This is a genomic window from Pradoshia sp. Z6_59 (assembly GCF_058267515.1).
Window position 1 is genome coordinate 1 of the sequence record NZ_JBZCPP010000008.1, and the last position, 57671, is coordinate 57671.

Annotated in this window: 63 protein-coding genes; all 63 read right to left on the minus strand. The window is 38.4% G+C overall.

Annotation, left to right across the window (positions count from 1 at the left end; all coding sequences use genetic code 11):
• Positions 1–1449, minus strand: a 1449-nt coding sequence (locus AC4D4B_RS09905; protein WP_490999848.1) for a proline--tRNA ligase, incomplete at its 3' end; no start/stop codon positions are given.
• An 89-nt stretch (positions 1450–1538) separates the two neighbouring features.
• Complete coding sequence (rseP, locus tag AC4D4B_RS09910; RefSeq protein ID WP_490999849.1) at positions 1539–2798, minus strand: RIP metalloprotease RseP; 1260 nt, start codon at positions 2796–2798, stop codon at positions 1539–1541.
• 17 nt (positions 2799–2815) lie between these two features.
• Positions 2816–3958, minus strand: a complete 1143-nt coding sequence (gene dxr, locus AC4D4B_RS09915; RefSeq protein WP_490999850.1) for a 1-deoxy-D-xylulose-5-phosphate reductoisomerase — start codon at positions 3956–3958, stop codon at positions 2816–2818.
• 36 nt (positions 3959–3994) lie between these two features.
• A complete protein-coding gene (locus AC4D4B_RS09920) occupies positions 3995–4786 on the minus strand; it encodes a phosphatidate cytidylyltransferase (RefSeq protein WP_490999893.1) in 792 nt (263 codons plus the stop codon).
• 22 nt (positions 4787–4808) lie between these two features.
• The gene (uppS, locus tag AC4D4B_RS09925; RefSeq protein WP_490995858.1) at positions 4809–5582 is read right to left on the minus strand and encodes an undecaprenyl pyrophosphate synthase; all 774 of its coding nucleotides are present in this window, start codon (positions 5580–5582) and stop codon (positions 4809–4811) included.
• 272 nt (positions 5583–5854) lie between these two features.
• On the minus strand, positions 5855–6412 hold the full coding sequence (frr, locus tag AC4D4B_RS09930) for a ribosome recycling factor (protein ID WP_490995859.1): 558 nt from the start codon (positions 6410–6412) through the stop codon (positions 5855–5857).
• The gene (gene pyrH, locus AC4D4B_RS09935) at positions 6412–7137 is read right to left on the minus strand and encodes a UMP kinase (protein WP_490995860.1); all 726 of its coding nucleotides are present in this window, start codon (positions 7135–7137) and stop codon (positions 6412–6414) included. Before pyrH ends, frr begins: the two co-directional genes overlap by 1 nt.
• Before the next feature lie 152 nt (positions 7138–7289).
• A complete protein-coding gene (gene tsf, locus AC4D4B_RS09940; protein WP_490995861.1) occupies positions 7290–8174 on the minus strand; it encodes a translation elongation factor Ts in 885 nt (294 codons plus the stop codon).
• A 131-nt stretch (positions 8175–8305) separates the two neighbouring features.
• Complete coding sequence (rpsB, locus tag AC4D4B_RS09945; protein ID WP_066100370.1) at positions 8306–9070, minus strand: 30S ribosomal protein S2; 765 nt, start codon at positions 9068–9070, stop codon at positions 8306–8308.
• Positions 9071–9225: 155 nt separating this feature from the next.
• Positions 9226–9765, minus strand: coding sequence for a hypothetical protein (locus AC4D4B_RS09950; protein ID WP_490999851.1), 540 nt, complete (start codon positions 9763–9765; stop codon positions 9226–9228).
• Positions 9766–9776: 11 nt separating this feature from the next.
• Positions 9777–10091 (minus strand): hypothetical protein, encoded by a 315-nt coding sequence (locus AC4D4B_RS09955; protein WP_490995863.1) that lies wholly within the window; start codon positions 10089–10091, stop codon positions 9777–9779.
• A 16-nt stretch (positions 10092–10107) separates the two neighbouring features.
• Complete coding sequence (locus AC4D4B_RS09960; RefSeq protein WP_490999852.1) at positions 10108–11442, minus strand: flagellar assembly protein A; 1335 nt, start codon at positions 11440–11442, stop codon at positions 10108–10110.
• Between the two features lie 24 nt (positions 11443–11466).
• Positions 11467–12240 carry a FliA/WhiG family RNA polymerase sigma factor gene (locus AC4D4B_RS09965; protein WP_490999853.1) on the minus strand — a complete coding sequence of 258 codons (774 nt, stop codon included), beginning with the start codon at positions 12238–12240 and terminating at the stop codon, positions 11467–11469.
• Between the two features lie 108 nt (positions 12241–12348).
• Complete coding sequence (locus tag AC4D4B_RS09970) at positions 12349–12852, minus strand: chemotaxis protein CheD (RefSeq protein ID WP_490995866.1); 504 nt, start codon at positions 12850–12852, stop codon at positions 12349–12351.
• Complete coding sequence (locus AC4D4B_RS09975) at positions 12849–13487, minus strand: chemotaxis protein CheC (RefSeq protein ID WP_490995867.1); 639 nt, start codon at positions 13485–13487, stop codon at positions 12849–12851. Before AC4D4B_RS09975 ends, AC4D4B_RS09970 begins: the two co-directional genes overlap by 4 nt.
• Positions 13488–13504: 17 nt before the next feature.
• A complete protein-coding gene (locus AC4D4B_RS09980; protein ID WP_490995868.1) occupies positions 13505–13966 on the minus strand; it encodes a chemotaxis protein CheW in 462 nt (153 codons plus the stop codon).
• Positions 13967–13995: 29 nt separating this feature from the next.
• Positions 13996–16038 carry a chemotaxis protein CheW gene (locus AC4D4B_RS09985; RefSeq protein ID WP_490999854.1) on the minus strand — a complete coding sequence of 681 codons (2043 nt, stop codon included), beginning with the start codon at positions 16036–16038 and terminating at the stop codon, positions 13996–13998.
• Between the two features lie 12 nt (positions 16039–16050).
• Entirely contained in the window at positions 16051–17148 is a 1098-nt protein-coding gene (locus tag AC4D4B_RS09990) for a protein-glutamate methylesterase/protein-glutamine glutaminase (protein ID WP_490995870.1), read from the minus strand.
• Positions 17149–17151: 3 nt separating this feature from the next.
• Entirely contained in the window at positions 17152–18015 is an 864-nt protein-coding gene (locus AC4D4B_RS09995) for a MinD/ParA family protein (protein WP_490995871.1), read from the minus strand.
• Positions 18008–19180: a flagellar biosynthesis GTPase FlhF gene (gene flhF, locus AC4D4B_RS10000; RefSeq protein WP_490995872.1), complete on the minus strand. Its 1173-nt coding sequence runs from the start codon at positions 19178–19180 to the stop codon at positions 18008–18010. The genes AC4D4B_RS09995 and flhF overlap by 8 nt, the downstream gene beginning before the upstream one ends.
• Positions 19177–21213, minus strand: a complete 2037-nt coding sequence (gene flhA, locus AC4D4B_RS10005) for a flagellar biosynthesis protein FlhA (RefSeq protein ID WP_490995873.1) — start codon at positions 21211–21213, stop codon at positions 19177–19179. Before flhA ends, flhF begins: the two co-directional genes overlap by 4 nt.
• A 106-nt stretch (positions 21214–21319) precedes the next feature.
• Positions 21320–22402 (minus strand): flagellar biosynthesis protein FlhB, encoded by a 1083-nt coding sequence (flhB, locus tag AC4D4B_RS10010; protein ID WP_490995874.1) that lies wholly within the window; start codon positions 22400–22402, stop codon positions 21320–21322.
• Position 22403: 1 nt separating this feature from the next.
• Positions 22404–23180, minus strand: a complete 777-nt coding sequence (gene fliR / locus AC4D4B_RS10015) for a flagellar biosynthetic protein FliR (protein ID WP_490995875.1) — start codon at positions 23178–23180, stop codon at positions 22404–22406.
• A 3-nt stretch (positions 23181–23183) separates the two neighbouring features.
• Complete coding sequence (gene fliQ, locus AC4D4B_RS10020) at positions 23184–23453, minus strand: flagellar biosynthesis protein FliQ (RefSeq protein WP_490995876.1); 270 nt, start codon at positions 23451–23453, stop codon at positions 23184–23186.
• A 15-nt stretch (positions 23454–23468) separates the two neighbouring features.
• The gene (gene fliP, locus AC4D4B_RS10025; protein ID WP_490999855.1) at positions 23469–24134 is read right to left on the minus strand and encodes a flagellar type III secretion system pore protein FliP; all 666 of its coding nucleotides are present in this window, start codon (positions 24132–24134) and stop codon (positions 23469–23471) included.
• Entirely contained in the window at positions 24127–24813 is a 687-nt protein-coding gene (locus AC4D4B_RS10030) for a flagellar biosynthetic protein FliO (RefSeq protein WP_490999894.1), read from the minus strand. The genes fliP and AC4D4B_RS10030 overlap by 8 nt, the downstream gene beginning before the upstream one ends.
• A 24-nt stretch (positions 24814–24837) precedes the next feature.
• A complete protein-coding gene (locus AC4D4B_RS10035; RefSeq protein ID WP_490995878.1) occupies positions 24838–25200 on the minus strand; it encodes a response regulator in 363 nt (120 codons plus the stop codon).
• 15 nt (positions 25201–25215) lie between these two features.
• Positions 25216–26445, minus strand: a complete 1230-nt coding sequence (gene fliY / locus AC4D4B_RS10040; RefSeq protein WP_490999856.1) for a flagellar motor switch phosphatase FliY — start codon at positions 26443–26445, stop codon at positions 25216–25218.
• Complete coding sequence (fliM, locus tag AC4D4B_RS10045) at positions 26442–27434, minus strand: flagellar motor switch protein FliM (RefSeq protein WP_490995880.1); 993 nt, start codon at positions 27432–27434, stop codon at positions 26442–26444. The genes fliY and fliM overlap by 4 nt, the downstream gene beginning before the upstream one ends.
• 45 nt (positions 27435–27479) lie before the next feature.
• The gene (gene fliL, locus AC4D4B_RS10050) at positions 27480–27905 is read right to left on the minus strand and encodes a flagellar basal body-associated protein FliL (protein ID WP_490995881.1); all 426 of its coding nucleotides are present in this window, start codon (positions 27903–27905) and stop codon (positions 27480–27482) included.
• Positions 27895–28116: a flagellar FlbD family protein gene (locus AC4D4B_RS10055; protein WP_490999857.1), complete on the minus strand. Its 222-nt coding sequence runs from the start codon at positions 28114–28116 to the stop codon at positions 27895–27897. The genes fliL and AC4D4B_RS10055 overlap by 11 nt, the downstream gene beginning before the upstream one ends.
• A 46-nt stretch (positions 28117–28162) precedes the next feature.
• Entirely contained in the window at positions 28163–28960 is a 798-nt protein-coding gene (gene flgG / locus AC4D4B_RS10060; protein ID WP_490995883.1) for a flagellar basal body rod protein FlgG, read from the minus strand.
• Between the two features lie 84 nt (positions 28961–29044).
• On the minus strand, positions 29045–29434 hold the full coding sequence (locus AC4D4B_RS10065; RefSeq protein WP_490995884.1) for a TIGR02530 family flagellar biosynthesis protein: 390 nt from the start codon (positions 29432–29434) through the stop codon (positions 29045–29047).
• Positions 29435–29452: 18 nt separating this feature from the next.
• The gene (gene flgD, locus AC4D4B_RS10070; protein ID WP_490995885.1) at positions 29453–30088 is read right to left on the minus strand and encodes a flagellar hook assembly protein FlgD; all 636 of its coding nucleotides are present in this window, start codon (positions 30086–30088) and stop codon (positions 29453–29455) included.
• An 11-nt stretch (positions 30089–30099) separates the two neighbouring features.
• Positions 30100–31425 carry a flagellar hook-length control protein FliK gene (locus AC4D4B_RS10075; RefSeq protein WP_490999858.1) on the minus strand — a complete coding sequence of 442 codons (1326 nt, stop codon included), beginning with the start codon at positions 31423–31425 and terminating at the stop codon, positions 30100–30102.
• Between the two features lie 33 nt (positions 31426–31458).
• Positions 31459–32067, minus strand: coding sequence for a MotE family protein (locus AC4D4B_RS10080; RefSeq protein ID WP_490999859.1), 609 nt, complete (start codon positions 32065–32067; stop codon positions 31459–31461).
• Positions 32068–32090: 23 nt separating this feature from the next.
• The gene (fliJ, locus tag AC4D4B_RS10085; protein ID WP_490995888.1) at positions 32091–32531 is read right to left on the minus strand and encodes a flagellar export protein FliJ; all 441 of its coding nucleotides are present in this window, start codon (positions 32529–32531) and stop codon (positions 32091–32093) included.
• A 4-nt stretch (positions 32532–32535) separates the two neighbouring features.
• Entirely contained in the window at positions 32536–33846 is a 1311-nt protein-coding gene (fliI, locus tag AC4D4B_RS10090) for a flagellar protein export ATPase FliI (protein ID WP_490999860.1), read from the minus strand.
• Entirely contained in the window at positions 33843–34607 is a 765-nt protein-coding gene (gene fliH / locus AC4D4B_RS10095; protein WP_490995890.1) for a flagellar assembly protein FliH, read from the minus strand. The genes fliI and fliH overlap by 4 nt, the downstream gene beginning before the upstream one ends.
• Positions 34600–35619 carry a flagellar motor switch protein FliG gene (fliG, locus tag AC4D4B_RS10100; protein ID WP_490995891.1) on the minus strand — a complete coding sequence of 340 codons (1020 nt, stop codon included), beginning with the start codon at positions 35617–35619 and terminating at the stop codon, positions 34600–34602. The genes fliH and fliG overlap by 8 nt, the downstream gene beginning before the upstream one ends.
• Positions 35620–35632: 13 nt before the next feature.
• Positions 35633–37225 carry a flagellar basal-body MS-ring/collar protein FliF gene (fliF, locus tag AC4D4B_RS10105; protein WP_490999861.1) on the minus strand — a complete coding sequence of 531 codons (1593 nt, stop codon included), beginning with the start codon at positions 37223–37225 and terminating at the stop codon, positions 35633–35635.
• 108 nt (positions 37226–37333) lie between these two features.
• Complete coding sequence (gene fliE, locus AC4D4B_RS10110; protein WP_490995893.1) at positions 37334–37642, minus strand: flagellar hook-basal body complex protein FliE; 309 nt, start codon at positions 37640–37642, stop codon at positions 37334–37336.
• An 18-nt stretch (positions 37643–37660) separates the two neighbouring features.
• Entirely contained in the window at positions 37661–38179 is a 519-nt protein-coding gene (locus tag AC4D4B_RS10115) for a flagellar basal body rod protein FlgC (RefSeq protein ID WP_490999862.1), read from the minus strand.
• A gap of 2 nt (positions 38180–38181) precedes the next feature.
• Positions 38182–38574: a flagellar basal body rod protein FlgB gene (gene flgB / locus AC4D4B_RS10120; protein WP_490999863.1), complete on the minus strand. Its 393-nt coding sequence runs from the start codon at positions 38572–38574 to the stop codon at positions 38182–38184.
• Positions 38575–39368: 794 nt separating this feature from the next.
• Positions 39369–40145 carry a GTP-sensing pleiotropic transcriptional regulator CodY gene (codY, locus tag AC4D4B_RS10125; RefSeq protein WP_490995896.1) on the minus strand — a complete coding sequence of 259 codons (777 nt, stop codon included), beginning with the start codon at positions 40143–40145 and terminating at the stop codon, positions 39369–39371.
• Between the two features lie 132 nt (positions 40146–40277).
• Complete coding sequence (gene hslU / locus AC4D4B_RS10130; protein WP_490995897.1) at positions 40278–41693, minus strand: ATP-dependent protease ATPase subunit HslU; 1416 nt, start codon at positions 41691–41693, stop codon at positions 40278–40280.
• Between the two features lie 16 nt (positions 41694–41709).
• Entirely contained in the window at positions 41710–42252 is a 543-nt protein-coding gene (gene hslV, locus AC4D4B_RS10135; protein ID WP_490995898.1) for an ATP-dependent protease subunit HslV, read from the minus strand.
• Positions 42253–42293: 41 nt separating this feature from the next.
• Positions 42294–43193 (minus strand): tyrosine recombinase XerC, encoded by a 900-nt coding sequence (xerC, locus tag AC4D4B_RS10140; RefSeq protein ID WP_490995899.1) that lies wholly within the window; start codon positions 43191–43193, stop codon positions 42294–42296.
• A 66-nt stretch (positions 43194–43259) separates the two neighbouring features.
• Positions 43260–44561: an FADH(2)-oxidizing methylenetetrahydrofolate--tRNA-(uracil(54)-C(5))-methyltransferase TrmFO gene (gene trmFO, locus AC4D4B_RS10145; protein ID WP_490999864.1), complete on the minus strand. Its 1302-nt coding sequence runs from the start codon at positions 44559–44561 to the stop codon at positions 43260–43262.
• Between the two features lie 165 nt (positions 44562–44726).
• The gene (topA, locus tag AC4D4B_RS10150; RefSeq protein WP_490999865.1) at positions 44727–46802 is read right to left on the minus strand and encodes a type I DNA topoisomerase; all 2076 of its coding nucleotides are present in this window, start codon (positions 46800–46802) and stop codon (positions 44727–44729) included.
• A gap of 269 nt (positions 46803–47071) precedes the next feature.
• Positions 47072–47893 carry a DNA-processing protein DprA gene (dprA, locus tag AC4D4B_RS10155; RefSeq protein WP_490999866.1) on the minus strand — a complete coding sequence of 274 codons (822 nt, stop codon included), beginning with the start codon at positions 47891–47893 and terminating at the stop codon, positions 47072–47074.
• A gap of 125 nt (positions 47894–48018) precedes the next feature.
• Entirely contained in the window at positions 48019–48921 is a 903-nt protein-coding gene (gene sucD / locus AC4D4B_RS10160; protein WP_490995903.1) for a succinate--CoA ligase subunit alpha, read from the minus strand.
• An 18-nt stretch (positions 48922–48939) separates the two neighbouring features.
• Positions 48940–50100 (minus strand): ADP-forming succinate--CoA ligase subunit beta, encoded by a 1161-nt coding sequence (gene sucC / locus AC4D4B_RS10165; RefSeq protein WP_148629561.1) that lies wholly within the window; start codon positions 50098–50100, stop codon positions 48940–48942.
• Positions 50101–50483: 383 nt separating this feature from the next.
• Positions 50484–50774, minus strand: a complete 291-nt coding sequence (locus AC4D4B_RS10170) for a 3-isopropylmalate dehydrogenase (protein ID WP_490995904.1) — start codon at positions 50772–50774, stop codon at positions 50484–50486.
• Positions 50775–50881: 107 nt separating this feature from the next.
• Positions 50882–51151 (minus strand): EscU/YscU/HrcU family type III secretion system export apparatus switch protein, encoded by a 270-nt coding sequence (locus tag AC4D4B_RS10175; RefSeq protein ID WP_490995905.1) that lies wholly within the window; start codon positions 51149–51151, stop codon positions 50882–50884.
• Positions 51148–52623 carry a hypothetical protein gene (locus AC4D4B_RS10180; protein ID WP_490999867.1) on the minus strand — a complete coding sequence of 492 codons (1476 nt, stop codon included), beginning with the start codon at positions 52621–52623 and terminating at the stop codon, positions 51148–51150. Before AC4D4B_RS10180 ends, AC4D4B_RS10175 begins: the two co-directional genes overlap by 4 nt.
• Before the next feature lie 18 nt (positions 52624–52641).
• Positions 52642–53412 carry a ribonuclease HII gene (rnhB, locus tag AC4D4B_RS10185; RefSeq protein ID WP_490995907.1) on the minus strand — a complete coding sequence of 257 codons (771 nt, stop codon included), beginning with the start codon at positions 53410–53412 and terminating at the stop codon, positions 52642–52644.
• A gap of 83 nt (positions 53413–53495) precedes the next feature.
• The gene (ylqF, locus tag AC4D4B_RS10190) at positions 53496–54359 is read right to left on the minus strand and encodes a ribosome biogenesis GTPase YlqF (protein ID WP_490995908.1); all 864 of its coding nucleotides are present in this window, start codon (positions 54357–54359) and stop codon (positions 53496–53498) included.
• A 19-nt stretch (positions 54360–54378) separates the two neighbouring features.
• Positions 54379–54936: a signal peptidase I gene (gene lepB / locus AC4D4B_RS10195; protein ID WP_490999868.1), complete on the minus strand. Its 558-nt coding sequence runs from the start codon at positions 54934–54936 to the stop codon at positions 54379–54381.
• A gap of 140 nt (positions 54937–55076) precedes the next feature.
• Entirely contained in the window at positions 55077–55421 is a 345-nt protein-coding gene (rplS, locus tag AC4D4B_RS10200) for a 50S ribosomal protein L19 (protein ID WP_490995910.1), read from the minus strand.
• 135 nt (positions 55422–55556) lie between these two features.
• Positions 55557–56297, minus strand: coding sequence for a tRNA (guanosine(37)-N1)-methyltransferase TrmD (gene trmD, locus AC4D4B_RS10205; protein WP_490995911.1), 741 nt, complete (start codon positions 56295–56297; stop codon positions 55557–55559).
• Positions 56297–56815: a ribosome maturation factor RimM gene (rimM, locus tag AC4D4B_RS10210; RefSeq protein WP_490996025.1), complete on the minus strand. Its 519-nt coding sequence runs from the start codon at positions 56813–56815 to the stop codon at positions 56297–56299. Before rimM ends, trmD begins: the two co-directional genes overlap by 1 nt.
• Before the next feature lie 16 nt (positions 56816–56831).
• Positions 56832–57218: a YlqD family protein gene (locus AC4D4B_RS10215; RefSeq protein ID WP_066102285.1), complete on the minus strand. Its 387-nt coding sequence runs from the start codon at positions 57216–57218 to the stop codon at positions 56832–56834.
• Positions 57219–57671: the final 453 nt, after the last annotated feature.

A 57671-nucleotide genomic window follows, 5' to 3' on the forward strand; every position in this document is an offset into this window, starting at 1 on the left:
GTCCTTCATATTAACCGGGATAAGATGCACTTGATATGGAGCTATATTAACAGGCCACATCAAGCCTTTTTCATCATTAAATTGCTCAGCAATCGCCGCGACTGTTCTGGATACCCCTATTCCATAGCAACCCATAATCATCGGCTGACTGCGACCATTTTCATCCAAGTACGTACCGTTCATTGCTTCACTGTAACGTGTCCCCAATTTAAATACATGGCCCACTTCTATACCTTTAGCAAATTGAATGGTCCCTTCACCGTCTGGAGAAGCGTCGCCTTCCTGTATAAAACGAAGATCCTCATATTTCACATTCTTGAAATCGCGCTCAGGATTTACATGAATATAATGTACCCCTTCTTCGTTAGCTCCACAAACTGCATTTTCCAAGACCTCAACCGCGGAATCAGCAATAATCGTTACACGGTCTCCATCCACTCCAATTGGTCCAATTGAACCAACGGCACAATTCAATACATCTTTAGTCTCTTCCGGACTAGCAGGTTCAACGATTGTGGCATTAAAGATATTTTTCAGTTTAATATCATTTAATTCATGGTCCCCTCTAACCATTACAAGCACGAACTGACCATCCACTTTCCATAGCAGCGATTTAATACACTTATCCGCAGATGTATTTAAATAGCTTGAAACTTCTTCGATTGTTTTTTGATCTGGTGTTGATACTTTAGTCAATTCTTTAAGCTCTTCGCCTGTTTTTACAGCCTTGTTAATAACTGGTGCCATTTCAATATTAGCTGCAAAGTCAGATGAGTCCGAATAAGCGATTGTGTCCTCACCTATATCAGAAAGCACCATAAATTCATGTGTATCTTTCCCACCCATGGCTCCTGAATCTGCAATGACCGCTCTAAAATCAAGGCCACAGCGTGAAAAAATATTAGAGTATGCAGTGAAGATACGATCATACACTTCATCCAGGCTTTCCTGGCTGGAATGGAATGAATACGCATCCTTCATAATAAATTCACGTCCGCGGAGCAAGCCAAAACGAGGACGCTTTTCATCGCGGAATTTTGTTTGAATCTGATAAAGAGTTAATGGCAAACGTTTATATGATTTAACCTCATCACGAAGTAAGCTTGTAATTACTTCTTCATGAGTTGGTCCCATTGCAAACTCACGATTATGGCGGTCTTTCATTCTCATCATTTCAGGACCATAGGAATACCATCTGCCGGATTCCTGCCAAAGCTCAGCCTGTTGTAGTGCTGGCATTAATAATTCTACCGCTCCAGCGCGTTCCATTTCTTCTCGAATGATTTTTTCAACGTTTTGGATTACTTTTAAACCAAGTGGAAGATAACTATATATTCCACTCGCGTTTTGGCGCATAAATCCGGCACGAAGCAATAATTGATGACTTTTTACTTCAGCGTCTGACGGCACCTCTCTTAATGTTGGAATCATCGTCATACTTTGTCTCATATCTATTCACCTTTCTATCCTTATCACTTTACTATATGTATAGCAGGAGCTTATTACCTTTTTAGCCCCTGCTATGGTTGAATCCTATTTTAAAAGAAAAATCGCTGTATATCATTCCAGGTGACGACGATCATTAATAGCATCAATAAGGCGAATCCAATAAAATGGAACATACCTTCCTTCTGCTTATCAACCGGTTTACCTCTAATTGCTTCAATTGCAAAGAATAACAGCCTTCCTCCATCCAATGCGGGCAGCGGCAATAAGTTCATGATCCCAAGGTTAATACTTAAGACCCCAGCCCATTTTATCAAGTAAAAAATACCCGATTTTGCCACTTCTTCCGTGGAAACATATATACCCACAGGACCTGATAGCGCATCAATGGAGAATCCTCCTGTGATTAAATCACCGAGTACAATGAAAATTTGTTTAGTCCATAAATACGTTTCCGTAAATCCATATCCGATCGCTTTGATAAAGGATTTTTCCGTCGGAGCATAGACCCCTATGATTCCCCGTTTGCCGACTGAATCATCCACCAATTTAGGTGTGACACTTATCTCCTTTTTCTGGCCATCACGTTCAACCTCAAAAGTCAGTTCATTATTGGCATTCTTTTGAATGGTTGATTGAATATCACTCCATGAATCAACTTTTTCACCATTAATGGAGTGTACGACATCTCCCGCCTTAAGTCCAGAGCTAATAGCAGGTCCATCTTCTGTCAGTTTGCCAAGCTTCGGCTCATCGACCACAACACCTTGGGCAATTCCAATAATCATGAATAACACAGCTGCTAAAACAAAATTCATCATCGGTCCGGCAAAGATGGCCATCGCTCTTTGCGGTAATGTTTTTGAATTAAACTGGCGGTCATATGGTGCAATTTGAAGTTCAAGGCCATCCTCTACCATTACCGCTTTTGGATGAACCTTAAAGGTTTGGATTGTTTCATCATTTCCATCTTCATATCCACGAATGATTAACTGATGATCCAGATCTGCTTGTTCCACCTCAATAATTCTTGCTTCAGGATATTTATCCTTGTTCGTGACAATGATTTTGTTAATTTCCTGATTTTCATTAAACAGTACCCCGATACGATAGCCTGGTTTTAACTCTACTGTTTCTGCGTCTTCACCAGCCATCCGCACAAAGCCTCCAAGCGGAAGTAAGCGAATGGTATAGACCGTTTCATTCTTTTTTATGGTGAAGATTTTCGGACCCATTCCGATGGCAAACTCTCGACAGAGTATACCAGCTCTTTTTGCAAAGATTAAGTGGCCTAATTCATGAAAAAACACTAATCCTCCAAAAATAAGTATAAACGCTAATATTGTTTCCACTTAATCGACCATCCCTTTTAATATAGTGACTCGATATACCTTCTTGTCTCCTGATCGACTTCCTGTATAGTCTCGAGTTCAGGTTTTTTGATTAACTGATGACGCTCCATAGCTTTTTCCACCAGTGCCTCAATTTCCAAGAATGGAATCTTGCCCTGTAAGAACAATTCAACCGCCACTTCATTGGCTGCATTTAAAACAGTCGGCATCGATCCGCCAATTCTTCCAGCATTATAAGCGTATTGTAAACATGGATAGCGGTCAAAGTCCATCTTTTTAAAATGTAAAGTTGCCGCTTCTGCTAAATTAAGTCTCTTTGAAGAGATAAGCGGTAACCGATCCGGATATGAAAGAGCATATTGGATAGGCACACGCATATCCGGGGTACCAAGCTGTGCCATCACACTTGAATCGTGAAATTCCACCATGGAATGGATAATGCTTTCCTGGTGCAATAGGACATCAATTTGTTCATATGGCAAATTAAACAGCCAATGGGCTTCAATCACTTCAAGTCCCTTATTCATCATTGTGGCAGAATCTATGGTTATTTTTGCGCCCATGGACCAATTTGGATGATTGAGTGCATCTTCTACCGTAACATTCTTTAACTCATCTCTTGTTCGGTCTCTGAAGCTTCCTCCGGATGCTGTGATAATCAAGCGTTCTATATTTTTAGCCTTTTCACCCTGTAATGCCTGGAATATAGCAGAATGCTCACTGTCAACCGGCAGTATAGGTGTTTGATACTTCTTCACAGCCTCCATAACTAAATGTCCAGCTGTCACCAATGTTTCCTTATTAGCAAGGGCAATTTGTTTACCGGCTTCCATCGCCTGCATAGTGGGAATTAAGCCAATGCTTCCCATAACAGCATTCACTACAATATCTCCGTTTACATAAGTAGCTGCTTCTATTAAGCCGTCATGTCCGTATACAATTTTCCTACCCGGATATTCCGTCTTCAGTCTTTCCGCATCTTCTTTTAACTGTACACAAATCAGTTCGGGCTGGAATTCCTGAATAATTTTTCGAATTCCATCCACATTTCTTCCGCCTGAAACGGCAGTTAATTTAAATTCCTCTGGATGATTGCGTACAATATCTATCGTTTGCATACCGATAGACCCTGTAGCCCCTAATAAATTGATACTTTTCAAGCTAAAGCTCCTCCCCTGGCAGTTGTATAGTTACGTTTAAAAAATGAAGAAGTGCAAAATGGGAAGAATAAAAATAAAACTATCAAATCTGTCCAAAATTCCTCCATGTCCCGGTAAGATATTTCCGGAATCCTTAACACCATAATGCCTTTTATATGCAGATTGTACAAGATCACCCAACTGCCCGAAAATCGAAATTAATAATGCCATTATAATCAGCTTACTTATATTGTAGTCCAAATTAGAGAGAAAATAGAACAGAATTGCAACAACTAATGCACTTCCAACTCCACCAAGGAATCCTTCTATTGTTTTATTTGGGCTGATTTCCGGCCAAAGCTTTCGTTTTCCTATAGATCGCCCTACAAAATAGGCACCTGAATCAGTAACCCATATCGTAATTAACACAAATAGTATCGTTAAAAGGCCATTCTCACCATCTCTTGTCCCAAAAAAGTAATAAAAAGATATACCTATGTATAGAGAAGACAACAGCAGAAAAGCCGCATCATCAAACGTAAAAGCATTTTTGGAGATCACCGTAATAATCAATAACAAAAATGCAATGATAATCACTATATCCATTTTATCGTATTGAATCATATCAAAAAAATGGCTGTATCGATCCGGTATCAATAGAATCCATACTAATAAAAACGATAGTAATGTGGATATCGTCATTAGTGGCATTTTCTTCATCTTAATTAGTTCATATAATCCAATTGTCGCCATCGCATAGATTAAAATAAGAAATGGAATATTTCCATAAATTAATATCGGTAAAAATAATGCAATTGCGACTATCGCAGTAATGATTCTTTGTTTCATTCTAAAATCCCTGCCTTCCTCATTATACGCCGCCGTATCTTCTCGATCTGCCTTGGAATTCTTCAATCGCATTGAGCAATTCATGATCATTAAAGTCCGGCCACAATACATCTGTAAAATAAAACTCCGTATAGGCTAATTGCCATAACATAAAGTTGCTCAGTCGAATTTCACCGCTCGTTCGGATTAATAAATCCGGATCCATCAGCTGATTGGTCATCAAATACTCAGAGAATCGTTCTTCTGTCAAATCGCTTTCTTCGAGGCGACCATCTTTCATATCAGCTGCGGCTTTTTTTACACCTTCGAGGATTTCTGCGCGGCTGCCATAATTAAGGGCAAAATTTAAAATAAGACCATCATTATCTTTAGTTTGGTCTAATGCTGTAGTAACTGCATTGACAGTATGTAAAGGCAGTCTCTTTTGATCACCCATAATTTGTACCTTAACGTTTTCTTCCATCAATTCAGGCAAAAACGTCCCTAGAAATTCTTCGGGTAATTTTAACAAATAATCTACTTCATCCTTGGGACGTTTCCAATTCTCAGTTGAAAAGGCATAAACCGTTAACACCTTCACTCCTAATTCATTAGCTAATTTCGTCGTTTTACGTACCACCTTCATACCTTCATGATGTCCCGCTACTCTTGGCAATGCCCTTTTTCTCGCCCACCGGCCATTCCCATCCATAATAATCGCTATATGTTCTGGTATTTTATTTTGTTTTACCTTTTCTATTCTTTCTGGTATAGAGTACTGTTTTCCTTTTTTCTTAACTATTTTCCATCCAAACATTGTTTTTCCTCCAAAAGGAATTAATCTTCCCTGCTTATGTATATTTAATTATTTAGCTTTTGTACAAATTCCATAACCTATCATACCACATTTAATTGTCACAAACATTTCTGTTTGTATGTTTGTTTCCCTGGCAGTTCTATGGATTTCTAACAGTTAATCTTTTTAGACGCATTGTATGATTTTGTTAATATATAATTTCGTCACCTAAATACATACTGGGGCGTAACAAAAAAGCCCCTTTAGATAAAAGGGGCTTTATGATATAAAAATCAAACTTCCATGATTTCCTTTTCTTTATCTTTAGCAAGAGCATCGATTTTCGCGATATGATCGTCCGTCATTTTTTGAACGTCATCAGAATATCCACGAAGTGCATCCTCTGTAATTTCCCCGTTTTTCTCTAGCTTTTTAAGGTCATCATTACCATCACGGCGAACATTACGAATCGCAACTTTTGCTTCTTCAGCTTCCTTCTTCACTTGTTTAACAAGGTCACGACGACGTTCTTCAGTTAGTGCAGGAACACTTAAACGAATAATATTACCATCGTTCACTGGGTTTAGACCAAGATCAGACTTCAGAATTGCTTTTTCAATATCACCAAGAATGGTTTTGTCATAAGGTGTAATAACCAGCATACGAGCTTCCGGAACACTGATTGATCCAAGCTGATTTACAGGTGTAGGTGCCCCATAATAATTAACAGTCAATCTGTCTAAAAGGGATGCACTAGCACGACCTGCACGGATAGAGGCTAATTCTCTGGAGAATGCCTGAATCCCTTTATTCATCTTTTCCTTCGTATTTTCTATAACTTGTTTTGCCATTATTCTTTCCCCCTAACAATAGTACCTATAGTTTCACCCATAACGGCACGTTTAATATTTCCTTCTTCCATTATTGAGAAGACAATTAGTGGAATGTCGTTATCCATACATAAAGATGATGCTGTGGAGTCCATTACGGATAAACCATCCTTAATTAAATCTAGATAAGAAAGTTTATCATATTTTACAGCACTGCTATCTAATACAGGATCTGCACTATAGACACCATCAACATTATTTTTACCCATAAGAATGACATCTGCTTCTATTTCGGCAGCCCGTAAAGCTGCTGTCGTATCTGTAGAGAAATACGGATTTCCAGTACCTGCAGCAAAGATAACCACACGTGTTTTCTCTAAATGGCGGATTGCTCTGCGACGGATATAAGGCTCAGCCACTTGTCTCATTTCGATAGATGTTTGGACACGTGTCTCAATCCCTTGTTGTTCCAAACTATCCTGAAGAGCAAGTGAATTCATAACTGTTGCAAGCATTCCCATATAATCGGCAGTTGCACGGTCCATTCCTAGTTCACTGCCTGTTTTGCCACGCCAAATATTTCCGCCGCCAACCACTACTGCGACTTCAACACCAAGCTCCGCAACTTCTTTCACTTGTTTAGCAACTGAAAAAATGATGGTAGGGTCAATTCCAAAACCCTGAGTACCGGCAAGTGCCTCTCCACTTAACTTTAATACAACTCTTTTATACTTTACGCTGCTCATAGTAACCTCCACCGTCATTAGTTATCGATCTATTGCAAGCTTTAATAGTCGATATCCTCATCTAATAATCTGTTTATTTTAAGGAAATGTATTCTTGAAAAATAGGGAACACAACGTGTCCCCTATTTTTATGCTATACACATGTAATTAGATTAGTCTTTTTTAATTTGGCTCATTACTTCTTCAGCGAAGTTATCTTGTTTCTTCTCGATACCTTCTCCTACTTCGTAACGTACAAACTCAACGATTGTAGCGCCGTTAGCTTGTACAAATTGACCAACTTTTTGATCTGGATTTTTAACGAAAGTTTGGTCCATTACACAAATTTCTTCAAAGTATTTTCCTAGACGGCCTTCAACCATTTTTGCAACGATTTTTTCAGGTTTTCCTTCGTTCAATGCTTGTTGTGTTAGAACTTGACGCTCATGTTCAACTTCTTCAGCAGTAACTTGGTCACGTGATACGTATTTAGGGTTTAAAGCAGCGATGTGCATAGAAACGTCTTTCGCAACCGCTTCATCAGTTGTACCTTCAACAATTGTTAATACGCTGATACGTCCGCCTTGGTGGATGTAAGCTCCGAAAGCTCCGTTTTCAGGTTTTGCTTTGATTTCAAAACGACGAAGAGTGATGCGCTCACCAATTTTTGCAATTGCAGCATTGATGTGGTCAGCAACAGTTGCACCGTTAGTCATTGTTTGAGTTAAAGCTTCCTCAACATTTGCAGGTGCGTTTGCTAAAAGATGTGCAGCCAATTCTTTTACAAGAGTTTGGAAAGCTTCGTTTTTAGCAACGAAATCTGTTTCAGCATTTACTTCAAGGATAACTGCTTTATCGCCTTCAACAACGATAGAAGTTAAACCTTCAGCAGCAATACGATCGCCTTTTTTAGCCGCTTTCGCGATACCTTTTTCACGAAGGTAATCAATTGCTTTATCCATGTCACCGCTTGTTTCTTGTAGTGCTTTTTTGCAGTCCATCATACCTGCACCAGTTTTTTCACGTAATTCTTTAACCATTTGAGCAGTAATAGCCATTTGGTCTTCCTCCTTTATATCATCCGATAAAATCAGTATGTAGCAGTGTGCGATTCCGTATACACCACTCTATTTTATTTCAAAAAAAGGTGATAAAAGGCACTGTCCTCTTATCACCTTTAAAAAATCAATTAAGCATTTTCAACTGTAGTTGCTTCTTCTGCCTCAACAGTTTCTTCTACTACTGTTTCTTCTGCAACTGGAGCTGTTTCTTCACCTTGTTTACCTTCAAGGATAGCGTCAGCCATTTTACCAGTAAGCAATTTAACAGCACGGATTGCATCATCGTTTGCAGGGATTACATAATCGATTTCATCCGGATCACAGTTTGTATCAACGATACCTACGATTGGAATATTCAATTTATGAGCTTCCGCAACAGCGATACGCTCTTTACGTGGGTCAATGATGAACAATGCATCAGGGATTTGTTTCATATCCTTGATACCGCCCAAGAATTTTTCAAGACGTTCTTGTTCTTTTTTCAATTGAATAACTTCTTTTTTAGGAAGAACTTCGAATGTTCCGTTTTCTTCCATTTTTTCGATTTCTTTAAGACGTGCAATACGTTTTTGAATTGTCACGAAGTTTGTTAATGTACCACCTAACCAACGTTGGTTAACATAGTACATACCAGCACGGCCAGCTTCTTCTTTTACAGAATCTTGAGCTTGCTTTTTAGTACCAACGAAAAGCATAGTACCGCCATCAGCAGCCAAGTCTCTTACGAAGTTGTAAGCTTCTTCTACTTTTTTAACCGTTTTTTGAAGGTCAATAATGTAGATACCATTACGCTCCGTGAAGATATATTTTTTCATTTTTGGGTTCCAACGACGAGTTTGGTGCCCGAAGTGTACACCTGCTTCAAGCAGTTGTTTCATTGAAATTACAGACATGTTTGTTCCTCCTATGTTTTGTTTTTCCTCCGCTTAAATCATTTTCAGGCTGAAACTGTAGGTTTACAGCACGATCAGTCCAAATCCTCAAGCGTGTGTATTAACACCATGTCATAATATAGCATAATCTAAGCATACAATCAAGCCTTTTTACTTTACTTTTGATTTAATTTAAATAAAAGGTCAATTTCTGTTTTGCCACGGCCCATTTTTTTTGCAATTTCCTCAATTGTTCTCCCTTGGTTCTTCATTTTCTGGGCCTCGGCCAATATAGAGATTTGATCTAACTCCCGGTCGATAACATCTGATTCTATTTTTTCTTCCTTCAGATAATCCATAACGGATTGCCGGCTCGTATTTTCGTAAGCATTCAGTGCATGCTTCTGCTTATAGCCATTTGTTACCCCTGTTCTATTTAGATTCATTTTCTCTTCTTCATCAGATAGCTTGCGAGGTCCATCAGCTCCATCAGCACTTTGGATCTTACGACTATTATCCACAAACAACTGTTTAATTTCATCGTTTTCTTCCTTCATTTCGATTATAAACGTATGGATTAGTTCCTCAACTTCTTTTTGATATTCTTTACATTCCTTCTCGAATTGAATAAGACGATTCTGCCTCAAATAAAGGATAACAATTGCTAAAACAGCCACCATATTGACCATGATGCTTACTATGAGTATAAATGTCATTTTGTCTCCTCTTATCCCGAAAAATCTATTCTCTTTCCCTTATAAGGATGGGTTTCTGCTTGCGAAAAGGCAGAATGATTTTTAGTAGATTCATCATTCTGCCGCCGTTTTTCCTGCTGCCGGCCCTTGGAATGATTATTCCAATCAACCGAGCTATTCTTTTCTTGCCTAAGTACTGTTTCATTTTTTGCTCTTGTACTCTTTTTTTCCTGTTCTGATGCATGCTCAACCAGTTGTTGACCACGATTCTGCAATAGCTCCTGGATTTTACCTGCATCCTGCGTTCTGGGTAGTGCAACTTGCAATTCAATCGCTTTTAAACTCATGATTTATTGCCCCCTTTTAGAGCGGATAAACAGATATCTCGTTTCCCTTATCAGTAAATCTCACTGACTGGTAAATTTGATTCAATGGCATACTATATTTACCCATTTTTATATAAAGATTAGGGTAGCATGAACCGTTAATAATTAACTCATCATCGACTTGCAGCTCATACTCTAACATCAATCTCTCTTGCTTAAGTTTTTTCATTTCATCTACTAAGAAATCTTTTGTTTTTCTTTGCTTTTCCAGCAAAAGAGCATCTTTTTTGTCATTCGATAACCTTGTTTTTTCTTCAAGCTTCACAGCTATATACGAAAGTTTCGAGAGTGTTTTTTGCATTTTTTGATATCGTGAATCCAAATCCTGCTTAATCATTTCAATTGCATCATTATTGCCGATATGTATTTCAGTACGTGTATAATGCCAATTTCCCGCATCCATTAGTTCCACTCTCTTGCCAGCCCTTAAAACACCGCCTATTAGATGTCCTTTTTTACAGACAACAGATTTCATGGAAGTTACAAAACTATGGAGAATTGCATGTTGAATAATAATATTTCCGCTTGATATGACATTTGAATAATTTATGTATAAGGCGTATAGATCTCCGCCTGTTCGAATACTGCAATTTTTTTCTCCAGTAATCCCGCCCTTGACAACAACCGAGCCGCCAACAGTAATGTCTGATCCTTCAATGATACCGGAGACTTTTAAATCGCCACCGCACGAAACCGTATAACCAACGGGTATATTCCCTTCAATATACACATTTCCAACAAAATCAATATTGCCTACCTCCAGGCTCAAATCTCCTTTCACTTGAAAAACCGGATTAACCTGTATAGTATGGCCTACTATACTGATTTGTCCGTCAATCGTTGAATATAGACTTGATTCATGTTCAATAACATTGGGTCCCAGTTTATAGACGGCTCTTTTGCCTGGTTTCGGCTTGATTTTATTTCCTAAGAGATCCATTCCAAAATGACCAAAAGTTGGTTGAGATGCAACCGCAATTTTATCTCCTGTAGAGACGGAAGGAATATCCATTACATTTCTGAAGTTAAACGGTTGCTCTTCTGTGTCTATTCCCTTTGTATATTCGAGCTTTATTTCTCCATCCTGGCCGTTTTCAGGTAATTTTCCTTCAGCAATCAATAAAGGAAAAACAACCTGCTCCGTATTCAGTAAATGTACTTTTGTTTCCTTTTTTATACCAAAGATAATCGGTAAAGAAACGAGCCATTCATCTATTTGTCTATCAGAAACCGATTGTACCTCATTCCCTATAGGTAAGATCCAGGCCTTCATTTTATCTTGGGCTATTTCCAGTTTATATGGAAAGTCCATTTTCCCACTCCCAAACCAATAGCTTTAGCGATATATTGTTTTTGCTAATAGCTCTTTTAATTTAAAAAGAGCACGTGAATGTATTTGTGAAATTCTCGAAGTCGATAGCTTCAGAATGTATCCAATCTCTGTAAGAGTCAACTCCTGCCGATAGAATAAGTCCAACACTAGTTGTTCTTTTTCACTTAGCCTATGAATAAGGTCTTCCATCTCTTTGAGCAATTCTTTTTTAACAAGAGCTTCTTCAGGAGATGGCACGCGCTCATCTTTCACTGTATACGATTGTGCTTCCTGATCCGAGTGAGTATCATGCGGCTGTTCATCCATTGATAATATATTGGAAAAGAAATTCTCATTCGTGATTTTGACAACCTCATCCTCTGTAATCCCTAATTCTTCGGCAATTTCAACAGGTGTGATATTACGCATATTCTTCTGTTCTAATGCTTCTATAGTCGAATCGATTAATTTGGCTTTTTCTCTCGTACTTCTTGGCAACCAATCTTCTTTACGCAATCCATCTATAATGGCTCCCCTAATTCGAAAGGACGCATAGGTCTCAAACTTTAAATCACGAGATGGGTCGAATTTTTCTAAGGCATCAAATAGACCCATATTCGCTAAACTTCTTATATCATCTCTATTCACATTTTTAGGCAGGTTCACTGAAATCCGTTGTACATGATAACTGACCAATGGCAAGTATTTTTTTGCCAATATGTCTCCAGCCTGCGCGTCCCGGCCTTCAAGCCATTTATGCCAATACGTCTGTTCTTCACCGGTATTCACTTGAGACATTTTGACCCTCCCTTTAGTTGGTTTATTATGGTAATTAAATTATAACAAAAAACAACAGATGTACATCCGACAAATTTCCCTTAGTTTTGCTCTATACCGAATGAAAACTTAAATAGAGCAGCAACCCTGATTAACCGTACGAATGTGCAATATACATGTAATCGGATTAAATTCAATTGTTCTTCCACTGTTTCCACCAACATCTTCAGCAATTACCTGGATATGATTTTCCATAAGCTGAATTTTCACAGCGTCTACATTTCGCGGTCCGATTCTCATCAAATCACTTCCTGAACTGAATTGAAACATTTGCGCTCCACCTGCAAGTTTTGCCTTGAGCAATTGACTCTTTATTCCCTTATTCTTGAATCGTTTAATAAGCTCTGGTATTGCAGTATCTGCATATTTTGCTTTATTAAATGTTTTCCCTCGGGCAAGTGAGGAATCCGGCAGCATAACATGAACCATTCCTGCTATCTGTTGAGATGGGCAGTAAAGGACAACACCAACACATGATCCAAGACCGGCTGTTCTAATAATGGAACTCTTATAGGCAAAATTCATATCTGCAATTCCAACGCGGATAATTTCCTGTTCGTGATAAGGATTCATTCCATATTCACTCCCAATGTGGAAAAGATTGTATCAAATGATCCAGGATCAGGCAGTAAGAAAAAGTGCCCATTTACATCTTTTTCTTCCTTACTATCAGACTCGGTAAAATCCGTATCAATGATAATCGCATAATCGCCAACTTGAGAAAATTCCAGTAATCCATACCCCAGCAAGGCTCCCACCATATCAATTCCCAGTACAGGAACAGAAGGATATATTTTCATACCAGTAAAATCAGATAAGGCAGATAAATACGAGCCAGATAGAATATTGCCCATTTCTGTCAGGGCAGACAAAGAGATTTCATCATCCAACGAATGATCAAAGGAAAATTGATCGGAACCGGTCATTTGGTTGATAAATCTGGTTGCCTGCGATAAAGAAAGGATAAAATACATATTGCCGGTGATGTCTCCTTCTATTCTCATATAAACACTGGCCACAACATTATCCGCTCCTCCTGCAAGCTCCATTGTTTCATCAAATGTTGCAATTTGTACGGAAGGGACACTCATCATAACAGGTTTGTTCACTAATAGAGATAAAGCAGTCGCGGCATTACCCGCGCCGATATTACCAATTTCCTTTAAGGTATCTAGTTGGAGATGTGTTATGGAGTCGAGATATGACATACCTGCCCGCCTTCTTCCTATATAGGTTGTGTTGTTCCAATTACTTGTAAAATTCGTTCGAGTTTAATTAATATCAACAAACGTTTATCAACCTTCACAACCCCATTTATAAAATCAATCTCCTGCATACCAATAACCTTAGGCTGCGGCTCAATTAAATCAGCTGGAAACTCTAAAACATCCCTGGCTGAATCAACAATCAATCCCACTTCAAACTCATTAAAGGAAATAATGATAATCCTTGATGACTCATCATATTCTTTTCGTTCTAGGCCAAACCGCATTCGAAGGTCAATAATCGGTGTGATCGTCCCTTTAAGATTAATCACTCCCATCACAAAGGGTTCTACACCCGGAACTCTTGTAATAGTTGATACTTTTTCAATAGACATCACATACTCCACAGGTATTGCATATTCTTTATCCACTAACTCAAAGACTATAACTTTCTGCATCTGTCTAGTATCATTGTCAGCCATATAAACTCCTCCTTATCTTACAACCCTGTTTACTTAACAAGAGAATTGCAATCAATAATCAAGGCAACTTGTCCATCCCCGAGAATCGTAGCTCCTGATACAGCGAAGACAGAATTTAAGTAATTACCCAATGATTTTAAAACGATTTCCTGCTGACCAATGAATGAATTGACAACTAACCCGGCCATCTTATCTCCATTGCGCACAATTACTAATGACAAAAAGTCTTCCTCCTCCCGACAAACAGGGATAGAAAGAATCGAATGCAGATACACGAGCGGGATAATCTTACCTCTAAAGTCAATGACATCTTGATTATGCGATCTTAATATATCTTCTTTTTGGACGATATACGTTTCAATTATGGAAGATAGCGGAATCGCGTACTTTTCATCCTGAACTTCAACTAGCATGACTGATATGATTGATAAGGTAAGTGGTAATTTCACAGAAAAAATAGATCCATATCCGAGGCGTGAATTAATAGATACACTTCCGCCAAGAGATTCGATGGTATTTTTCACAACATCCAAGCCAACCCCCCTGCCTGATATATCCGAAATTTCCTTAGCTGTGGAAAAACCCGAAGCGAAAAGAAGCTCGTTTTTTTGTCGTTCTGTCATGATTTCAGCTTGTTCTTCAGTAATAATTCCTTTATCCACTGCTTTTGTTACAACAACATCTGTGTTAATACCAGCGCCATCATCTTCTATTTCTATAAAAACGTGGTTTCCACTATGATAAGCCTTCAGGATGACTGTACCCTCTTTAGGCTTGCCCTTTTCCCGTCTTGCTTCCGGTGTTTCAATACCATGGTCCAGAGCGTTTCGTAAAAGATGCAGCAGAGGATCACCAATTTCGTCAATAACAGTCCGGTCTAGCTCCGTTTCCGCACCAATAATTTCAAGGCGGATGTGTTTATTTAGATTGCGTGCAAGCTGCCTGACCATACGCGGAAAGCGATTAAAAACTGTTTCTACTGGTACCATCCTCATATTTAGGATTATGGTTTGCATATCACCGGAAATTCTTGTCATACGTTCAACTGTTTCAAACAGCTCTGCATTTTTTAAATCCTTCGAAATTTGTTCGAGTCTTCCGCGGTCAATCACTAACTCTTCAAATAGATTCATTAATATGTCAAGGCGCTCAATATTGACCCGTATCGTCTTGCCAGGAGCCGCCGCAGTAGTAACAGAAGAAGCTTTTTCTTCTTCCTTACCCTTTATTACCTGCTTTGCTGAATTCACCTGTAGCTGATTCCCATCTTCCATATCCTTCGCGACTTTATATTCCTGATCCGCAGATGTCTTATTCGGTACCGGCGAAACTCGTACAGATTCAATCTCTGATACTTTTAATATTCTCTGTTCGATATCTATTGCAGATTGTTTTGATAGAATCGTTGCCGTAAACTCCTGCCCAAAATCTTCTTCCTCAAGAACATCAACGGAAGGAACCGATTTAATTACTTCTCCCAGTTCGGCAAAAATTTCATAAACCATAAAAACACGGACTGCCTTTAAGATACAATCATCATTTAAAATCACCTTAACAGAGTAAGCTTTAAAGCCTTGGTCGACTGATTGTTCCATAACCGCCCATTCGTATTCGTCATAAAATCCCGAGCTGGCTTCAATTTCTGCGGGAGCACCGGAATGTTCTTTATCTGCAGAACTTTTCATAACAATTTGACCTGCTACGATGTTTTCTAACTTCTCTATTGTTAAAGAGACATCTCTTTTTCCATTTCCACCTTCTGCTATCGATAAAACCATTGCTTCCAAATCATCAACAGCTAAAAATACAATGTCTAAAATGTCGGCATTAACGTTTATTCGCTGATTTCGAATCTCATCCAACACATTTTCCATTTGATGAGTTAATCGTGCTAAATCATCAAAACCCATCGTCGCAGACATTCCTTTTAATGTATGGGCTGACCTAAAAATTTCTTGCACAATCATGAGATCATCAGGTTTTTTTTCGAGCTCCAATAGTTGTTCATTACAAGCTTGTAAGTGTTCCTTGCTTTCTTCTATAAAAACCTCTAAATATTGATCTAAATCCATGCTCATTCCTCTTCACCTCTCACCCTTACAAATTTCATTCAATGCTCCAGCTATATGATCTAGAAGAATGATTTCATCCACCAATCCTGTTGCGATTGCCGCTTTTGGCATACCATAGACCACACAAGTTTCTTCAGATTCAGCAATCACTCTGGATTTTTTAAACTTTCTTAAATTCATAATTCCCTTTGTACCATCTGATCCCATACCCGTCATAATAACAGCTATACATTCGTATATAGGGGGCAGTTCGGAAACCGAATCAAACAAGACATCCACTGATGGGCGATGGCCATTAACGGTTTGAGTTTTATCCAATTTGGCAATCAACACACCAGCTTGAATTGAAGCTTTCAAATGAAATCCCCCAGGTGCAATATAGGCGGTTCCATCACATAAATTTTCTCCCTCTTCAGCTTCCTTCACAGTTATCTCTGACAACTCATTTAGTCTCTCAGCCAGGTGTTTTGTAAATCCTTCCGGCATATGTTGTACAATGAGAATAGGTGCCTTAACCTCTTTATTAAGTAATGGCAATACGGTATACAGGGCTCGCGGTCCTCCAGTCGAGGTACCGATACAAATAATTTTTTTTAAGGAAACATCCGGTTTACTTCCATTAACATTTTCAGTCAGATTCAGTTCCCGTGAATTTTCAGCTAAGGTCGGCACATTCATCAGGCGATTATTTTGGTCAAACACGCCCATATTTACCTTGGCAGCTTCCTTCACTTTCTGGATCATTTGACTCTTAATTCTGTGTAAATCCTGTGAAAATGAACCAGAGGGCTTTTCGATAAAATTGACTGCACCAAGCTTCATGCTTTCCATAATCATATCTACACCTGATCTGTTAGTACCCGAAAGCATAACCACGGGCATTGGACTTTTTTCCATGATTACCTGCAATGTCGTTATACCGTCCATTACAGGCATTTCTATATCCAGTGTAATGACATCAGGTTTCAGCTTTTCCATTTTCAAAAGCCCATCTGCTCCATTTCTAGCAATGCCCACCACTTCAATTTGTTCATCTTCTTGTAAAAATTCAGTTATCAACTTTCTCATAAAAGGTGAATCTTCAATGATTAAAACTTTAATAGTAGCCAAATCTTAAGCCTGCCTTTCGAAAAGAAAATTCTTCATCTTTTTCATAAACGAAGCAGGTGAATTGCCCTCTTTACCCACGCTTCCCATATACTGAGCAATGATTTTTTTTAGTGCTTCACTAGATGGAGCCCGAGAATTCAAGAGGATAAATGGAATTTGTCTTATGACTGCTTTTTGTACCGTTTTATCATCTGGCAAAATCCCAAGCGCCAAGACGTCTTTATGTAAAAACTGTTGCGCAGCTCTCGTTAAACGTAAAATGACCTCATTGCCTTCTTTCCGGCTTGAAGCCCGGTTACAGAGAAGATAGAACGGTGCATCTGTTCTGCTAACAAGATATTTCATCATGGAATAAGCATCCGTTATTGCCGTTGGCTCTGGTGTTGTAATATAAATCAATTCATTTGCGGAAACGATAAATTGCAAGGATTGTTCTGATATTCCCGCACCCATATCCAAAATAATATAATCATATTCTTCCAGAATGCTTTGAAATTGCTGGCTAAAGTGAGCAAATTGTTTTTGATCCAATTTAAAAAAATCTGTTAAACCTGTACCCCCGGGAATATAATGGATTCCTTCAGGCCCAGCAGAAATAGCCATCCTTAGAGGGATCCCCTCATTAAAATGATCTGCTATTGTATATCTGCCCGTTTGACCAATTAAGATATTGATGTTTCCCATCCCTACATCAATGTCTATGATTAATACTTTTTTATTTTGTCTAGCTAGTCCAATTGAAAAATTTAATGAAAAATTGGATTTACCGACCCCGCCTTTTCCACTTACAACTGCAATTACTTTGGCAGATGGCTCTTCTTTTTTATTTTGTATTCTTTGTCGGAGCAGTTCCGCTTGGTCATGCATACAAATGACCTCCACATACCATTTTGACAATTTTGTCCGGGGTGGCAGCAATAATATCATCAGGAACATCCTGTCCATTTGTCATATAACTAACAGGAACATGATGTTTAAGAATAAAATTCACAATGGAGCCATGATAGGCAGTTTCATCTAATTTGGTAAATATAGCTCCGTGTATGGGTATAATGGAAAACTGGTTATAGATTGCTGTCATATCAATCTCTTTGGATGTAGCGGAAAGGACAAGATATGTCTCCATATCGATATCAAAATCAATTAGCCCTTTAAGTTCCTCAACAAATTCCTGATTTCGAAAGTTTCTGCCTGCTGTATCGATAAACACATGATCGTAATGAGCAAAACGCTCAGCAGCTTGTTTAAAATCCTCACTGTTATACGCCACTTCAACTGGCACTCTCAATATCTCTGCATATGTTTTCAATTGTTCAATAGCTGCGATTCGATAGGTATCTGTCGTGATGAACGCAATTTTTTTATTATGCTTAATCACATATTCAGCTGCAATTTTTGCAATTGTAGTGGTTTTCCCAACTCCAGTTGGACCCACAATATTTATATATTTTCTCTTAAATAATTGCTCACCATTAACGGCAAAATTCTTTAATTGTTCAAGTAAGTAGATATGAACCAACTCTGATAGGTCTGCTTTAGTCATTTCAGCAGACCTTTGATTAGTTCTCCATTTTCCCAAAAGATAATCCATCAGTTTTTCGATTATATGCTTATCCAACTCCATTACAACAAGCTGCTGATGTAATTCTCTTAATGGATCTGGAAAGTGATTGTATTTGGATTCTAGTGATAACATTTGTTTCATATCGTGTAATTCTTTAAGTATTTCACTAGATGGGTTTCCGATATCTTTTTTTGTTGAATTAGCAAATTGAACAGGTTGTTCGGTCGGTTCTTTTTTTATAGATGGAATCGTTTCTTTATTTACCTTCGTGAATATTGTTTTTTTACTATCCACTGAATCGCTATCCATTGCGGCAATCACTTCAAATGTTTTCTTTTTAAATAAACCAAGAAAACCATTGCTATTAACTACTTTTGAATTTAATATAACAGCATCATTTCCAAATTCCGCACGTATTTTACTCATCACTTCTTGCATGGATATCCCTGTAAACTTCTTCACATTCATTCAGCATTCACCACCCCTACACTTTGTACCTCTACATTTGCTTCCAATTCGTTATACGATAAAACCGGAAGCTGCGGGAAATATCTCTCTGTCAGCTGGCGCACATACATCCTTACAGCTGGTGAACATAACAATACAGGTGCTTGATCAAGCAAGGCATGTTCCTCCAGCTTTCCAGCTACTGATTCAAGAATTTTTTGTGAGTCAGTCGGATCTAGTGATAGATAATTACCTTGTTCCGTCTGTTGAACACTGTCGGCAATGATTTTTTCAACTCTTCCAGAAAGAGTTAACACTTTTAAATTATCACCCGTGACATATTGGTTCGTGATTTGACGGGCAAGTGCCTGTCTGACATATTCCGCTAATATGTCAGTATCATTTGTCATCCTCCCAAAATCGGCTAATGTTTCAAAAATAACTGGTAAATTCCTAATGGAGACTTTTTCTCTCAATAATTTAGCCAGTACCTTTTGTATATCACCCACTGATAAAGGATTAGGCGTAACTTCTTCTATTAAAATTGGAGCAGACTCTCTGAGATGCTCAATTAATTGTTTTGTTTCCTGACGTCCAATCAAATCAGCTGCATTTGTTTTAATGACTTCAGTAATATGAGTGGAAACAACTGATGGTGGATCCACAACGGTATAGCCTAGCATCTCAGCATATTCCTTCGTCTCTTCCGTAATCCACTTGGCCGGCAAGCCGAAGGATGGTTCTATCGTATCGATTCCTTCAATAGAATCATCATCCATCCCTGGAGCCATCGCTAAATAGTGATCTAACAAAAGCTCACCCCTGGCCATTTCAGCACCTTTAATTTTCAGCCTGTATTCATTAGGCTTAAGCTGTATATTATCTCTTATTCTCACTACAGGTATAACAAGCCCCAATTCAATAGCGAGCTGCCTGCGAATCATAACCACCCTGTCCAAAAGGTCTCCGCCCTGATTAGCATCCGCCAATGGAATTAACCCATAACCGAATTCAAACTCAATCGGGTCAATACTGAGAAGACTAATGACGCTCTCAGGACTTTTCATTTCTTCCGCTTCTACGGTATCATCTGGTTCCAGTGCAGAAACAATAGTTTCTTTCTGCTGAATAGAAGTAGCCTTATAAGCCCCTAAAGCTAATAAGCCAGAAATAAATAATGTTAGAAAATTATTGATCGGTGTAAAAAGCCCTAATAACAGAATAGTTCCGGCAGCAATATACAGCATTTGTGGATAAGCAAAAAGCTGAGATGTAATATCAGAAGCAAGATTGCCATCTGATGCAGCTCTAGTCACGATAATACCTGTCGCAGTTGAGATCAGTAAGGCTGGCACCTGACTGACAATCCCGTCCCCTACAGATAAAAGTGAAAATTTCACAGCCGCTTCACCAAATGATAAATCCATTTGCATAACACCGATAATCATTCCGAATATCAGGTTAATTAAGACAATGATAATACTGGCTATGGCATCACCTTTAACAAATTTGCTGGCACCATCCATCGAACCAAAAAAATCAGCTTCTCTCGATACCTTATCACGTCTGGTTCTTGCCTCTTGCTCAGAAATCATTCCGGCATTTAAATCAGCATCAATACTCATTTGTTTACCCGGCATTGCATCAAGAGTAAATCGGGCTGCCACCTCTGCTACACGTTCAGCCCCTTTTGTGATGACAATGAATTGAATAATGATTAAGATCAGGAAAACGACCAACCCAACGATAACTTGACCGCCAACTACAAAGTCACCGAATACATGAACGACTCCACCGGCATCACCGTGTGTCAGGATTGCTCTAGTAGTAGAAATATTAAGGCCGAGTCTAAATAACGTGAGGAGCAACAGTAAGGAAGGGAAAATAGAAAATTGCAAAGGTTCCTGTGTATTCATTGAAGTCAACAATACTAATAAGGCAAGAGATATATTGACCATGATTAAAAAACTTATTAACCATGTTGGTATAGGGATAATTAACATGGCTACAATCATTATGACGGCTATTAAAACTGATAAATCTCTTGCTCGCATACTACTTCTCTCCTAACGGGTAATTAAATAGAACGTGAATCTATCAATATCTTAGATTAATTATGTTAACGATAACCAAAGGCAATAAATGAGATCAGCGTTTTTACTATGACTTGCCTTTCAGTTTATAGACATACGCAAGAATCTCAGCCACCCCTTTGTAAAACTCTTCAGGGATTGCCTGTCCGATATCTGCCTGGTTATACAATGCTCTTGCTAATGGTCTGTTTTCCATCATCGGAATATCATTTTCTTTAGCGACAAGCTTTATTTTCTGAGCAACAAAATCCAGCCCTTTTCCAACTACATATGGTGCGTCCAGCTGATTTTCGTCATATTTTAAAGCAATCGCATAGTGGGTCGGATTCGTAATGACTACATCAGCTTTTGGTATTTCCTGCATCATTCTCGACATGGCCATTTCTCTTTGTTTTTGCTTGATTCGAGACTTTATTATCGGATCTCCTTCGATTGTTTTATACTCTTGTTTAATTTCCTGTTTGGACATTCGAATGCTCTTTTCAAAATCGAACCGTTGATAAAGATAATCTAACAGGGCTAAAAACAATAAAGCTCCCGAAGCAAACAAACCGGTTTTGACTGTAATATCTGCAAGTGTAATTAAGGATGCCCCCATCGTTTTAGTTGAAAGCATCATAATTTCATCCAACCGCGACCAAATAGCATAAAAGGTTACGACTCCAATAACCGTAATCTTTAATATAGATTTGAGCATTTCAACAAGTGCTCTCATCGAAAAAATCCGCTTAAACCCTTTTATTGGATCAATTTTTTCAAGCTTAAATTGGATGGTTTCAGTTGAAAACATCGCTCCTACCTGCGCAAAATTAGCGATGATTCCTGCTATAAAAGCCGCTATCATAATAGGTCCCAAGATAATTGCCATTTGTTTAAGAAGTTCAATAAACATTAAATATAAATCCGCTTCTGAATATGAGAAGGTAGCAGATAGATTGATTGGATACTTAAAAATAGCTAGTAATCTATCTTTTAAAAAACCACCTGCTATATATAAAATGAGAAATACCCCTAACAAAACAACTGCTGTATTGATATCCTGACTTTTGGCAACCTGCCCTTTTTTCCTCGCATCCTGTTTCTTTTTAGGAGTTGCCTTCTCTGTTTTCTCCCCCGAAAAAAATTGCAAATCAAGTTTTAGTAGGCCCATTCTAACTTCCTCCAAGCAGATGCATAAGCGAACGCATTCCATCCAATGTTGTATTCAAAAGTCCTTTTACCAGAAGTAAGATGGTTCCCATCGTAATGGTTAACAAAATTAAACTGACAAATATTTTGATTGGAAAGCCAATAACAAATATATTCATTTGCGGCACCGTTCTCGCTACAATACCTAGTGCTATATCTACCAAAAACAAACTTCCGACAATCGGGATTGACATTTGAAAAGCAATGATAAATGATTGTGTAAAAAATTGAATCATCAATGTCAGGATTTGCTCGTTTCCAAATGGAAGAAAATCTGTTGACAACGGGATGAATTCATAGCTGTAAAAAATTCCGTCCAATAACAAATGGTGTCCGTCAATCGCCAGCAAAAAAAGAAGTGCAAATGTATATAGATATTGACCCATTAGTGGACTTTGAACCCCTGTCTGCGGATCAATGACATTAGCCATTGAAAAGCCCATTTGAAAATCAATGAATCCTCCTGCTGTTTGAACAGCTGAGAACATCATATACGCAAAAAAGCCAATCATTAATCCGACTAGGGCTTCTTTTAACACTAATAAAAGATATAGGCTGTCAATTTCAAAGCCTGGAGAAGATACCGTATAATACATAATCCAGGCAAGCAGCGCACTGATCCCCAGGCGATGCTGAGCAGGAATAGTTCTATATGAAAAGATAGGCATTGTAATAAAAAATGATGCGAGACGTACAAAAATCAATAAGTATACACTAAATTTGGGAACAATCTCTTCCATACCCTATCCTACAAACTTCGTTAAATTATTAAAAATGTCAGCCGTGTAAGAAAGCATTTTACTCAGCATCCATGGCCCAAAAAATACAATGCCCAACAAAACAGCGACTATTTTCGGAATAAAAGCCAAAGTTTGCTCCTGAATTTGTGTAGTCGCCTGAAAAATACTGACAATTAAACCGATCCCAAGAGCTAGAATCAGTAAGGGAGCACTTATGATCAATACGGCATAAATCCCCTTTTCCGCCAACGAAATTACTGCTTCTGATGTCATCTTTCTCTCACCTGCCTAAAAACTTTGTAATAAAGATTTAACAACTAAATACCAACCATCGACCATCACAAACAGTAAGATTTTAAAGGGTAATGAGATCATGACCGGCGGTAGCATCATCATACCCATGGACATTAGAACACTCGCCACAATCATGTCTATCACCAGAAATGGGATAAAAATCATGAAGCCAATTTGAAAGGCTGTTTTCATTTCACTGATCGCGAATGCAGGTACCAGCGTAGTTAACGGAATATCTTCAATAGATTCAGGTGTATCTGCCTTGGAATATTCCAGGAATAGCTGTAAATCCTTTTGCCTTGTATGTTTACTCATAAACTCCTTAAAGGGTCCTGCGGCCTTTTCATATGCCTCTTCCAGCTTTATTTCGTCCTTAAAAAGCGGTTGAAGCGCCTCATCATTCACTTCAGATAAAACCGGTGCCATTACAAAAAATGTAATGAACAGCGATAATCCGATTAACACTTGGGTAGGGGGCATTTGCTGGGTCGATAAAGCCGTCCTTACAAAGCCCAAAACAATAACAATTCTTGTAAAACAGGTCATTAAGATTAAAATGCTTGGTGCAAGAGAAAGAACCGTTAATAACAGGAGCAGCTTAACTGATGTTGAAACGGTATCGGCATCCCCGCTGCTAAAGATGGTCATTAAGTCATTCATCCCGGTGTGTTCCTTTCTTGCTCATTTCTTTTGTAATCTGTTTGCGCTCTTCCTTTAAATGATCCAGTTGTTCCTTAAATTGACTTTTGAACGACATATCCGTTTGCCTGGAAGTTTTTATTTTCCATTTATCAATAAGCTTGCCTGCAAGATCCATCGGGGTAATCTGAGTCTCTAATTTCTGATTATGCTCTTCAATTAGCTTGGTGTATTCTTCCTCATCATCAATCACATTGAGTAATTGAACCGAGTCACCAACACCTACAATGTAGATTTTCTCCCTAATCCTTACCAACTGGACAGAGCGATTTCCACCTAACGGAGTCCCTCCCAGGTTTTCAATAGTTTGGCCGTGCTGATATCCACGATTCTTTTTATTGATGACTCGTAAAAGTACATACAATAATCCAGCAACAAATAGCAAGGCAAATACCATTCGAAAGATATCTCCAATTGTAATTCCAACGTCATTTGTCTCATTTTCATCTGGATCAGAGATACTGTTATTATTCGTTTGGTCAATATTCCCTGTTTCCGTCTTACGATCTTTAGTATTGTAATAACTGTCTACACTTTGGCTGCCATTGTCTGGAGCTGCGTTTACCGCAATTTCTGTAAATGGTGTAGCAATGGAAAAACTCAAAATGAAGAAAAGAATAATTTTTATATAGCTTGGCATTCGTTGCACGTTTACTTCCCCTCTTTACGATAATGCTTTGCTGATTGCCTCCAAAACTCGGTCAGCTGCAAAAGGTTTTACAATAAAATCCTTTGCACCTGCTTGAATAGCATCAATAACCATTGCCTGCTGGCCCATTGCCGAACACATAATAACCTTGGCATTTGGATTGCTTTTGCGTATTTCTTTTAATGCTGTAATCCCGTCCATCTCAGGCATTGTAATATCCATTGTGACTAAATCAGGATTTGTTTCTTTGTACAGCTCAATCGCCTGATGACCATCCGCTCCTTCTCCTACAACCTCATATCCATTCTTTACCAGAATATCTTTGATCATCATTCTCATAAATGCAGCATCATCGACTACTAAAATTTTGTGTGACATTCTATTTCCCCCAGCTTACTTTAATTTTTTCAGACGGTCTGTTCGGCTAATAATATCTGTAACCCGAACACCAAAATTTTCATCAATTACAACTACTTCTCCTTTGGCAATCAAACGCTTATTCACCAAAATATCGACCGGTTCACCGGCTAATTTATCCAATTCAATAATAGATCCTGATGAAAGCTCAAGAATTTCTTTGACGGACCGATTCGTTCTTCCCAGTTCTACGGTTACCTGCAAAGGAATATCCAATAACATATTGAGGTTATTAGCCTCTTTTTCATCTAACCGCTGCGGGTGTTCAAATTCAGAAAACGTGGCAGGCTGTACCTGAACCGGCTGGCTATAGGGAGCAGAATTCGTCCCCAGATATTGATTGCTTTGCATATTAATCTCTGTTTTACCTCCCAACAGTGCGTACTCGTTATTGTGCTCTTCTTGATACGATTGATCAGATACTGTTCCCGCCACTCTCTCATCACTTGACATCATAGTTGGTTCCACTCCACTCATGGAATAAGCAGGTGGTTGATTCTGTTGTATTTTTTCTCCCATATCAGGAGACGTATTCTTCATCAATTCATCTACTAAACTTCTGGCGAAATGCGCAGGCAATAATTGCATGATATAGGAATCTATTAAGTTCCCTATCGTTAATCTAAAAGATACTTTCACAAGCAAGTCATCTTTGGGAAAAACATCATGTCCAGACCCTTCCATTAAATCTATAAGCTCTATGGATGGAGGCGAGATATCTACACGCTTATTAAAAACAGTCGACATTGAGGTTGCAGCAGAGCCCATCATTTGATTCATCGCTTCCTGTACAGCGCTTAGATGAATCTCTGATAAATCTTCAGCTGGAGAATGCCCATCTCCTCCCAGCATTAAATCGGCAATAATAGCAGCATCGGACTGCTTAATGACCAACAAATTAGAACCAATAAAACCTTCTGTATATTCCACCTGAATGGCTACATATGGCTGTGGAAATTCCTCCACTAATTTTTCACTGGCAACTATCGAAATACAAGGTGTCGTTATATCCACTTTATAATTTAAAAGTATGGATAAGGCCGTTGCTGAGCTTCCAAATGATATATTGCCAATTTCACCAAGAGCATCCTGCTCTATTGATGAAAAATAATCTCCTATCACTGGTGAAGTGGGAAACACATCCTGATTAGAACTATCTAATAAAGCATCAATTTCTTCCTGAGTAAGTCTTTCATTATTCATCATTCTAAGTCTCCCCCTTTCAAGTTCTCCAATATTTGAATGCCTATCTTCTTATTTACCTTCCCTGCCTGTCCAAGGAATTTAGGTACATCTCCTATGGACAGCACGATTGGGCTGTCTATTGGCTGACCTAATTCAATAACATCCCCCACAGTTAGGTTTAAGAAGTCCTGGATTAAAATATCAGCAGTTCCCAATTGAGCAATCAGAGGTAACTCTGCTGTTCGAACTTGTTGTTCTATCGCTTGTATTTCAATCGGTTCTCTTTTCTTTTTGTTTGTATGCATCCAATAGTGTACAGATAATTTAGGAATAATAGGCTCTAACACTACATGCGGGATACATATATTTATCATTCCGCTAACTTCACCGATTGTAATATTTAATGAAATTACAACCACCGTATCATTAGGGGAAACCATCTGTAAGAATTGTGGATTAACCTCAAACTCTGATAGCTCCGGGTTTATATCGGCTATGTTAGCCCACGCTTCCTTTAGATTCTCAAATGCACGCTCAAATAGATTGGACATAATTTTGGTTTCTATCTCTGTGAGGCTCTCAACTTTATTAAGACTCGAACCTCTGCCGCCTAATACGCGATCAAGCATGGTATAAGCGATAACCGGATTAACTTCCATCAAGATTCTTCCATCCAAAGGGGGAACCTCAAAAACATTCATAATCGTCATTTTAGGAATTGAACGTATAAATTCTTCATACGGAAGCTGATCAGCTGTCGCAACATTGATATTGACATACGTGCGTAACTGGGCTGAAAAATAGGTGGTTAGTAAACGAGCGAAATTCTCATGTATTCTGGTTAAATTTCGAATTTGGTCTTTCGAAAACCGTAAAGCTCTTTTAAAATCATAAACCCTTACTTTTCTTTCATTCTCTTCCTTTTTCAATTCATCTGCATCCATTTCACCAGTTGAGAGGGCAGATAATAATGCATCAATTTCATTCTGTGATAAAACCTCGCCAGACAATCGAATCACCTCCGTAGTTTCAGATACTTTTATGTCCGTCGCTTTTTATTGGAGAATAGACGAGGTAGTATAAACTTGAATAACCTTACCTTCCTGCATCAACTCGTTCACTTGTTCCTTAAGTTTATTTTCAAACTCCAGTTTGCCCTTTTTATCATTCAGTTGTTCAGATTTCATCTCAGATAATTCTTTAATAACAATGTCATTTACTTGGAAAATTCTTTTTTCTAATTCCTCTTTTGCCTTTTTACCGTCTGTTTCCATCATATATGTCACTCGAATTAACGTATTATCCGTTAAGTTAGTCGTAATTTCCGGTATTTCAACAGAATATTTAATAACCTCATCAATACTCGGTTCTTTATCTGCAGAGTCGCCTGTATAATTCATTAACACAACAACAGCGATGATCCCAAGCAAAGAAATAGCTGACAAAAATACAAGTATTATGGTGATTAATTTATTCTTCATCGTTATCCTCCCGGTTCTGCTGATGTCCTAAAACGTTTATGCTGCGATAAAAATGATTAATCAACTGTATAAGTTCTCTTTCCTCAGTTGCGACGATTAACTTTTTTCCATTGGTAAGTGTTATAGTCGTATCTGGATTGGCTTCTACAGACTCAATGAATAATGCATTTAAAAAGTATACTTTTCCGTTCAATTTGGTTACCTGTATCATAATTGGGAGGGCTAAAGGATTTCTTTAGCCCCTGCCTCCTTTACCATTACCTTTTCAAATTAACTAATTCCTGAAGGATTTCATCAGATGTTGTGATAATTCGGGTATTAGCCTGAAACCCGCGTTGTGCCACAATCATGTCTGTAAATTCTTCAGATAAATCCACATTTGACATTTCAAGTCGACCTGATGTCAGTTTTCCTCGACCTGCTGTGTCAGCTGTTCCTATATTAGGTTCACCAGAGTTTACAGATTCCTGGAATGTATTATTGCCAGCTTTAGTTAAACCGGCCGGGTTAGTGAATTTAGCTACTCCAATGGTGGCTATCGTGCTACTAGTTCCATTTGCATCGACACCAGTAATTTCGCCGCCCTGTCCAATACTGAAGCTGACAGTACCAGCAGGGATAACAATATCAGTACCAGGGTCAGTATTATTCTGAACCTTAAATCCCTCACTCGTTACAAGTGTGCCTTCTTTATCTAAATAAAAATTCCCCGCACGAGTGTAAAATGATTCAGTTCCATTTCTAACCACGAAATATCCATCACCTTCAATAGAAAAATCCAGTGTACGATTGGTCGTTTGGGCACTTCCCTGTGTATCAATATTATCAATTGAAGCCAGTGAGCTTCCGAGGCCTACCTGAATAGCATTCGTACCGCCCTTATCAGCAGTGGCTCCACTGGCACCGGAAACAGTTTGGCTCATTGTATCTTTAAATGTAACCCTGCCCTTTTTAAATCCATATGTGTTCACATTTGCGATGTTATTACCGATTACATCCAATTTTGTTTGGAAGTTTTTTAATCCGCTAATACCAGAATACATGGAACGTAACATATTATTATTTTTCCCCTTTCAGCTTGGCTGTATCAGTCGATCAACAGCCTTGGCTTCCTCTCATGAGGTCCAGCCATCCATTTTTTATTTTAAAATGATTGCCCCATTAATATTTGTGAATATTTGGGCTCCCGCTTCGTCTCTATCCATTGCAGTAATGACCGTATTATTTTTTGCATTTACAATGAGAGCTGCATGATCCATCAACACCAATGAATCATTTAAACCCTTGCGCCTTGCTTCAGCCAATTTCACTTCCAACTGGCCCCATTGATGTTCATCTATTTGTAAATTTCGTTGTTGGATGCGCTGTTGGGCATGCTTGCTGATTGTAATACCTTTAGTTGCAGTTTCCAGTTCAGGCCTAAGAAAGCTTTCAAATGTATCATTTCCACTTTTCATTTGGTTTTTTTGTGCACTTTTAAGTGGATTGGCAACCGGCAATTGTGGCCTGAATATAATTTTTTGATCCATTGACTTCGCCTCTTATCTTTATCCTACTTTAATCAATTGATTGAGAAGCAAAGAGGTTTTCGCTTCATCATTCACCTCTAGTTTGACTTTTCCATCTCTTTGAAAGACCGAAGATACTTCTGCCGTGTGTTCTTCACCTTTATCATCCAGCCAGGTCACTTGTTTCCCTATTAAACGACTTGCTTCGGCAAGATTATTGCCCTCTGATAGCTGATTTATGGAAGAAATATTTGCTGGCTCTAAAACAGTTCCATCTTCTAGAATAAATTTCACACTCTCATCAACAAATTGAATTGATTTCACGACACCCTTTCCTTCTACAACCTCGGTGTCCCCACCTTCGTTATCTGGGTTCGCCATTTTATGATAGGTCACTTCCTGCCCCACAAACTGTGAATAGGTGATTAATAGATTTTGATTTTGTGAGTTCACAAAGCTCTCTAACGTCGTATTCATATTCGTCATTTGTTCAAGACTTGAGAAGGTTGCCATTTGCGCTATAAAGTCCGTATCGTCCATTGGGCTGGTTGGATCCTGATTTTGTAGCTGTGTTAGCAATAATTTCAGAAAATCATCCTTATCCAGGTTATTTTTTACTTCCCTCGTTTGATTTTGCAAGGAACTGTATAAAAGACTTGTATCAATCGTTGTCAAAATGATTCCTCCTATATTTCTTGATTAATGATTGATTCTTCCAGAACACTTGAAAAGCCTGAAAATAATTCTTCATCATGATCCCCAACATTATGATCTTCCTGGTGTTCATGCTGATTTCTTCTCTCTTCAGAAGGAGATTCTTCTTGAAAAAGCGCATCCTGTGATTGTTCAAGGTCTATTTTGTCGAAATCAATTCCCTGTGTAGCCAATGAGACTCTTAATCCTTGAAGTTGGGATTCTAATAGCTCTTTACCTTTTTGTGTATTGGCAATAATTTTGGCTACCAGCTGTCCGTCTTTTTGTATTAATTCAATCTGCAAGGTTCCCAGGTTCTCCGGTGTCAATCGAACAAATAATCTTTGAATACCATTTTGGTTTGTATAATTCGCTTTAGCTAAGAGAGATTCAAATGATTTAATAAATTCATCTGCTCCAACCGCTTGTCCACCTTTTTCAAGGGTCAAGGCAGGACTCTGCTGCTGTGTTTGTAACTGCAGTTCTCCAATCATGACTGGTTGGTTTAACGGAATATCTGCACTTTTTGCAGGCACGGGATTGAATCCTGCAATAGAACCACCATTTTTGAAGTTTACTGTATACGTTTTGGATTGCAGATTGTATGCATTCATTCCTATATCTCTTAGTGAGGCAGGATTGTTTTTTACATCTGCCGGGATTGCTTTTTTTGTTTCATTCATAGCTGTCAATTTATCTTTCCAGTTCAATAAAAGAGCATCCAATTGACCTACACTTTCTGTCCCTTTTTGATTGAACGTATGCTCATGGCTCATCACAACCAATTTCCCGAAATTCAACAGAGTAAGAAATGCATTTTTTTGATCATTCGTTAAACCTTCAAATGGTTTTGCTAACCCATTAGTTAAAATGCCATTCAGTGTTTCAATATCCTCTTTAGTGGGAGGTAATTGAGTAAAGTCAATCTCCTTAAAAGTATCCTGAGAATCCACTAAACTCCTGAGCGCTTCTTTAATTGCTTCAGAAGGATTTTCACCAAGGAGTTGTTGAATAAACTCTAACTCTGGAAGAGCTTCCTGATTATTGGTTAGCAGTATATTTAACAACTCAAATGCTTCTTCCATCTCTTCAAGTCCCTCTTTTTCCAGAAAACTCAAAGTATCATCTACTTCAACTCCATCATTCAGTACTTCATATACTTGATCCTCGGTTTTCTCTGGTTTGTCCAAGCTCTTTTCGTCTTGGAGCATTTTATGAAAAGGTTTGTCCTGAGATTTTTTATTCATTTGCACTTGGTCCTTAGGTAAAGCAGTTGTTTTTACAAATTGGTTGTTAGGCAATACACCCATCTGATTCATTCATTCACCTCCTTTCAATCTTTGCCTTTCCCCTTAAGAATCTTCAGCACCATTAGTTTTCTCAGCCGAGATTTTTTCCATTAATACGGCAGCTTTTTTAGCTTCCATCTTTTCCATAATGTCAGCCAAGGTTTCTGTAGTAATAGAGGATAAGATTTTCACCGCTTCTTTCTCATTCATTTCTGCTACTATTAAGGCCGCCTGCTTGGGCGCCATTTTCTCATAGGTATCAATGATATCTTTTGAGGATCTTGAGTTTTGTTCTTTTTTTTGATCTAGTTCTGAAATCGTCTGTTCCAGTTGCTCTACGGATAACTGAATGCGCTTCAGCTCAATCTCCTTGTTATCCAGCAATTTTTCAAGACTTTCCGTTTCTTTCTCTTTATCCTTAAGCTCTGACTTAAGACTTGCAATTTCTTTCACATAGTCCGCTTGATTTGTTTGATTTGTCTGTTTTTCTGCCTTTTCCTCACTCTCACCTAAAAAGGGAATATTTTCAGCAAGTTTTCCAGCTTGACTCCCTATACTTTTACCTGAGAAAGTTGCAATGATTACCACAATTCCAGCTATAAATATCAGAACAATCAATAAAGTAAGAACCAAATTCAGTTTACTAAAGCCTTTGTTTTTCTTTTCTTCCATACGATCCAACTACTACGCCTCCATCATGAACGGCTCATATATTGTTGAATAGATATTTCATCCATTTGCCGATTTTCTTCGTATTTCATTGTATTAAAATATCTTTGAAAATCTTTCTCTTTGATCTTCTCGTATTTCTTTACCTCTACATTGCTTTCAATCAGAAGCTGATGATAAAAGTTCATTTTAGACCGTGTATCCATCACGCGCTTTTGATAATGGGCAATCATCTTTTCATGATTATCCAAAAAATGCTGATTATATCTGACTTGCTGTACGGATAATCCCTGTTTTAATTGCTCTGATTGTGAATCTAATAACTCTTCTTTCTTTTTCAGCACTTGATAGAGATTTTCGGCTTCTGATTCAAACTCTTTTACAGCTTCTGTATATTTTGACGCTGAATCGTTCTTTTCTTTTTCTTTTATCGTTAATATTTTTTCGAATTTATACTGATAGTGCATTGAATCATCCACCCATCTCTACTAATAAGTTCAATTGTTCGATACTTTGCTGTTTCGTCACTTTTTCATTTACACCCTGTTTTAAATACTCAATGATTGCTGGATATTTAGTAATAGCTTCATCGATGATTTCGTTAGAGCCTTTTTTATAGGCACCAATATTAATTAAATCTTCTGCTTCCAGATAAGCAGCTAGGGATTGTCGTACCTTTTCAGCTGCTTTAGCATGAGTTGGTTCTATAATATGAGCCATTATTCTACTGATACTTTTTAAAATATTGATTGCTGGAAACTGTCCCTTATTGGCAAGGTCTCTATCTAAAACAAAATGTCCATCTAATATTCCTCGTACTGTATCAGCAATAGGTTCATTCATATCATCACCGTCTACCAATACTGTATAAAAGGCTGTTATCGTTCCCTTACTGTTCGTTCCGGTTCTCTCTAGCAATCTTGGCAGGATACTGAAGACAGAGGGAGTATATCCTTTAGTTGTCGGCGGTTCCCCAACAGCTAACCCCAATTCTCTCTGTGCCATGGCAATCCTTGTAACCGAATCCATCATCAGCATGACATTCATCCCCCGATCGCGAAAAAACTCAGCTATGGCTGTTGCTGTATAAGCGGCCTTAATTCTCATTAAGGGCGGCTGATCAGATGTGGCCACAACTACTATCGATCTTTTTAATCCAAGAGGGCCTAAGTCTCTTTCGATAAATTCACGGACTTCTCTCCCACGTTCACCAACAAGAGCTATCACATTTAAATCAGCTGTAGTATTCCTGGCAATCATTCCTAATAATGTGCTCTTTCCTACTCCGCTTCCGGCAAAAATTCCGACCCTCTGACCTTTTCCAACCGTTAGTAAACTATCAATCATGCGGACACCCGTTTCAATTCCCTCATCAATGGGCGGACGTGACATTGGATTTGGAGGATCCTGCTCTGTTGCTGTAGAGGATAAACCGTATGGAAGTGATCCTCCATCAAGTGGGTTTCCGATTGCATCAAGTGCCTTGCCTATCAAACCTGTTCCTACTTTGATCTCGAGCGGTTTTCGAGTCGCCTCTACAATAGAGCCGGGTGCTATCTCACTTACAGCACTATACGGCATTAAAATGACAATCTCATCCCGGAATCCTACTACTTCAGCCTTTACCTTGTTCTTTTTGCCGGTATGGATCAAGCATACATCTCCAATTGAGCTGGCCGGCCCCTGAGACTCAATCATAAGACCTACCACTCTTTTAATTCGCCCGTATCTCTTAAACGTATCGAGGGTATCAATTTGATCTATTAATTGAGAGACTTTCATGAGAGGTCCTCCTCAAGGATTTCCTGAAGCTTAATTCTGATTTGTTCCAGCTGTTCATCCACACTTGCTACCAAACGTCCATTGGATGATTCAATTACACATCCATTTCCTTCTAACTCATCATTCGGATAGATATAAAACTCTGTTTCTCTTGGAAATAAGGACATTAATTCTTTTTTATGTGTTAAGACAAAAGAGTAATGAAGTGGAGGAACATGCAGTTCAATATTTTTATATTCTCGCGCTTCCTTAATTGCTTTTTTCACAATAAATAAATAATCTTCCTCATTTTCGTCTAAGTGCTGATTCATAATTTTTTCAGCTACCTTTATTCCGAGGTTGAGGATGGTAAACTCAGACTTTTCCACAACAGATTGGTATTCTTTTTTAGCTTGGTTCATTGTCTCTTGTGCAAGGTTCAGCATGTGCTGATATTCTCTTTTTGAGTCCGAAGCACCCTGTTCCTTGCCAATGAGATACCCTTCCTGTCTGGCCTCTTCAATGAGAATTTGTTTTTCCTTATCCCATTGCTTTACTTCTTCCTGTATCTTTAGATAAACTTGGTCAGCCTGTTTCTGAGCTTCTAAAACAATTGCCTCAGCTTTTTGATTGGCTTCCTTCAAGAGCCGATTTAAATCAGAAGCTACTGACTCTTCTTGAAAAAGGGACTCATTCTGTTCATTCATTATTTTTTTAATCTGGATTATTTTCTTCTCTTGCGCATGTGTTTCTGTATAATGGGACTTTATAATTCTAGACAATAATGTCATCTCCCCCACCACGGGCTAGGACGATTTCACCGGCATCCTCCAGGCGTCGAATAATCGCAACAATTCTTGACTGCGCTTCTTCTACATCCCGTAAACGAACCGGTCCCATAAATTCCATCTCTTCTGTAAATGTATCGACCATCCGTTTGGACATGTTTTTATAAACAATTTCCTTAACCTCTTCACTGGCGACTTTAAGAGACAGCATTAAATCTTCGTTTTCTACATCTTTAATCACCCTTTGGATGGCTCTATTATCCAAGGTGACAATGTCTTCGAATACAAACATTCGTTTCTTGATTTCTTCAGCTAATTCTGGATCCTGTATTTCTAAAGCATCCAAAATGGTTCTTTCTGTTGAACGGTCAACGCCATTTAACACTTCTACAACAGCTTCAATTCCACCGGTTTGTGTATAGTCTTGCGTAACAGTTGCAGATAGCTTTCGTTCCAGAATTTGTTCTACCTCATTGATTATTTCAGGTGATGTGCTGTCCATTAAGGCAATCCGTTTCGCTACATCTGCCTGCATTTCCTGAGGAAGCTCCGATAAAATCTGTCCTGCCTGTCCCGCTTCCAAATACGATAGGATTAAGGCAATCGTTTGAGGATGCTCATTTTGTATAAAATTCAGGATTTGGCCTGGATCTGCTTTTCTGACAAAATCAAAGGGCTTCACCTGCAGAGATGATGTTAATCGATTGATAATGGCCTGCGCCTGGTCACTGCCCAATGCTTTTTCTAATACAGTTTTGGCATAACCAATTCCACCCTGAGAAATGTAATCCTGTGCCAGCGCAATCGTATGGAACTCATCTACGATATCTTCCTTCTCTTTTGGGCCCACCTTTCGTACGCCTGAAATTTCTAAGGTCAGCTTTTCAATTTCTTCTTCCGATAAATGCTTATAAACATTTGCAGATACATCTGGTCCCATTGAAATGAGCAGGACTGCAGCTTTTTGTTTTCCCGTTAGACCAGTTTTCTTATCTCTGATAGACATGTCTTCTTACCTCCTAGTCTTCCGTAATCCATGATCTTAAGAGCTTCGCAAATTCATCAGGCTTTTCTTTCGCCAATTTTTCAAGTTGCTTTCTTTTAACAGTGGCTTCTGATTCTGCTTCGTCTTCAATATCGGCTACCAAAACAGGAGGGATCGGTTCTTCATATTGTTCTATCTCAATTTCTTTATTCTTTCTGGATTTGATAATAAAAATTAAAAGCAAAATAATCGCTAAACATAATACACCGCCAATAACATAAATCCACCACGGAATACTGCTTTCCTCTTGTTCGTCAAATGTAATTTTCCCATTAAATGGCTGGATGGAAATCGCGATTTTTTCCTCTAATTGATCATCTGTCAAAGGATTCTCATTTTCTGATTTATCGATACTTGTTCGCACAATCGTCCCCAATATATCTCTAATATCAGTTATTCTTTCTTCTGGGAGAGAGTTGGTGTCATTGGCATCAGGTGGTTCAACCATAACCTGAATCCCCAAATCTCTTACTTTGTATGGTGATTCACTAATCTCTTTACGTATTCGGTTTACCTCTGTATTTACTGTTTCCTCAGTCTTCTCATAATCGCCATTTCCATTTGACCCTTCAAGATACTGCGAACCCAATGAGTCTGAAGGATCTTCAGTAACAGGTGTACCGCCTTCTGCTCCTGCCCCCCCTGTATAGGTCTCAGATAGTTTTTGGGCACTAATCGTAAGACCTTCCATATTCTCCTCATCCACGGGTTCAACAAGATTTTCTTCTCTATTTTCTTGGGTAAAATCTACATCAGCTGTTACAGAAACAACAACTTTATCGTTACCCATGATTGTTCCAAGCATACTTTGAACCCTGCGCTGTATATCCTTCTCTATCTCTTTTTTTATTTCATTTTGAGATGCAAAGCTATCCGTACTATTGCTGCCATTATTATTTAAATCAAAGTACTCAAAATATTGATTCATAATGACGATATTATCTGTAGGAAGATTCGGGACGCTTTTTGAAACTAAATGATATAACGCTTGTATTTGCTTCTCTTCAAATTCCTGTCCAGGCTTTGTATTTAATACAATGGAAGCCGAAGCCTCTTCTTTTGTATCGCTGACGAATACCCCCTTGTCAGGGAGGGTGAGAATAACCTCAGCGCCTTGAACTCCTTCTATCCCTTTAATAAGGCCTGCTATTTCATTCTGCATAGCATCCTGTTTAATGACATTAAATTCATTATCAGTCATACCAAAGCTTGCATTTTCACTGAAATACGAATAATCTATACTTCCTGACTTCGGAATACCCTCTGCAGCAAGCTCAACTAGCAAAGTATCTGACATTTCACTTGGAACTAGTATCGTACTGCCATTGTCAGCGATTTCCGACTTGATCCCTCTGCCATCCAGATTCTCTTTTATAGATCCCGTTTCTGTTGGTGAAAGATCACTATATAGAGGAACGAGCGTTGTTCTTGAAGTAAGATAAACCACAGCAGCAGCAATTAGTATTACTGCAGCCATCATACTGATATAGAGTGTTTTCTGTTTACTAGAACGACTCTTCCAAAAATCTTTGATTTGATTTCCAATTTTTATGAACGTTTCCTTCATCATGATCCCCCGAACTTAGCTTTTGCATCAATATTAACGTCCACAGAGACTTCCCTGTCGTTTGTAGGGAATATTAATTTCGTTGGGACAATGCATATATTATTTTTTCTACATGCTCATTCTCATTATTTCCTGATAAGCTTCGACTGCTTTATTGCGGACTTCCATTGCTGCCTGCAGCGTTATACTCGCTTTTTGTGATGTAATCATTACATTATGTAAATCAACATTTTCACCAAGTGCTAATTTTTGTGTCATCGCAGCTGATTCTTGCTGAGTCGTATTAATTTCTTCAATAGATTTCTTGAGGACGGACGCAAAGGAGTTTTGAGATTCGTATGGTGTAGTATTGGGTGATTTAGGTAGTTTTTGAGTGAAAATTGAAGAAACAGAGTTGTTTAATTGAATTGGTTCCATCCTTATAGCCCCCTAATTTTATTTTCCTATTTCAAGTGCTTTCATCATCATCCCTTTGGATGCATTGAATACTGTAACATTCGCTTCATATGACCTTGTTGCGCTAATTAAATCAACTGTTTCACGCAATGGATCAACATTAGGCATTTTAACGTAACCCGTTTCTGGATCAGCGTCCGCATGGGCTGGGTCATAGACCAGCTTATAATCAGGTTCCTCGATATATCCAGCTTCATTGGCTGCCTGATTGCCTGGGTCGTAAACCATATTGACATCTTCCTTAATCGCAGTTACTCTAACACCATTACCAACAGTAGATTGATTTGTTTTATTCATAGCAGTATTTAAAAAACTCGAAAACCCATTATCCTTTGTTTGCAATACAACCGATTTCCTTTGATAAGGTTGCCATTCCCCATCAACATACTTGCCTCTTGTTGTTTCAGCGTTGGCCATATTGGATGAAATCACATCCATACGCAGTCGCTGTGCTGTTAACGCACTGGATGTAATGTTCATGCCAGTGAACAAACCCATACCTACTTACCTCCCTGTATAACACTTTTTAATGTTTGAAAATTGCCATTCAGACGTTCAATCAATGCATTGTAATAGATTTGGTTAGTAGCCAAATCGCTCATTTCACTATCCATATCCACACTGTTTCCTGTACTATTGTAATTCTTATTGTCACTGGTTACTTGGATGGCACTGCTTCCTGTTTTCTCAAATTCAAAGTGTCTGCTATCGGTTTTAAATGATTGATTATTTATTTGTGTTGCTTGATTTAATTCAGATTTAAAACTCACATTTTTCGCTTTATAGTTAGGCGTGTCGACATTTGCAATATTTTGGGAGATAGCTTTTGATTTTAATGACGAGTAATTCAACCCTTGTTCAAGCAAGCTGACTGTGTTGGAAAAAAGCTTCATTTTATCACCCTTTCATTCTTAAAGAGTTTTCCCTACTCTATTAGTTATTCATTTACTACGACAAATCCTTCTATATATTGAACATCTATTCAATATACTACTATATTCACTATTATTTTACAGAGTAATATTACATATTTCTTTATTTTAAGTATAAATAAGACAAAATAGTCACATTTATAAAATATTTGTCATAATTTATATTAAAGAAAATTAACATAAAATGATAAGTACAATAGTCCTATTTTGACCAAGAAATTAACTTTTTTTATTTTTTATGGTTTATTTTTGCATTTACCTGGCTATTTTCACATTTTGTTCAAATTTCAGCTGACAAAAAACCGAACCCTATTTTATGGGTTCGGTTTTTTTCATTACAAATAGAGGTAAGAAGATAGCATGAAAACTTTTCATTGTTTCCCCACTAAAGTAGAGTAGTCATTTTTTAGTTTTTTCAGAAATAAAAAAGAGGATGGGGCATAACTTATAAACGATCCTGAAAAGACGAACGATATCTATTTTTTCGACTCTGAGTTAAGCTGAAGAAAGTACGTTCCATTGCGCGCTTCCTCCACTCGCTTTCCGCGGGGAGGAAGGCTTTAGCCTCCGTTACTTCCCGCAGGAGTCGGTGGCTTCCGCTCCATTCCACTAAGTTTAATAATGGTATACAGAAGTAACCAATCTATTGAAAACAAATAAAAATCCGAACTATTAGGCGTATTAAAATATCACCTATTAGTTCGGATTTATCACTGACTGAAATACTTATGTCCAAGCCTCTATTATTTGCTGTATTAACGTTTTAAACCTTCAAGCTCGTTTAAGAATTTAGCATTCAATACTTTGATATAAGTACCTTTCATACCTAAAGAACGAGATTCAATTACACCGGCACTTTCTAATTTTCTTAATGCATTAACAATAACAGAACGTGTAATTCCTACTCGGTCAGCTATTTTGGAAGCAACTAATAAACCTTCATTGCCTTTTAATTCTTCAAAGATATGCTCAATAGCTTCTAATTCACTGTAAGATAATGAACTGATAGCCATTTGAACAACAGCCTTGCTTCTAGCTTCCTCTTCAATTTCTTCTGCCTTTTCACGCAAAATTTCCATTCCAACAACAGTAGCACCGTATTCACCAAGAATTAAATCATCATCAGCGAATTTTTGTTCTACGCGGGAAAGAATTAGAGTACCAAGGCGCTCACCGCCACCTACGATAGGAATAATTGTTGTCCAGCCTGATTTGAATAATTCTTTGTTTTCAACAGGGAAAGCTGTATATTCGCTCTCAACATCAAGATTGGAAGATGTTTCTTTAACATTAAAAAGATTATTCGTATACTCTTCTGGAAATTGACGGTCTTCGAGCATTTTTTTCATACGCTCATTTTCAATTTGTTGGTTGATCTGGAAACCAAGTAATTTACCTCTGCGGCTGACTACGAAGATATTCGCCTGAATTACTTCACTTAAGCTTTCAGCCATTTCCTTAAAGTTAACTTGCTTTCCGCCTGTTTGTTGCAGCATCGAGTTTATTTTTCTTGTTTTATTCAGTAAATCCATTGTTTACTTCCTCCTATATTGTCTTCTTTTATGGATATTTATCAAGTTTATTGAGTGAACAGGATAATGGAAAAGAGTAAAATGTAACTAATTAGTTGTACCCTTGAGCAATAATCTGAAACATCAAACTACTTATAATATAAACTCACTTAAGTCTTTATTTTTAGATATTGCGCCCAGCTTTTCATCCACATACTTAGGGGTAATCATGATGTTCCCCATAGAAATTTCAGGAGCTTCAAATGATAAGTCCTCTAAAAGCTTTTCCATAATAGTATGTAATCTTCTTGCTCCAATGTTATCCGTGTTTTGGTTCACTTCAAAAGCAACCTCGGCTATCCTACGAATAGCTTCGTCTGAAAATTCAATTTCTATACCTTCTGTTTCTAATAATGCTATATATTGTTTAATTAGAGCGTTGTCAGGTTCTATTAACACTTTATAAAAATCATCCACAGATAATTTTTTAAGTTCTACTCTGATTGGAAAACGCCCTTGCAGTTCAGGAATAAGGTCAGAAGGCTTTGCTATATGGAAAGCACCTGCAGCAATAAATAAAACATGATCCGTTTTAACAGTACCGTATTTCGTTACGACTGTCGAACCTTCAACAACAGGCAGGATATCCCTTTGGACTCCCTCTCTGGATACGTCTGCTGAAGAGGCGCCGCCGCTCTTACTTGCTATTTTATCTATTTCATCAATAAAGATGATACCAGTCTGTTCAGCTCGTTCTATAGCTACCTGTGTTACCTCATCCATATCAATTAATTTTTGCGCTTCTTCATTTGCCAATACCTTACGTGCATCTTTAATAGCTAATTTTCGTTTTTTCTGTTTTTTAGGCATTAGATTACTGAATGCATCCTGCATATTCATGCCCATTTGTTCCATACCGGATCCCTGAAGCATATCAAACATGGATGGAGCCTGTTCTTCTACCTCAACAGTAATTACTTCTTCTTCTAACTCACCTTTTAATAAACGCTCTTTCATTAATCTGCGTTTTTCATATATATTTCTTTCTTCTTCCTGATTATCTTGATCAGATGAATTAGTAGTATCACCTGAACCGCCGAAAATCATTTCGAAAGGATTTTTAAAGGAAGACGACTTTTTGCCAGAAGGTACTAACAAATCTATAATTCGATTGTTAGCATTTTCTAATGCTTTATCCTTCACTTCCAGCATTCTTTCTTCTTTTACAAGTCTAACAGAAGTTTCAGCTAAATCACGCACCATGCTTTCCACATCACGTCCGACATAGCCAACCTCTGTGAATTTCGTTGCTTCCACTTTAATAAAAGGCGCTTTCACAATTTTAGCTATTCGTCGAGCTATTTCAGTTTTTCCAACACCAGTCGGTCCAATCATGAGAATATTTTTTGGTACAACCTCATCACGCATGTTTTCTTTTAAAAGACCGCGTCGATACCTATTTCTTAATGCAATAGCGACTGCTCTTTTAGCATCCGCTTGCCCAATTATGTATTGATCCAATTTCTCAACTATTTGTCTCGGTGTTAGATTTTTGATGTCCTGTTTCATTCTGACCCTCCTTTGTTCATAGCTCTTCCAAAATAATATTAGAATTCGTATATACACAAATTTCAGATGCAATTGTTAACGAAGCATGAGCAATTTCTCGAGCTGTCATATTTTCACCGGAAAATCGTTTTAAGGCACGTCCAGAGGAAAGCGCATAATTCCCACCGGAACCGATTGCCAATATTCCATCATCAGGCTCAATCACTTCTCCGGTACCTGAAATCAGCAGCATATGATTCGTATCCATTACGATCAACATAGCTTCAAGCTTACGTAAAACTTTATCGCTTCTCCAGGATTTAGCAAGTTCAACTGCTGCACGCTGCAAGTTTCCATTATATTCATGTAACTTACTCTCGAACATTTCAAATAATGAAAAAGCATCCGCAACAGAGCCTGCAAAACCGGCTAACACTTTTCCATTGAATAGTTTTCTCACTTTTTTTGCAGTGTGTTTCATAACAACGGCATTTCCCATTGTTACCTGACCATCACCAGCCATTGCACATTCCCCATTATGTTGTACTGCAAAAATGGTAGTAGCATGAAACTGTTCCATAATACAACTCTCCCTCACTAAAATTAAGGCACATATATCTTTCAAGCTCTCGGATGGCTGTTTCTATAAACTTCTCTTAGTCTTTCCTTACTGACATGCGTATAAACCTGCGTCGCTTGTATGGAAGAATGACCGAGAAGTTCTTGTACAGAACGTATATCCGCACCGCTATTTAATAGGTGTGTCGCAAAACTATGCCGCAACATATGTGGATATAAATGTTTGTTTACGGATGCTTTATCTATAATATTCGTTAAAATATACCGAACACCCCTCGGGGTTAAAGGGTTACCTCTTTGGTTAACAAACAGAAAAGCATGCGTTTGTGAAGATTTTTTTATTAACTCTTTTCTTGGTCCTTCAATATATTTCTGCAATGCTTTTTTTGCATGTTCGCCAAAAGGAATATAACGATCCTTCTTACCCTTCCCATGGGCAAGAACAGTCATAAGAGAAAAATCCAAATCCCCCAGTTCCACACTGCAACATTCACTTACCCTCATACCTGTTGCATACAGGAGTTCTAATATAGCCAAATCCCGCTTTCCTATTGTTGAAGTATGATCGATAGCTGAAAATATCGCTTCCATCTCTTCTTCATACATAAACCTAGGCAGCCTCTGTTCTTTTTTTGGCAACGAAAGCATTGCAAATGGATTTTCATCCACCATATTTTCCCTCATGAGAAACTTATAAAACGATCGTAAGCAAGATATCTTCCTGCTGATACTTCTTTTAGACAAATTACGTTCAGTGAGATTCGTAACATATAATCGAGCATCAGGATATGTGACTGCTTTCAAACTGGAAATAACTTGTTCACTCATGAACAAGAAAAATTCCTCTATATCCTGTTTGTAATATGCAATAGTATATTTTGAATAGTTTTTTTCGATTTGTAAATACTTTATATAAAATTCTAAAGAAGTTCCATTATTCAAAAAAGTCACTCCTGTTCAAGGGTTACTAAATACTAACATATAATAGTAACCCTTGCAATTATTTTACTAACTATTCAAAAAGTTCCGAATTGTTTGTAAAGCGCGTTCAGCATGGGCTTCAGCTCGTTCTTGTTTGGATTTAATCTTCCTTCCTAAATCCGGGAATAAGCCAAAATTAGCATTCATTGGTTGGAAATTTTTAGCATTGGTTGATGTGATATAATGAGCCATGCTTCCCATTGCTGTTTCTTGAGGGAAGGTCAATGGTTTCTGTCCTGAAGCCATCCGTGCTGCATTGATGCCTGCAATTAAGCCTGAGGCAGCCGATTCTACATATCCCTCTACACCTGTCATTTGACCTGCAAAGAATAAATTAGGCTTTGCTTTTAGCTGATATGTAGCTTCCAGCACTTTAGGCGAATTGATAAAGGTGTTTCTGTGCATGACACCATATCTCACAATTTCAGCATTTTCCAGACCTGGAATTAACCTAATAACTTCTTTTTGCGGGCCCCACTTCAAATGAGTTTGGAATCCAACAATATTATACAAAGTTCCAGCTGCATCATCCTGACGAAGCTGAACAACTGCATATGGTCGTTTTCCTGTTTTAGGATCTTCAAGGCCAACCGGCTTCATCGGGCCAAATAGCATCGTTTTCTTTCCACGTTTCGCCATTACTTCAATCGGCATGCATCCTTCAAAGAAGATTTCCTTTTCAAACTCTTTTAACGGAACAGTTTCTGCTTCAATTAAAGCATCATAAAAAGTATTAAACTCCTCTTCAGTCATTGGGCAATTTAAATAGGCTGCTTCCCCTTTATCATACCGTGATTTCAAATAAACTTTATCTAAATCTATACTGTCTTTTTCAATAATTGGTGCAGCCGCATCATAAAAATAGAAATAGTCCTCACCTGTTAATTGGCTGATCTCACGCGATAATAATTCACTGGTAAGAGGACCCGTCGCAATAATTGTTATCTCATCTTTCGGTATTTCCGTTAATTCCTCATTATGAATTGTTACATTTGGATGATTTTTCAATGTATCTGTTACTCTGCCTGCAAACTCATGGCGATCAACAGCAAGTGCTCCCCCTGCGGGTACAGAACAGTGATCTGCAGAATCAATAATCAGTGAATTTAATTGACGCATTTCCTCTTTCAATACTCCAACCGCATTGGTTAAAGTATTCGCTCGCAAAGAATTGCTGCAAACCAATTCAGCGAACTTATCAGTATGATGTGCCGGAGTTTGTTTCACAGGTCTCATCTCATATAAATCAACCTGTATGCCTCTCTCGGCCAATTGCCAGGCCGCTTCGCTGCCGGCTAATCCGGCACCTACTACTATTACTCTTTGCATTATGTATACCCTCCAGCTATATTTATTACGTAAATCGTTATATCATGTAACACATTTAAAAACAATACATTTTATAAGTCATACGTATCTGTTATTAAAAAGTTTCAGGATCTTTCACGTATTTTATTCAGATTTAAGAAGGAAGAGCCTCAGCTCTTCCTTCCTTTAACTCTGCGGTTCTTCCTTATAATTACAATCAAGACATGTAACTTGAATGCCTTTTTTAAGTTTTTTCTCAACTAACGGTCCCTGACATTTTGGGCATGGTCGTTGTATCGGCTTATCCCAAGAAATGAATTCACAAGCCGGGTAACGATCACAGCCATAGAAGATGCGGCGTTTTTTGCTTTTTCGCTCAACGATGTTTCCTTCATGGCATTTAGGACATTTCACACCGATTTCTTTAACAATCGGCTTGGTATTCCGGCAATCAGGAAAATTACTGCATGCCGCAAATTTTCCGTAACGCCCCATTTTATACACCATCGCTGATCCACATTCTTCACATGTTTCGCCTGTTGGCTCATCCTTTATTTCGATTTCTTTCATCTCTTCTTCAGCCTTGGCTAAATCCTTTTCGAACTCTTTATAGAAGTGATCGATAATATTAACCCATTCAACTTCTCCATCTTCTACATTATCCAGTTCGTTTTCCATTTTAGCTGTGAATTCTACATCCAGGATGTCAGGGAAGAATTCACTCATAACCTCAATAATAATCTCGCCAAGCTCTGTCGGAATAAAACGCTTATTATCTAGAGCTACATAGCCTCTCTTTTGGATAGTGTCTAGTGTTGGCGCATAGGTTGATGGTCTACCAATGCCTAATTCTTCAAGGGTTTTAACGAGCCTTGCTTCTGTATAACGCGGAGGCGGCTGAGTAAAATGTTGATTTGACTCGATGTCCTTCGAGAATACAACATCCCCTTCTTTCAAATCTGGCAGTAAATTTTCCTTTTCTTCATTATTATCATCATTGCCTTCAATATATACTTTCATAAAACCGGCAAATTTTACTTTGGACCCATTTGCTCTGAATACGACATCACCGTTTTTTAAATCTACGGCCATCGTGTCCATAATGGCAGGCGCCATCTGACTGGCAACAAATCGTTCCCATATTAATTTATATAAGCGGTGTTGGTCACGAGAGAGATATTGCTTCATCATAGAAGGTTCCCTGATCACTCCGGTCGGCCTTACTGCCTCATGGGCATCCTGTGCTCCAGATGTTTGCTTATCCTTCCTTTGGGTCTTTGGTAAGTATTCTTCCCCAAACTGAGATGTAATCCATCCGCTTGCTTCTTTTTGAGCAGTTTCTGAAATCCTGGTAGAGTCCGTTCTCATATACGTAATCAGACCGACAGTTCCTTCTTTGCCAATCTCAATACCTTCATACAGTTGCTGAGCAATCATCATGGTTTTCTTTGCTCTGAAATTAAGTTTACGAGCCGCTTCCTGCTGTAAGGATGATGTCGTAAACGGAGGAGCTGGATTACGTTTTCGCTCCTTCTTCGTTACCGATTGTACTAAGAATTCGTTTCCATTTAATTTTGAAAGTATATTATTTACATCGTCTTTGGATTGCAATGGGACTTTCTTGCCGTTCAGAGATTGAAAATTAGCTTCAAAATCCTTCTTGCCTTTCAGAAACGATCCATTAATGGACCAGTACTCTTCCGGTTCAAACGCCGCTATTTCTTTTTCACGATCGATAATCAGACGTACAGCAACGGATTGAACACGTCCGGCACTCAAGCCTTTTTTTATTTTTTTCCATAGAATTGGGCTAATGCTGTATCCCACAATACGGTCTAAGACTCTTCTCGCTTGCTGTGCATCTACCAGATTCATTTTAATAGGTCTTGGATGTTTAAATGACTCTTTAATCGCGTCTTTTGTTATTTCATTAAATACGACACGGCAATCAGAGCTTACATCCACACCGAGACTATGAGCTAAATGCCACGCGATTGCTTCCCCTTCTCTGTCGGGGTCAGCCGCGAGATAAACTTTCTTGGCTTTTTTTGCGGCTGTCTTTAAATCTTTAAGTACATCACCTTTACCGCGAATGGTGATATATTTTAATTGATAATTTTGTTCAAAATCTACACCCATCTGGCTCTTCGGTAAATCGCGTACATGGCCCATGGATGCTTTTACTTTATATTTTTTTCCTAAATATTTTTCAATGGTTTTCGCTTTAGCAGGCGATTCCACTATAACTAAATAATCCGCCATTTCTTTCCTCCTTAAGAGGGTATCATTCTCTATATTCATGCATGTATGATTATGAAGGTTTAGATTTACTTCTGTCAATGGTATGTTCTAATGATTTTTCACTATTAACAACAATCAATATAATCTGAATAATTACCCTGACTTAAAAAACCTTGTCTGAAGCACAATGTATAACAGAAATTATAATTTTGCAACTTAAATAGTTTTAAAATAGCCTAACTAACAAAATGGTAATCTTCATCCATGCATGTCCCGAAGCTCTGTTTATGTCACCACTCATAGAGAATATCATTAGCATGATTGATTAATTTGGCACCCTCTTTAATCAATTCATGTGGGCCGGCAGACAGTTCAGAAAACACACTTCCCGGGACCGCATAGATATCTTTACCCTGTTCTAATCCATGCTGGATCGTGATAAATGTCCCACTTCTTTGTTTTCCCTCTACCACTAGTATCGCCCGTGATAAACCACTAATAATTCTGTTTCTCATAGGAAAATGCCAGGGTTCCGGTTTCATGATCGGTGGATATTCTGACAATACTACACCATTTTTCATAATTAATTCAGCAAGTGCTGTATTTTCTTTTGGGTAAATATTAAAAAGCCCACCACCAATAACAGCTATAACCTTACCACCACTTTGGAGAGCTTTAATTTGTGCATGTGAATCGATCCCTCTTGCTAATCCACTTGCGATACATACATCCGCCTTAACTAAATCGGGAATTAGATAGTTAACCATCTTTTTTCCGTATTCAGTAGGGGCACGGCTACCTATTATGGCTAATATCCTTGAATTATGCAAGAGTTCAGGATTTCCTTTGCAATATAAAATCCATGGTTGTTGATAAATAACGGAAAGTTGTCCGGGATATAGGTCATCGAGGAATGTTATACAGCGGATTTGGTTTTTCTCATAAATAGAAGGCATTTTTTGAAGATCTTTGTTTTGGAGGTCTTTCATGAATAAGGAGATTTTTGCAGAGGATAACTCCAATGTTTCCGCCCAATAACGGTAGGGCTGATCATACATCTTCTGAAGGTTCGGATCATCTTTCAATATGCGGAATTTCGCTTTCCAACTCATACCCCGACAATGATCCAGGTGCACAAGCCTATTCTTCCATTCATCCATAACAGCTTCACCTCTTAATATTTTTAATATATAAAGACGCTCCCCTTAAAAAGGATAAGGGGAGACTTGTCTTATTATTAATGCGTTTTACATTTATCGTATAGCCCTTTTTCTTTTAATACGCTTAGCATCGTTTCGCCCATTACAGCGGGAGTTTCCGCCACTTTTATACCGCATTCATTCAACACACGAATTTTCTCATCAGCTGTTCCTTTTCCACCGGAAATAATAGCGCCTGCATGGCCCATTCGTTTCCCTGGAGGAGCTGTACGGCCGCCGATAAATCCGGTAACCGGTTTTGTCATATTTTCTTTCACCCATTGGGCTGCTTCTTCTTCTGCTGTACCACCTATTTCACCAATCATAATCACCGCATACGTCTCCGGATCCTCATTAAAAGCTTTTAAAACGTCGATGAAATCAGTTCCATTGACAGGGTCGCCGCCAATACCAACAGCTGAAGACTGTCCAAAGCCCGCCTGAGTTAATTGATGCACCGCTTCATAGGTTAATGTACCCGAGCGAGAAACAACGCCAATATGCCCTTTTCTGTGGATATAACCAGGCATGATCCCTACCTTACATTCTTCAGGAGTAATGACGCCCGGACAGTTTGGCCCGATTAGACGTGTTTTCTTCCCTTCCATATATCGTTTCACTTTTACCATGTCCAATACAGGGATATGCTCTGTAATACAGATTACGAGATCAAGCTCTGCATCTACTGCTTCAAGAATCGAATCTGCAGCAAAAGGTGCTGGTACATAGATAACTGATACATTGGCACCTGTTGCTTCTTTTGCTTCAATTACGGTATTGAAGACAGGAACACCCTCAGCTTCTTCGCCGCCTTTACCAGGTGTTACACCTCCCACGATTTTCGTGCCGTATTCTAGCATTTGCTTCGTATGAAAGCGGGCTGTAGATCCTGTAATACCTTGTACAATCACTTTTGAATCTTTATTAACAAATACGCTCATCTCATATATCCTCCAGTCTTAGCCTATTAACGAAACGATTTTTTGTGCACCATCAGCCATTGATTCTGCAGCTGTGACATTAATACCGGATTCCTCTAATATCTTTTTGCCAAGGTCTACATTTGTTCCTTCTAAACGAACGACCAGAGGAACCTGTAAGCTAACCTGCTTAGCTGCTTCGACAACACCCTCAGCAATAACATCACATTTCATTATGCCGCCAAATATATTTACAAAAATCCCTTTAACATGGCTGTCTGAAAGGATAATCTTAAATGCTTCCGTAACTTTTTCAGCCGTTGCACTGCCTCCTACATCGAGGAAGTTGGCAGGAGTGCCACCATAATGATTAATAATATCCATTGTGGACATAGCCAGTCCTGCTCCATTAACCATACAGCCGATATTGCCATCAAGAGATATATAGCTTAGGTCATACTTGGAAGCTTCTATTTCTTTTGGATCTTCTTCCTCAAGATCACGATAAGCAACAATATCCTTGTGGCGATAAAGCGCATTTTCGTCAAAATTCAACTTAGCATCCAAAGCCATCACTTCTCCGTCGCCTGTAACGACCAAAGGATTGATTTCTGCAATGGAGCAGTCTTTTTCAATAAATGCTGTATAGAGACTAGTCATAAATTTTGCTGCTTTGTTAATTAATTCTTTTGGTATATTAATATTAAAAGCTATTCTTCTAGCTTGGAATGGTGTTAATCCAATTACAGGATCAATAACTTCCTTGAAGATTTTTTCCGGTGTCTTTTCAGCAACTTCTTCTATTTCTGTTCCGCCCTCTTCAGAAGCCATTAATACTACTCTTGAAGTTGCTCTATCAAGAACAAGCCCAACATAATATTCTTTCTTGATATCACAGCCTTCTTCAATAAGTAAGCGTTTTACTTCTTTGCCATCCGGACCCGTTTGATGCGTTACCAATACTTTGCCGAGTATTTCACCAGCATATGTACGAACCTCATCCAGCGATTTGGCAACCTTGACCCCGCCAGCTTTCCCTCTTCCACCCGCATGGATTTGAGCTTTCACAACAGTAACCGCTGTTCCAAGTTCACTTGCAGCGTTAACTGCTTCCTCTACTGAAAAAGCAACTTTTCCATTTGGGACATTTACCCCGTATTGTCTGAGGATCTCTTTACCTTGATACTCATGGATATTCATTTCTTATCCTCCCATCAAAACTTTCAGACTATAAAAAATATATTGCGTTTTCATTGTATTAAAACTAGTATTCAAAGTCCAATATTTTAAAGCGTTTTCTCCAAATATCGGTAATTTTTTTACACTTGATTGCATAATACGATAAAGAAAGCATACTAAAGAAAGGCTGAAATCATCTTATTCAACCTTCAAAATGAATGTATATATATTTGGAAATCTGTAGAAACCTCTCTTTAATTACAGAGAATAAGTTTCTATCTTAATAGATGATTATTCTATCCACTACTTGTTCATTTCTCGCAAATTTTCTTTTAGCCTTTAGATTCATTCCAACATCCCACTTGAATATATCCTGGAAATTCCCCTGAATAGAGCTAAACCCATTAGGCTTGTTTTCGATACAATTTAATTAGCGAAACGATGATGGCAATCAAAAAGACGGCGATACTATTCCACAGCAAAATAGCTGCTAGGTTAAATCCGTAAAAGAACGCAAACCCATCTTCTATCAGCCAGACGGCTAACATTCCAGCAACGAGACCAAACACACCCGACAATAATAAAATGACTAATGCAGCTAGATACAAATTACGTTTTTTATAATAAACAAAGCACGCAATTAAATTCGTTGCCAGAATAAAAATAATGGTCAGAATCAGAAAAAAATCGATCACGCCCACTCCTTTTTTACCCATATTTTAATCAAAAAGACGCCAATGCACAGTACAACAGGAATTCTATGCCGAAATTCTTTATCTCTCAAAAATCGATTATCTACAAATTATTTACTAGTTTTATGGTCAACCTTATATATAAAGGCAAAAACCTCTGCAACTGCCTGATAAAGTTCCTCAGGAATCGATTGATTAATCTCAAGCTGCGATAGTAATTCTGTAAGACTAGGATCCTTTCGGATAGGAATCTCATGTTTTTCAGCTTCCTTTAAAATATGATCAGCTATAATGCCCTTTCCCTTAGCTATTAATTTTGGTGAAACATCCTGATTTTCCTCATATTTTAAAACAGAGGCAGATTTTCTGCTTTCTTTCATATTTTATAATCAACTCCGGTATACCCTGAAGAGGGATAATATGATTTATTTATCTCAGAATTTACTGACTTCTCGTGCGAAAAATCAGCAAATTTCACAGTCGATAGAATATACCCCTTCTCCTCCAAGTTTTCCTTTAGTATGGTTACCAGGGAACTGGCAGCAATATTGGCGTCTTTTTCTTCATCGGTCCATATCTTTAGACTGATAATCCGGTTTTGGATATTCATGTCGATAACAGTTTCTTTTAAGTGTGCTAGCTCTAAATAAAATACAATTCGGCAATATGCTGGATCGATTGTCCCATCTTTTCGTTTTCTACCAGTCCATTGCAATGTCAAATCATCTTTAACCGCAGCAAAGGGGACTGGAATCTGCATAAATACATTCTGCAGTGGCCCCGTTTCCTGGGATAATAATTGAAACGCAGCTAATCTTGTTAGAATGGCTTCAGCCTGGTTTTTTAGTTGGATCGGTGTTTTTTCGGCCGTCAATTGGATCAATGTATCCTTTAATATATCTGTCTCAGGCTGTTCTGATGGATCCTTAATACCCAGTGATTGCATGATGGAGTTCATCGCTTTATATAATGTGTTATTCTTATCAAGATGACTGAACAGATCACTTTTCGAGATTTTTTCCTGAACTTTTTGCCATTCTTCTGCTGTTAATTCAGAGGGAAGTGTACTATTTCCACTAATGACCCTTTCTATCCATTCCTGCACCCTATTATGGCTAGAATTTGATAAAATTGCTTCACCCTCCTTAAGGATCAGCCCAGCCTTTTGAAGAATTTCCACATCTTCATCCTTAAGAGACATAACTATCCCTTGAAAGGCTTCCCTCTTACCTGTTTGAAGAAATTCCTCTAATCTATTAATTATATGAGCATATTTACCTGTATCAGAGGCCTGTAGATATGTTGTTAAGGATTTAAGCATACTAGTTAATGATTCTCCATTTTTCAATGATAAAAGAGCATCCAATACAGTTTTATGTATCGGAAGCTGGTTCAGGTATGCTAATTTAACAGTCGAGATTCCTATTGATGAATCACCTGTTGAATTCAGCCAGTTCAAAGCCTCGGTAAAGCTATCTTTCGTCACAGCCAGCTGGTTGGCAATCACCATTTCAGCCAGATTCGTCCCCGTCCTTGATGGCTTTATCTGAAATGAACTTAATAGTTGAGCAGGCAAATCCGGCTTTGATTTTGCACTGCCAAATGGCAATACCTTTAATTGAATCAAACCATTTTCTGTTTGACTGATCTGAAATAATTGACGCACATTCGCTTCCACAGATACTTGCAATTCCGCCATCATTTTTGTTCCATTTACGAAAACTTCCGCCATATTATGAGGATAAAATTTTGTGATTTTCCCAGCAAATATTTGACCATCTCTGAATCCTGTTGATACCTTACTATAAGCCAGCTTATTGATCCATGAATCTATATTTATGACAGGCTGCAAAAAATCACACCTCTCTTATTAATAATTATTCTTTAAAGGAGCAAATGTCATCCTGTGCCAATTAAGCGGACCATATTTTTCAATAGCTTCTAAATGGCTGCTCGTTCCATATCCCATATGCTTATCAAATCCATATTGTGGATAGATCTCTGCATATTCCTTCATAAGTCTGTCTCTTGTTTCTTTTGCAATGACTGAAGCAGCTGCAATAGAGATAGATTTGGCATCCCCTTTAATCAGTGACATTTGTGGTATAGGCAAGTCTAACTTCATGGCATCTATCAATGCATATTCCGGGAATACTTTTAATTGATTCACTGCTGAAAGCATCGCCTTTTTGGCAGCTTCATAAATATTTATTTTGTCGATTTCCTCACTGTGTATAATGCCAACTCCAACCGCAAGCGCATTCTCCAGTATGTACTCGTAGTATTGCTCTCTTTTTGCAGCAGAGAGTTTCTTAGAGTCAGTAAGGCCGGCTAAATAAAAATTTTCAGGCAAAATCACAGCCCCTGCTACTACAGGACCGGCAAGTGGCCCTCTGCCTGCTTCGTCTATGCCTACTATATACTGATATCCTTCTTCCCTTAGTTGGTTCTCAAAGACCGATATAGAGTCGAAATGACGTCTTTCCTCTACTTTCCTGGCAATTGCTCTTTCAAAGCCTGAGAGGGCAACCTGGACGCCTTTACGCTGATCCTTGCGGCATTGCTGAACAAACGGATCCTCGAGGGTTTCTAACTCTTTAAGCTTATTTTTTATTTCTGATATGGTAAGTGAATTCGTCATTTCTCTTATCCTTCCTAATTAATATCGGTTTTGGCACACAAATGTAAAGACCCCCAAACAAAGGGGGCCTTCCAGTTTTTTTATTATACATCAGTTTCCAAATCAGATGGAGATTCAAACGTTAATCTTCCAAATTTTTGTGTACGGATATCTCTTATAATCAATTCAGCAGTTTTATCGTAATCAACTATGCCACCGCCAGCTAAACATCCACGCAATTTGCCTACTTGATCAAAGGCTTCCACAATTTCTTCTGGAATTTCCTCAAGCTTATACCCATCGAGCAACCGCGCTGGATATTCCTTCTCCAAAAATTTTAATCCATAAATTGCAATATCATGAAGATTTAAAATGGTATCCTTAATAGCACCTGTTACAGCCAATTTACAGCCGACTTCCTGATCCTCAAACTTCGGCCATAGGATACCAGGGGTGTCCAATAGTTCAAGCTCTTTACCAACTTTAATCCATTGCTGCGCTTTTGTCACACCTGGCATATTACCGGTTTTGGCAATATTTTTCCCAGCAAGCCGATTTATTAATGTAGACTTCCCAACATTGGGAATTCCGACAATCATGGCACGAATTGCACGTGGTTTTATCCCTCTGGATTTCATCTTTTCTATTTTTTCTTTAAGAACTTCTTGAGCTCCCGCCATAATGCTTTTCAAGCCTGTCCCTTGATGTGCATTTACGGCTACGGCTTTAATTCCCTTAGCTTCGAAATAGGCTAACCATTGATTTGTTTTACTTTGATCTGCCATGTCTGCCTTATTTAAAATCACCAGCCGTGGTTTATGCTGGATAATTTCATCAATCATCGGATTTCTGGATGATTGGGGAAGCCTTGCATCTACTAATTCAAATATTATGTCTACCAGCTTTAATTTTTCTGTTACTTCACGCCGAGCTTTAGCCATATGCCCGGGAAACCATTGTATCGTCATACTTTCACCTTTTCAGTCATTAGTCAACAATTCTAAATTCTTTTAACGGCCAGTACACTAGACTGGTTTTGCCCAAAATCTCACTTTGCTTGATCGTACCAATATGGCGGCTATCTTTCGAGTATCTTCGATTATCCCCCATCACAAACACTTCACCCTCCGGAACCGTTTCCTGGCCAATAATTTCTTCCAGCGTAAATGGTTCTGTCAAAGGTCCTTCAATCATTTGTTCCTTGGCTTCATCCAGGTACGGCTCTTCATATGCCTTACCGTTAATATATAAAGTATCATCTTTATATTCTATTTTATCTCCAGGCAAGCCAATTACTCTTTTAATGTAATCTTTTTCTTCTGTAGCGTGAAATACCACTATATCAAATCGCTCAGGTTCACCGATTTTATAGGAGATTTTATTGACTACCATTCTATTTTCATTATGCAGGGTTGGCATCATCGATAAACCATCAACCAATATAGGTGCAAATAGGAAATATCGGATAATTGCTGCCAATACGATCGCAATAACTAAAGCTTTAATCCACTCAAAGATTTCACTTTTCCCTTTAGACCTAACCATATTCGTACACCGCCTATATCTTCTATATATATGTATAAATATATACTTTTCACATAAAAAAGCAATAATTTGATGTTTAATGTGAAAAAGGAGCTTGTGTCAGCACAAGCTCCTTGTATCCACTCACGTTACACACGTAATTATCGGATTTCTTTAATACGCGCTGCTTTACCGCGTAGGTTACGCAAGTAATAAAGCTTAGCACGGCGTACTTTACCGCGACGGATAACTTCCAATTTAGCGATACGTGGTGTGTGCAATGGGAATGCACGTTCAACACCTACACCATAGGAAATTTTGCGGACTGTGAAAGTTTCACTGATTCCGCCTCCACGACGCTTGATTACTACGCCTTCGTATACCTGAATACGTTCACGAGTTCCCTCAACAACCTTAACGTGTACTCTTACAGTATCACCGGAACGGAAAGAAGGAAGATCAGTTCTTAATTGATCCTTCGTGATTTCTTCGATTAATTTATGCATCGTATTCAACTCCTTCCACCCAATGCTCTTGCCACCCCTTCTCGAGATAATGACAGCGGAACATTGTTATAAAAGCAAGGCTTAACAGCCTAACTCACAAAATGTATCTTATCATATAAAACACCTAAAGCGCAACTATCTATCTTCACTTTTTATTTCTTCAAGCCATTTTTTTTCTTCTTTGGTCAGATCATAATGATTCAATAAATCCGGACGTCTTTGCCAGGTTCTGCGCAGAGATTCTTTCTTTCTCCATTCCTCAATATATTTATGGTTTCCCGAAATGAGAACATCCGGGACCTTCATCCCGCGAAAATCAGCCGGACGCGTATAATGAGGGTGTTCCAAAAGACCTGAACTAAATGAATCCAGCACAGGTGAATCCTCATTCCCGAGCACCCCAGGCAATAGCCGCACAACACTATCAATGATCACCATTGCTCCAAGCTCTCCACCCGTTAATACAAAATCACCGATGGATATTTCGTCTGTCACCGCATGTTCGCGTATCCTTTCGTCATACCCTTCGTAATGCCCGCACACAAAAATAAGCTGATCTTCCTTTGCCAGTTCCTCTGCTTTGGCTTGGTTATAACGTTCCCCCTGTGGACATAAAAGGATGACCCGAGGCTTTTTCTTCTGCTCTTTTGGAGTGATTTGCTCTAAGCAATCAAAAATCGGCTGAGGTTTCAGTACCATTCCTGCCCCACCGCCATATGGATAATCATCAACAGACTGATGCTTGTTATCGGAATACTCCCGGAAATTATGGGTATGGTATTCAACTGCCTGTTTCTCAGCAGCCTTCTTAAGGATGGATGATCCAAACACCCCGCTGAACATTTCAGGAAATAAAGTTAGGATATCGATTCTCATTAATCAAGCAGTCCTTCCATCGGATCAATCGAGATCATTTTTGCATCTACATCAATTTCTTTAACAACATCATCAATATAGGGAATCAATACTTCCTTACCATTTTTCCCGCTGATGACCCATACATCATTTGCTCCAGGTGAAAGGATTTCTTTTACCACACCCAATTCGGCACCATCTGCAGTACGTACCGTGCATCCGATGATTTCATGGTAATAATATTCCCCTTCATCAAGGTTGCCCATTTGTTCCTCTGATATCTTTAATACGCCTTCTTTATAAGACTCTACTGATTCTATTGTGTCATGTCCTTCAAAGGTCAATAAATAAAAGTTTTTGTGTTGTCTCGAAGATTGAACAGTGACTTCAACAGGCTCGTTTGAGCTCTTTTTAAAGATATATAAAGTGCTTCCTTTTTTATATCGTTCTTCCGGGAAATCAGTACTTGAAATAACCCGGACCTCACCTTTTATTCCGTGAGTATTAACAATTTTGCCAACTTTAAACCATTTTTGCATTTCCTTCTGTTCACCTCTATTTAAATTCATCAATGATTCCATCTTTAATAATGATGGTTTTAGTTTGTACAACTTCTTCCCAATTTTGCCCGACTTCAACATCAATTATTGCCTGAACTTCACGTTCCTTTAATTCACTTCCATATGGAAGAATATCAAGCTGTTGAATTTGAAAGTCGAGCAGCTTCACTTTTTCTTTACGCATATCGATTTCTTTTTCAAAATGCGTTTTTAAGCTTGCCGGTTGAAATTTCTTTGTCTTTTCCAGCTTCTTTAATTCAAAGCGTAATTGATCACATTCTTTATTCAAAACGCTTTTTTTATATTCAAACTGCTCCAACAGCTGTATTTTACTCTTCTCAGTCAATACCTGTTTCACTATAACATTTTGAAGTATTTTCATTATGGCACCTCTTTCATACATACCAATCCACCAATTGTATTACGGTACTGAAGAAATCCTGAAACTTATCAACTCATCATCATTATAGCTACTTTCAAATCACGGTACTATGTATGGATTATAAACTTCACTCTAAAACCAACCCAAAACCCTCATAATTCATAACTTAATACTATCCCGAACCACAATAAATGACAACCAAAAGCTGAGGCGACTGTTCAGACCCGACAAGCATAAGAGGAGGCACGTAGGTAGGGAGGCGTCCTTTCCTCCCGAAGAGACCATGCTTATGTCCCGAACTCCTAGCTCTTGAAGCTGGATGACAACCAAAAGCTGAAGGGCCTTGCTCAGCCGCGACAAGCATAAGAGGAGGTGCGTAGGGAGAGCGCTTTTTCTCTCCCGCAGCAGCTACACTTATGTCTCGAGCGGTTAGGCCCTGAAGCTGGATGACAA

Excerpts from the sequence above, each read along its gene's own strand:
- topA (WP_490999865.1), bottom strand. The coding sequence starts at position 46,802 with ATGGCGGATTATTTAGTTATAGTGGAATCGCCTGCTAAAGCGAAAACC.
- AC4D4B_RS09965 (WP_490999853.1), bottom strand. The coding sequence starts at position 12,240 with ATGTCTCAAGTGAATACCGGTGAAGAACAGACGTATTGGCATAAATGG.
- trmFO (WP_490999864.1), bottom strand. The coding sequence starts at position 44,561 with ATGCAAAGAGTAATAGTAGTAGGTGCCGGATTAGCCGGCAGCGAAGCG.
- flhF (WP_490995872.1), bottom strand. The coding sequence starts at position 19,180 with ATGAATGTGAAGAAGTTTACAGGGATATCCATGCAAGAAGTGATGAGT.
- fliY (WP_490999856.1), bottom strand. The coding sequence starts at position 26,445 with ATGATGAATAATGAAAGACTTACTCAGGAAGAAATTGATGCTTTATTA.
- AC4D4B_RS09985 (WP_490999854.1), bottom strand. The coding sequence starts at position 16,038 with ATGGATTTAGATCAATATTTAGAGGTTTTTATAGAAGAAAGCAAGGAA.
- AC4D4B_RS09995 (WP_490995871.1), bottom strand. The coding sequence starts at position 18,015 with ATGCATGACCAAGCGGAACTGCTCCGACAAAGAATACAAAATAAAAAA.
- AC4D4B_RS10065 (WP_490995884.1), bottom strand. The coding sequence starts at position 29,434 with ATGGATCAAAAAATTATATTCAGGCCACAATTGCCGGTTGCCAATCCA.
- AC4D4B_RS09975 (WP_490995867.1), bottom strand. The coding sequence starts at position 13,487 with ATGTCATATCTCGACTCCATAACACATCTCCAACTAGATACCTTAAAG.
- AC4D4B_RS10115 (WP_490999862.1), bottom strand. The coding sequence starts at position 38,179 with ATGGGTTTGTTCACTGGCATGAACATTACATCCAGTGCGTTAACAGCA.
- fliR (WP_490995875.1), bottom strand. The coding sequence starts at position 23,180 with ATGGAAGAGATTGTTCCCAAATTTAGTGTATACTTATTGATTTTTGTA.
- AC4D4B_RS10030 (WP_490999894.1), bottom strand. The coding sequence starts at position 24,813 with ATGCCAAGCTATATAAAAATTATTCTTTTCTTCATTTTGAGTTTTTCC.
- flgG (WP_490995883.1), bottom strand. The coding sequence starts at position 28,960 with ATGTTACGTTCCATGTATTCTGGTATTAGCGGATTAAAAAACTTCCAA.
- hslU (WP_490995897.1), bottom strand. The coding sequence starts at position 41,693 with ATGAAACAGGACATCAAAAATCTAACACCGAGACAAATAGTTGAGAAA.
- rplS (WP_490995910.1), bottom strand. The coding sequence starts at position 55,421 with ATGCATAAATTAATCGAAGAAATCACGAAGGATCAATTAAGAACTGAT.
- AC4D4B_RS10175 (WP_490995905.1), bottom strand. The coding sequence starts at position 51,151 with ATGAAAGAAAGCAGAAAATCTGCCTCTGTTTTAAAATATGAGGAAAAT.
- rnhB (WP_490995907.1), bottom strand. The coding sequence starts at position 53,412 with ATGACGAATTCACTTACCATATCAGAAATAAAAAATAAGCTTAAAGAG.
- fliF (WP_490999861.1), bottom strand. The coding sequence starts at position 37,225 with ATGAAGGAAACGTTCATAAAAATTGGAAATCAAATCAAAGATTTTTGG.
- AC4D4B_RS10080 (WP_490999859.1), bottom strand. The coding sequence starts at position 32,067 with ATGGAAGAAAAGAAAAACAAAGGCTTTAGTAAACTGAATTTGGTTCTT.
- uppS (WP_490995858.1), bottom strand. The coding sequence starts at position 5,582 with ATGTTTGGATGGAAAATAGTTAAGAAAAAAGGAAAACAGTACTCTATA.
- pyrH (WP_490995860.1), bottom strand. The coding sequence starts at position 7,137 with ATGAGCAGCGTAAAGTATAAAAGAGTTGTATTAAAGTTAAGTGGAGAG.
- AC4D4B_RS09920 (WP_490999893.1), bottom strand. The coding sequence starts at position 4,786 with ATGAAACAAAGAATCATTACTGCGATAGTCGCAATTGCATTATTTTTA.
- hslV (WP_490995898.1), bottom strand. The coding sequence starts at position 42,252 with ATGGAACAGTTTCATGCTACTACCATTTTTGCAGTACAACATAATGGG.
- AC4D4B_RS09980 (WP_490995868.1), bottom strand. The coding sequence starts at position 13,966 with ATGGCTGACAATGATACTAGACAGATGCAGAAAGTTATAGTCTTTGAG.
- fliL (WP_490995881.1), bottom strand. The coding sequence starts at position 27,905 with ATGAAGAATAAATTAATCACCATAATACTTGTATTTTTGTCAGCTATT.
- trmD (WP_490995911.1), bottom strand. The coding sequence starts at position 56,297 with ATGAGAATCGATATCCTAACTTTATTTCCTGAAATGTTCAGCGGGGTG.
- AC4D4B_RS10215 (WP_066102285.1), bottom strand. The coding sequence starts at position 57,218 with ATGAAAATACTTCAAAATGTTATAGTGAAACAGGTATTGACTGAGAAG.
- AC4D4B_RS09960 (WP_490999852.1), bottom strand. The coding sequence starts at position 11,442 with ATGGACTTTCCATATAAACTGGAAATAGCCCAAGATAAAATGAAGGCC.
- flhA (WP_490995873.1), bottom strand. The coding sequence starts at position 21,213 with ATGCGAGCAAGAGATTTATCAGTTTTAATAGCCGTCATAATGATTGTA.
- codY (WP_490995896.1), bottom strand. The coding sequence starts at position 40,145 with ATGGATTTACTGAATAAAACAAGAAAAATAAACTCGATGCTGCAACAA.
- AC4D4B_RS10075 (WP_490999858.1), bottom strand. The coding sequence starts at position 31,425 with ATGAATCAGATGGGTGTATTGCCTAACAACCAATTTGTAAAAACAACT.
- fliP (WP_490999855.1), bottom strand. The coding sequence starts at position 24,134 with ATGAATGACTTAATGACCATCTTTAGCAGCGGGGATGCCGATACCGTT.
- rpsB (WP_066100370.1), bottom strand. The coding sequence starts at position 9,070 with ATGTCTGTAATTTCAATGAAACAACTGCTTGAAGCAGGTGTACACTTC.
- sucD (WP_490995903.1), bottom strand. The coding sequence starts at position 48,921 with ATGAGCGTATTTGTTAATAAAGATTCAAAAGTGATTGTACAAGGTATT.
- dprA (WP_490999866.1), bottom strand. The coding sequence starts at position 47,893 with ATGAGTTGGAAAGCGAAATTCCGCATATTGAAAGATGATCCGAACCTT.
- tsf (WP_490995861.1), bottom strand. The coding sequence starts at position 8,174 with ATGGCTATTACTGCTCAAATGGTTAAAGAATTACGTGAAAAAACTGGT.
- AC4D4B_RS09970 (WP_490995866.1), bottom strand. The coding sequence starts at position 12,852 with ATGAATCCTTATCACGAACAGGAAATTATCCGCGTTGGAATTGCAGAT.
- sucC (WP_148629561.1), bottom strand. The coding sequence starts at position 50,100 with ATGAATATCCATGAGTATCAAGGTAAAGAGATCCTCAGACAATACGGG.
- fliE (WP_490995893.1), bottom strand. The coding sequence starts at position 37,642 with ATGGAACCAATTCAATTAAACAACTCTGTTTCTTCAATTTTCACTCAA.
- rimM (WP_490996025.1), bottom strand. The coding sequence starts at position 56,815 with ATGCAAAAATGGTTTAAAGTTGGCAAAATTGTTAATACTCACGGAATA.
- AC4D4B_RS10035 (WP_490995878.1), bottom strand. The coding sequence starts at position 25,200 with ATGTCACACAAAATTTTAGTAGTCGATGATGCTGCATTTATGAGAATG.
- AC4D4B_RS10055 (WP_490999857.1), bottom strand. The coding sequence starts at position 28,116 with ATGATACAGGTAACCAAATTGAACGGAAAAGTATACTTTTTAAATGCA.
- fliG (WP_490995891.1), bottom strand. The coding sequence starts at position 35,619 with ATGTCTATCAGAGATAAGAAAACTGGTCTAACGGGAAAACAAAAAGCT.
- AC4D4B_RS09955 (WP_490995863.1), bottom strand. The coding sequence starts at position 10,091 with ATGAGTTTAAAAGCGATTGAATTGCAAGTTGCACTACCCAGAACGCAG.
- lepB (WP_490999868.1), bottom strand. The coding sequence starts at position 54,936 with ATGGTTAGGTCTAAAGGGAAAAGTGAAATCTTTGAGTGGATTAAAGCT.
- AC4D4B_RS09950 (WP_490999851.1), bottom strand. The coding sequence starts at position 9,765 with ATGACATTTATACTCATAGTAAGCATCATGGTCAATATGGTGGCTGTT.
- ylqF (WP_490995908.1), bottom strand. The coding sequence starts at position 54,359 with ATGACGATACAATGGTTTCCCGGGCATATGGCTAAAGCTCGGCGTGAA.
- frr (WP_490995859.1), bottom strand. The coding sequence starts at position 6,412 with ATGGCAAAACAAGTTATAGAAAATACGAAGGAAAAGATGAATAAAGGG.
- fliQ (WP_490995876.1), bottom strand. The coding sequence starts at position 23,453 with ATGACATCAGAAGCAGTAATTTCGTTGGCGGAAAAGGGGATTTATGCC.
- fliJ (WP_490995888.1), bottom strand. The coding sequence starts at position 32,531 with ATGCACTATCAGTATAAATTCGAAAAAATATTAACGATAAAAGAAAAA.
- flgB (WP_490999863.1), bottom strand. The coding sequence starts at position 38,574 with ATGAAGCTTTTTTCCAACACAGTCAGCTTGCTTGAACAAGGGTTGAAT.
- fliI (WP_490999860.1), bottom strand. The coding sequence starts at position 33,846 with ATGAAAGTCTCTCAATTAATAGATCAAATTGATACCCTCGATACGTTT.
- flhB (WP_490995874.1), bottom strand. The coding sequence starts at position 22,402 with ATGGGCCTACTAAAACTTGATTTGCAATTTTTTTCGGGGGAGAAAACA.